Origin of the sequence: Gordonia oleivorans, from assembly GCF_040044975.1 — a bacterium.
GTDB lineage: Bacteria > Actinomycetota > Actinomycetes > Mycobacteriales > Mycobacteriaceae > Gordonia > Gordonia oleivorans.
This window is the reverse complement of record NZ_JBDZDI010000008.1, coordinates 57672-115342: the sequence shown is the minus strand read 5'-3', so window position 1 is coordinate 115342 and position 57671 is coordinate 57672. Positions and strand designations below refer to the sequence as shown.

At 65.1% G+C, this 57671-nt stretch carries 54 protein-coding genes, 3 tRNA genes and 1 pseudogene (2 of these 58 cut by a window edge); 29 read left to right on the top strand and 29 right to left on the bottom strand.

Going from position 1 to position 57671, the window contains the following annotated elements; translation table 11 throughout:
- Together ABLE92_RS14305 and ABLE92_RS14300 are read left to right on the top strand one after the other, a co-directional pair.
- A protein-coding gene (locus ABLE92_RS14305; protein WP_348805514.1) for a PPOX class F420-dependent oxidoreductase crosses the window boundary here: on the top strand, positions 1-211 show its 3' end. The gene continues 218 nt to the left of window position 1, outside the view; 211 of the gene's 429 nt are visible here — the last part of the coding sequence; its start codon lies off the left edge, out of view; its stop codon occupies positions 209-211.
- A gap of 52 nt (positions 212-263) precedes the next feature.
- Positions 264-638 carry a histone-like nucleoid-structuring protein Lsr2 gene (locus tag ABLE92_RS14300; RefSeq protein WP_348805445.1) on the top strand — a complete coding sequence of 125 codons (375 nt, stop codon included), beginning with the start codon at positions 264-266 and terminating at the stop codon, positions 636-638.
- Between the two features lie 188 nt (positions 639-826).
- On the opposite strand, the gene ABLE92_RS14295 is transcribed toward ABLE92_RS14300, so the two are convergent.
- The 4 genes from ABLE92_RS14295 to ABLE92_RS14280 form a co-directional block, all read right to left on the bottom strand.
- A complete protein-coding gene (locus ABLE92_RS14295; RefSeq protein WP_348805444.1) occupies positions 827-1588 on the bottom strand; it encodes an ABC transporter permease in 762 nt (253 codons plus the stop codon).
- A complete protein-coding gene (locus ABLE92_RS14290) occupies positions 1585-2382 on the bottom strand; it encodes an ABC transporter permease (protein ID WP_348805443.1) in 798 nt (265 codons plus the stop codon). The genes ABLE92_RS14295 and ABLE92_RS14290 overlap by 4 nt, the downstream gene beginning before the upstream one ends.
- On the bottom strand, positions 2379-3332 hold the full coding sequence (locus tag ABLE92_RS14285) for an ATP-binding cassette domain-containing protein (RefSeq protein WP_348805442.1): 954 nt from the start codon (positions 3330-3332) through the stop codon (positions 2379-2381). The genes ABLE92_RS14290 and ABLE92_RS14285 overlap by 4 nt, the downstream gene beginning before the upstream one ends.
- 83 nt (positions 3333-3415) lie before the next feature.
- The gene (locus ABLE92_RS14280; protein WP_348805441.1) at positions 3416-4156 is read right to left on the bottom strand and encodes a VOC family protein; all 741 of its coding nucleotides are present in this window, start codon (positions 4154-4156) and stop codon (positions 3416-3418) included.
- Between the two features lie 698 nt (positions 4157-4854).
- Here ABLE92_RS14280 and ABLE92_RS14275 point away from each other — a divergent pair.
- A complete protein-coding gene (locus ABLE92_RS14275) occupies positions 4855-5124 on the top strand; it encodes a hypothetical protein (RefSeq protein WP_348805440.1) in 270 nt (89 codons plus the stop codon).
- On the opposite strand, the gene ABLE92_RS14270 is transcribed toward ABLE92_RS14275, so the two are convergent.
- Complete coding sequence (locus ABLE92_RS14270) at positions 5108-5563, bottom strand: hypothetical protein (protein ID WP_348805439.1); 456 nt, start codon at positions 5561-5563, stop codon at positions 5108-5110. The genes ABLE92_RS14275 and ABLE92_RS14270 overlap by 17 nt on opposite strands.
- Positions 5564-6295: 732 nt before the next feature.
- Between ABLE92_RS14270 and sigM the strand changes: the two genes are divergently transcribed.
- The 5 genes from sigM (at position 6296) to ABLE92_RS14245 (ending at position 10745) form a co-directional block, all read left to right on the top strand.
- Complete coding sequence (sigM, locus tag ABLE92_RS14265) at positions 6296-6871, top strand: RNA polymerase sigma factor SigM (RefSeq protein ID WP_348805438.1); 576 nt, start codon at positions 6296-6298, stop codon at positions 6869-6871.
- A gap of 127 nt (positions 6872-6998) precedes the next feature.
- Positions 6999-7781: an RsmA family anti-sigma factor gene (locus tag ABLE92_RS14260; protein WP_348805437.1), complete on the top strand. Its 783-nt coding sequence runs from the start codon at positions 6999-7001 to the stop codon at positions 7779-7781.
- A gap of 169 nt (positions 7782-7950) precedes the next feature.
- Positions 7951-8946 (top strand): thioredoxin-disulfide reductase, encoded by a 996-nt coding sequence (gene trxB / locus ABLE92_RS14255; RefSeq protein ID WP_348805436.1) that lies wholly within the window; start codon positions 7951-7953, stop codon positions 8944-8946.
- Positions 8947-9000: 54 nt separating this feature from the next.
- Complete coding sequence (trxA, locus tag ABLE92_RS14250) at positions 9001-9339, top strand: thioredoxin (protein WP_348805435.1); 339 nt, start codon at positions 9001-9003, stop codon at positions 9337-9339.
- A gap of 230 nt (positions 9340-9569) precedes the next feature.
- Positions 9570-10745 carry an N-acetylmuramoyl-L-alanine amidase gene (locus ABLE92_RS14245; protein ID WP_348805434.1) on the top strand — a complete coding sequence of 392 codons (1176 nt, stop codon included), beginning with the start codon at positions 9570-9572 and terminating at the stop codon, positions 10743-10745.
- Between the two features lie 82 nt (positions 10746-10827).
- Here the strand turns inward: ABLE92_RS14245 and ABLE92_RS14240 are convergent, their stop codons facing one another.
- The 9 genes from ABLE92_RS14240 to rpmH form a co-directional block, all read right to left on the bottom strand.
- Positions 10828-11619 (bottom strand): hypothetical protein, encoded by a 792-nt coding sequence (locus ABLE92_RS14240; RefSeq protein ID WP_348805433.1) that lies wholly within the window; start codon positions 11617-11619, stop codon positions 10828-10830.
- 146 nt (positions 11620-11765) lie between these two features.
- On the bottom strand, positions 11766-12827 hold the full coding sequence (locus tag ABLE92_RS14235) for a ParB/RepB/Spo0J family partition protein (protein ID WP_348805432.1): 1062 nt from the start codon (positions 12825-12827) through the stop codon (positions 11766-11768).
- 89 nt (positions 12828-12916) lie between these two features.
- Entirely contained in the window at positions 12917-13879 is a 963-nt protein-coding gene (locus ABLE92_RS14230) for a ParA family protein (RefSeq protein ID WP_348805431.1), read from the bottom strand.
- Positions 13880-13978: 99 nt separating this feature from the next.
- The gene (gene rsmG / locus ABLE92_RS14225; RefSeq protein ID WP_425476198.1) at positions 13979-14632 is read right to left on the bottom strand and encodes a 16S rRNA (guanine(527)-N(7))-methyltransferase RsmG; all 654 of its coding nucleotides are present in this window, start codon (positions 14630-14632) and stop codon (positions 13979-13981) included.
- A gap of 278 nt (positions 14633-14910) precedes the next feature.
- Positions 14911-15618 (bottom strand): Jag family protein, encoded by a 708-nt coding sequence (locus ABLE92_RS14220; RefSeq protein ID WP_348805430.1) that lies wholly within the window; start codon positions 15616-15618, stop codon positions 14911-14913.
- Positions 15619-15705: 87 nt separating this feature from the next.
- Complete coding sequence (gene yidC, locus ABLE92_RS14215) at positions 15706-16941, bottom strand: membrane protein insertase YidC (RefSeq protein WP_348805429.1); 1236 nt, start codon at positions 16939-16941, stop codon at positions 15706-15708.
- Positions 16942-16948: 7 nt separating this feature from the next.
- Positions 16949-17407: a membrane protein insertion efficiency factor YidD gene (gene yidD, locus ABLE92_RS14210; protein ID WP_348805428.1), complete on the bottom strand. Its 459-nt coding sequence runs from the start codon at positions 17405-17407 to the stop codon at positions 16949-16951.
- Entirely contained in the window at positions 17404-17871 is a 468-nt protein-coding gene (gene rnpA / locus ABLE92_RS14205; RefSeq protein ID WP_348805427.1) for a ribonuclease P protein component, read from the bottom strand. The genes yidD and rnpA overlap by 4 nt, the downstream gene beginning before the upstream one ends.
- A 58-nt stretch (positions 17872-17929) precedes the next feature.
- Entirely contained in the window at positions 17930-18073 is a 144-nt protein-coding gene (gene rpmH, locus ABLE92_RS14200) for a 50S ribosomal protein L34 (RefSeq protein WP_348805425.1), read from the bottom strand.
- Between the two features lie 571 nt (positions 18074-18644).
- Between rpmH and dnaA the strand changes: the two genes are divergently transcribed.
- The 10 genes from dnaA (at position 18645) to ABLE92_RS14150 (ending at position 31352) form a co-directional block, all read left to right on the top strand.
- Positions 18645-20222: a chromosomal replication initiator protein DnaA gene (gene dnaA, locus ABLE92_RS14195; protein WP_348805424.1), complete on the top strand. Its 1578-nt coding sequence runs from the start codon at positions 18645-18647 to the stop codon at positions 20220-20222.
- Positions 20223-20935: 713 nt separating this feature from the next.
- The gene (gene dnaN / locus ABLE92_RS14190) at positions 20936-22117 is read left to right on the top strand and encodes a DNA polymerase III subunit beta (protein WP_348805423.1); all 1182 of its coding nucleotides are present in this window, start codon (positions 20936-20938) and stop codon (positions 22115-22117) included.
- A gap of 106 nt (positions 22118-22223) precedes the next feature.
- Complete coding sequence (gene gnd, locus ABLE92_RS14185; protein WP_348805422.1) at positions 22224-23156, top strand: phosphogluconate dehydrogenase (NAD(+)-dependent, decarboxylating); 933 nt, start codon at positions 22224-22226, stop codon at positions 23154-23156.
- Positions 23157-23159: 3 nt separating this feature from the next.
- Positions 23160-24392, top strand: coding sequence for a DNA replication/repair protein RecF (gene recF / locus ABLE92_RS14180; RefSeq protein WP_348805420.1), 1233 nt, complete (start codon positions 23160-23162; stop codon positions 24390-24392).
- Complete coding sequence (locus ABLE92_RS14175) at positions 24389-24970, top strand: DUF721 family protein (RefSeq protein WP_348805419.1); 582 nt, start codon at positions 24389-24391, stop codon at positions 24968-24970. Before recF ends, ABLE92_RS14175 begins: the two co-directional genes overlap by 4 nt.
- 320 nt (positions 24971-25290) lie before the next feature.
- The gene (gyrB, locus tag ABLE92_RS14170; protein ID WP_348805418.1) at positions 25291-27369 is read left to right on the top strand and encodes a DNA topoisomerase (ATP-hydrolyzing) subunit B; all 2079 of its coding nucleotides are present in this window, start codon (positions 25291-25293) and stop codon (positions 27367-27369) included.
- Positions 27370-27418: 49 nt separating this feature from the next.
- The gene (gene gyrA, locus ABLE92_RS14165) at positions 27419-29905 is read left to right on the top strand and encodes a DNA gyrase subunit A (RefSeq protein WP_348805417.1); all 2487 of its coding nucleotides are present in this window, start codon (positions 27419-27421) and stop codon (positions 29903-29905) included.
- Positions 29906-30086: 181 nt separating this feature from the next.
- Positions 30087-31046, top strand: a complete 960-nt coding sequence (locus ABLE92_RS14160; protein ID WP_348805416.1) for a DUF3566 domain-containing protein — start codon at positions 30087-30089, stop codon at positions 31044-31046.
- Positions 31047-31130: 84 nt separating this feature from the next.
- Positions 31131-31204, top strand: a tRNA-Ile gene (locus ABLE92_RS14155).
- Between the two features lie 72 nt (positions 31205-31276).
- Positions 31277-31352, top strand: a tRNA-Ala gene (locus ABLE92_RS14150).
- A gap of 463 nt (positions 31353-31815) precedes the next feature.
- On the opposite strand, the gene ABLE92_RS14145 is transcribed toward ABLE92_RS14150, so the two are convergent.
- The 3 genes and pseudogenes from ABLE92_RS14145 to ABLE92_RS14135 form a co-directional block, all read right to left on the bottom strand.
- Complete coding sequence (locus tag ABLE92_RS14145; protein WP_348805512.1) at positions 31816-32526, bottom strand: cutinase family protein; 711 nt, start codon at positions 32524-32526, stop codon at positions 31816-31818.
- A gap of 71 nt (positions 32527-32597) precedes the next feature.
- Entirely contained in the window at positions 32598-33920 is a 1323-nt protein-coding gene (locus tag ABLE92_RS14140) for a protein kinase domain-containing protein (protein ID WP_348805415.1), read from the bottom strand.
- Between the two features lie 22 nt (positions 33921-33942).
- Positions 33943-34239: pseudogene (locus ABLE92_RS14135) on the bottom strand (NUDIX domain-containing protein); the annotation flags it as partial.
- Between ABLE92_RS14135 and ABLE92_RS14130 the strand changes: the two are divergent.
- Complete coding sequence (locus tag ABLE92_RS14130; RefSeq protein WP_348805414.1) at positions 34165-34386, top strand: hypothetical protein; 222 nt, start codon at positions 34165-34167, stop codon at positions 34384-34386. The pseudogene ABLE92_RS14135 and the gene ABLE92_RS14130 sit on opposite strands and share 75 nt — an antisense overlap.
- Before the next feature lie 206 nt (positions 34387-34592).
- On the opposite strand, the gene ABLE92_RS14125 is transcribed toward ABLE92_RS14130, so the two are convergent.
- Positions 34593-35222: a DUF4190 domain-containing protein gene (locus tag ABLE92_RS14125; RefSeq protein WP_348805413.1), complete on the bottom strand. Its 630-nt coding sequence runs from the start codon at positions 35220-35222 to the stop codon at positions 34593-34595.
- A gap of 295 nt (positions 35223-35517) precedes the next feature.
- Here ABLE92_RS14125 and ABLE92_RS14120 point away from each other — a divergent pair, with 295 nt between their 5' ends.
- Entirely contained in the window at positions 35518-35889 is a 372-nt protein-coding gene (locus ABLE92_RS14120; protein ID WP_348805412.1) for a hypothetical protein, read from the top strand.
- 167 nt (positions 35890-36056) lie between these two features.
- On the opposite strand, the gene ABLE92_RS14115 is transcribed toward ABLE92_RS14120, so the two are convergent.
- The gene (locus ABLE92_RS14115) at positions 36057-36299 is read right to left on the bottom strand and encodes a hypothetical protein (RefSeq protein WP_348805411.1); all 243 of its coding nucleotides are present in this window, start codon (positions 36297-36299) and stop codon (positions 36057-36059) included.
- Between the two features lie 74 nt (positions 36300-36373).
- Between ABLE92_RS14115 and ABLE92_RS14110 the strand changes: the two genes are divergently transcribed.
- A complete protein-coding gene (locus ABLE92_RS14110) occupies positions 36374-36895 on the top strand; it encodes a peptidylprolyl isomerase (protein ID WP_348805410.1) in 522 nt (173 codons plus the stop codon).
- Positions 36892-37815 (top strand): rhomboid family intramembrane serine protease, encoded by a 924-nt coding sequence (locus ABLE92_RS14105; protein WP_496560806.1) that lies wholly within the window; start codon positions 36892-36894, stop codon positions 37813-37815. Before ABLE92_RS14110 ends, ABLE92_RS14105 begins: the two co-directional genes overlap by 4 nt.
- 19 nt (positions 37816-37834) lie before the next feature.
- Here the strand turns inward: ABLE92_RS14105 and ABLE92_RS14100 are convergent, their stop codons facing one another.
- A complete protein-coding gene (locus ABLE92_RS14100) occupies positions 37835-38302 on the bottom strand; it encodes a PH domain-containing protein (RefSeq protein WP_348805408.1) in 468 nt (155 codons plus the stop codon).
- Between the two features lie 106 nt (positions 38303-38408).
- On the bottom strand, positions 38409-38699 hold the full coding sequence (gene crgA / locus ABLE92_RS14095) for a cell division protein CrgA (RefSeq protein WP_348805407.1): 291 nt from the start codon (positions 38697-38699) through the stop codon (positions 38409-38411).
- 120 nt (positions 38700-38819) lie between these two features.
- Between crgA and ABLE92_RS14090 the strand changes: the two genes are divergently transcribed.
- Positions 38820-39545: an aminodeoxychorismate/anthranilate synthase component II gene (locus ABLE92_RS14090; RefSeq protein ID WP_348805406.1), complete on the top strand. Its 726-nt coding sequence runs from the start codon at positions 38820-38822 to the stop codon at positions 39543-39545.
- Between the two features lie 20 nt (positions 39546-39565).
- Here the strand turns inward: ABLE92_RS14090 and pknB are convergent, their stop codons facing one another.
- The 8 genes from pknB to ABLE92_RS14050 all read right to left on the bottom strand — a co-directional run bounded on the left by pknB (position 39566) and on the right by ABLE92_RS14050 (position 49542).
- Positions 39566-41476: a Stk1 family PASTA domain-containing Ser/Thr kinase gene (pknB, locus tag ABLE92_RS14085; RefSeq protein ID WP_348805405.1), complete on the bottom strand. Its 1911-nt coding sequence runs from the start codon at positions 41474-41476 to the stop codon at positions 39566-39568.
- Positions 41477-41480: 4 nt separating this feature from the next.
- Positions 41481-42839 (bottom strand): protein kinase domain-containing protein, encoded by a 1359-nt coding sequence (locus tag ABLE92_RS14080; RefSeq protein WP_348805404.1) that lies wholly within the window; start codon positions 42837-42839, stop codon positions 41481-41483.
- A complete protein-coding gene (locus ABLE92_RS14075; protein ID WP_348805403.1) occupies positions 42836-44317 on the bottom strand; it encodes a penicillin-binding transpeptidase domain-containing protein in 1482 nt (493 codons plus the stop codon). Before ABLE92_RS14075 ends, ABLE92_RS14080 begins: the two co-directional genes overlap by 4 nt.
- On the bottom strand, positions 44314-45744 hold the full coding sequence (locus ABLE92_RS14070; protein WP_348805402.1) for an FtsW/RodA/SpoVE family cell cycle protein: 1431 nt from the start codon (positions 45742-45744) through the stop codon (positions 44314-44316). Before ABLE92_RS14070 ends, ABLE92_RS14075 begins: the two co-directional genes overlap by 4 nt.
- Complete coding sequence (locus ABLE92_RS14065) at positions 45741-47279, bottom strand: PP2C family protein-serine/threonine phosphatase (protein ID WP_348805401.1); 1539 nt, start codon at positions 47277-47279, stop codon at positions 45741-45743. Before ABLE92_RS14065 ends, ABLE92_RS14070 begins: the two co-directional genes overlap by 4 nt.
- Positions 47276-47740: an FHA domain-containing protein FhaB/FipA gene (locus ABLE92_RS14060; protein ID WP_348805400.1), complete on the bottom strand. Its 465-nt coding sequence runs from the start codon at positions 47738-47740 to the stop codon at positions 47276-47278. Before ABLE92_RS14060 ends, ABLE92_RS14065 begins: the two co-directional genes overlap by 4 nt.
- Positions 47741-47972: 232 nt before the next feature.
- On the bottom strand, positions 47973-49241 hold the full coding sequence (locus ABLE92_RS14055; protein ID WP_348805399.1) for an FHA domain-containing protein: 1269 nt from the start codon (positions 49239-49241) through the stop codon (positions 47973-47975).
- A 52-nt stretch (positions 49242-49293) separates the two neighbouring features.
- A complete protein-coding gene (locus ABLE92_RS14050) occupies positions 49294-49542 on the bottom strand; it encodes a hypothetical protein (protein ID WP_348805398.1) in 249 nt (82 codons plus the stop codon).
- A gap of 38 nt (positions 49543-49580) precedes the next feature.
- On the opposite strand from ABLE92_RS14050, the gene ABLE92_RS14045 reads away from it, so the two are divergent.
- The 6 genes from ABLE92_RS14045 to ABLE92_RS14020 form a co-directional block, all read left to right on the top strand.
- Positions 49581-49666: transfer RNA gene (locus ABLE92_RS14045), tRNA-Leu, on the top strand.
- A gap of 219 nt (positions 49667-49885) precedes the next feature.
- Complete coding sequence (locus tag ABLE92_RS14040; RefSeq protein ID WP_348805397.1) at positions 49886-52324, top strand: type I restriction-modification system subunit M; 2439 nt, start codon at positions 49886-49888, stop codon at positions 52322-52324.
- A gap of 104 nt (positions 52325-52428) precedes the next feature.
- Positions 52429-53538: a restriction endonuclease subunit S gene (locus ABLE92_RS14035; RefSeq protein ID WP_348805396.1), complete on the top strand. Its 1110-nt coding sequence runs from the start codon at positions 52429-52431 to the stop codon at positions 53536-53538.
- A complete protein-coding gene (locus ABLE92_RS14030) occupies positions 53535-54476 on the top strand; it encodes a GIY-YIG nuclease family protein (RefSeq protein WP_348805395.1) in 942 nt (313 codons plus the stop codon). The genes ABLE92_RS14035 and ABLE92_RS14030 overlap by 4 nt, the downstream gene beginning before the upstream one ends.
- Positions 54473-57547 (top strand): type I restriction endonuclease subunit R, encoded by a 3075-nt coding sequence (locus ABLE92_RS14025; protein WP_348805394.1) that lies wholly within the window; start codon positions 54473-54475, stop codon positions 57545-57547. Before ABLE92_RS14030 ends, ABLE92_RS14025 begins: the two co-directional genes overlap by 4 nt.
- On the top strand, positions 57534-57671 hold the start of the coding sequence (locus ABLE92_RS14020) for a M48 family metallopeptidase (protein WP_137809111.1). Its footprint extends 636 nt past the window's final position; 138 of the gene's 774 nt are visible here — the first part of the coding sequence; it begins with the start codon at positions 57534-57536; the stop codon falls past the right edge of the window. The genes ABLE92_RS14025 and ABLE92_RS14020 overlap by 14 nt, the downstream gene beginning before the upstream one ends.

The window sequence follows — 57671 nt, the reverse complement described above, 5'->3', positions numbered from 1 at the left end:
GCGGCCGCCCTTTTCGTTTGTTCAGGTGCAGGGCGTGGCGACCGTGGGTGACGATCCCGACGAGTTACTGGATACCGCAACGCGTATCGCCGAACGATACATGGGTGCCGAGTTGGCCGGACAATACGGACGTCGCAACGCGGTTCCGGGGGAGTTGGTGGTGCGCTTGACGCCCACCAAGGTTATTGCGCATTTTGCCGTTGCGGACTGAATCGGGGGCGCGGCGTCCCCGGCATGGGGGACTCGTAGGTTATCCTCTGCTCGTGGCAAAGAAACAGATTGTGTCGATCATCGACGACATCGACGGCCGTGAACTCGATATCGACGAGGCACACACCATTTCCTGGTCGTGGTCGGGCGTCGACTATCAACTCGACGTATCTGAGGTCAATCTCGATAAAATCGAGAACGGTCGCGTCCCGGTGTCGAAGCTGCTCGAGGTGTCCACCCGGACCGGCGGTCGGCGACAGTCCACCGCACCACGCGTCACCGCTCCCGCCGCCAGTCCGTCCACCAACGGCAAGGGCGGCGCGGATACCAAGACCATTCGGGAATGGGCTCGCGAGGCGGGATACGAAGTGCCACTTCGTGGTCGGCTCCCCAAGGAGATCGTCGACGCGTACGACGAGGCGCACTAGAGAGCGCACCCGCCTTTCTGTTCGCGGCGTTCATCGCCCGCGTTCGTACTCCCGGCGTCCGGACCCTCTCACCGATGGCTTCGGAAACCACCTATGGCTGCAGTGTATTTGGTGATGCACCAAACTCGTTCGGTATCGCTGTGCGGCCACCTTCCGCTGCCACGCGTTGGTGACTCGGGTTCTCGACCTCACCTACTCCGGCGGTAGGCCCGCACGCCGACATAGCCGAACATGGCGGTCAGCCCCGTCGACCACACCAGCGTGATGCCTGCATCGGCGCCGAGCACCGACGCGCCCGAGGTGGTGGCATCGCGCATCGCGCCGATCGCGTGCGAGACCGGGTTGGCAGAGGCGATCGGCTGCGCCCAGCCGGGCAGATCCTCCAGGGGCACCATGCCGACCGACAGGAACGACAGCACCAGCATCACTGCGTTGAGCATCGACGCCGCGCTCTCCGCTGATTCGGCGATCATCGCCACCGCCACCATGAACCACGCAAGGCCGAACCCGAAGATCAGGGGCGTCACCACGTAGACAACTGCACCGAGCACACCGTTGTGGAAGCGGAAACCGAGGGCGACTGCATCGGCGGTCACGAGGATCAACGTCACCAGGTTGCGTCCCACGTCGGCGATGATGCGTCCGGCCAGCGGCGCGACCGGCGAGATCGGCAGTGTGCGCAGTCGGTCGTCGAAACCCGAGGTGCGGTCTTGCTGTGCGGAGATCGCGGTTGAGATGGCACCGAAGGCGACGCCCATCGTCACGAACAGCGGTGTCGCGAACTGGACGTAGTCGGCCACTCCGGCACCCGGCATCACCACCGACCCGAACGACACGGACAGCAGCAACAGCAGGATGATCGGCATGAAAGCCGCGGTGGACATCGTCATCGGCGAGCGCACCATCAAGGTGACGCCGCGGCGCGTCATCACCGCGATGTCGGTGGTCATGACACTCTCCCGAACACGCGCGGCGCCAGCAGTCCGAACACCACCAGCGACCCGACCATCCACAGCATGGCGATCCCGACGGTTGAGGCCACGTTGCTGTAACCGTCGGTCGAGACCGCACGCAGGGCCTCGGTGACACATGAGAGCGGTTGGTACTCCACGATCGGTTGCAACCAGCCCGGATAGGCGTCCTTGGGTACGAACAGTGTCGACACCAGTAGCAGTGGGAAGTAGATGACGCCACCAAGCGCCTGCGCGGGTTCGGGGGCGGCGAGTCGGTACCCGAGCACCAGATACGGCAAGCAGATCGACGCGGTCGCCACGATGACGATACCCAGAAATGCCGGCACGCCCAGCACACCGGTCGAGAAACGGAAGCCGAAAGCGTAACCGAGAGCGATCAATACGACGCACCCGACCACCGACCGGACCGTTTCGCCGATCAGCAGCGAAAGGATCGGCGCCGGTCGTGCGATCGGCATGGCACGCAACCGTTCCACCATGCCCGACGATGCGTCCTCGGCCGCCCATACGGATCCGGACATGGCGGCGAAGAATGCGGCCTGCACCACGATCGCGGGCAGCATGTATTGCGGGTAGTCGAGTCCGGCGCGGTCCATCACTCGCCCGAAGACGGTCAGGAACAGGATGGCGAAGATGATCGGCAGGACGATGCCGCCCATGATCGATGGGGGCCGTCTGACCATCAGGCGGAGGTGCCGGGCGGTCAGTGCGAGGGTGTCGGTGAGCAGCGCCGGTGACATGCCCGCTGTCGCCGGCGCGACGGTGGTCATGAGGCGTCCACGGAATCGGTCGGGGGTGCCTGCTCCGTTGTCGCCGATCCGGTCAATACCAGGAACACATCGTCGAGGGTGGGGTGGCGCAGGCTGATGTCGTCCGGAACGAGTTGCTCGGCGTCGAGCACGCGGACGATGTCGAACAGAGTGGACGGCCCGTCGGCGGGCACCACGATCTGTGTTTCGGTGCGCGAGACCTCCCACCGCGACCCCAACACCGCGCCTACCCGATCCCGAATACGTTGGTCCACAACCACTTCGCACACGGCGCCGCCGACGAGTTCCTTCAGTCGCGCCGGGGTGCCCTCGGCGATCACCGCGCCCTTGTCGATGACGACGATGCGGTCGGCGAGTTCGTCGGCTTCGGCGAGGTACTGGGTGGTGAGGAACACCGTGACACCTTCGGATCGGAGCTGACTTACCACCTCCCACAACATGTTCCGACTGCGCGGGTCGAGTCCGGTGGTGGGTTCGTCCAGGAACAGCACGCGGGGTCGGCCGATCATGGAGGCGGCGAGGTCCAGTCGTCGCCGCATACCGCCGGAGTAGGTGACAGTCCGTCGGTCGGCGGCGTCCGCCAGCGCGAACTCGTCGAGAAGTTCGTCGGCCCTTCGGGTCGCCTCACGGGCACCGAGTTTGAAAAGCCTGCCGAACAAGACCAGATTCTCACGCGCCGTGAGGTTTCCGTCGAGGGCGGCGAACTGTCCGGTCAACCCGATCAGTGGTCGCACCTTCGCCGGTTCCTGCACGACGTCGATACCCGCGACCCGCACCTCGCCGGCATCGGGACGCATGAGAGTGGTGAGAATGTTGATGGTGGTGGTCTTGCCGGCGCCGTTGGGACCGAGGACACCGAGGATCTCGCCCTCGGCGACCTCCAGGTCGAGCCCACACAGGGCTTCGACGTCCTTGAACGACTTGCGCTCTCCTCGTGCTTCGACGATCACGATGACTCACTAACTTAGGTGACCCTTACTTGGCCCGACCGTAGCACCGGCGTGCGGTTGGGTTCAAGGGTCAGAACTGCCGCTCACCGCTCGACGATCACCGTCATTCCGAGCATCTCGATGGCCGTCGGCGCGTTGCCGAGGCCACGCACCACGATGCCGTGCAGGCCGGGTTCGGCGCCGCGCTCGAACCTGACCTCGGCGCCGGGAAGCGCCACCGTGGTACCGCGGACCGGGCATCCCACCAGTTCGGCCAAATGCTGCGCCTCGGTGTACGGATCGACACTGCGGATCAGCAGCGCAACCAGGTCGGGCGCACCGTCCAGGCTGATGCCCTGTGTCTGGCGGTATTCGGCTCGCATGCGGCCTATCTCGGCCCGGGGCGGCGAGTAGGTGATGAAGAACGGGAAGTAGGTGGGCGCGTCACGAACAAACACCTCGACGAACCCCGCGCCCCTGTCCTCGAGGTAGACCTCGATCTCATCCACGTCCCGCCCGGCCTCGAGCAGTTGTCTCGCGATGACCCTTGCGTCCGGCACGTCCACCGCGAAGGTGACCAGGCCCGAGGCATCGACCGCGTCGACGACGGGTTTCAGGATCTCCAAACTGCCCGCATACTTCGAGGTTCGCACCGCGTTCCAGTCATCGACAGTCGCCAACTCGACGTAGCGTTCATCATCGACACCCCATGCCGCGTTCCGGAAGCCGGGCATGGTCAGTGCCGGGCGCGTGGTCAGTCCGACGGCGCCGTATTTCGCCATCGCGTCATCGAGGTCGGGCACCCAGTGGATGAGATGGTCGAATGCAGCACCGTGATCTGGCATGAATCCCTCCGATGTGATGTCCGAATTAGGTCACCCTAACAACATCAGCTCGGTGGGAGAACCCCCCGTGGCAACATCACGTCAGCCGCCGGGGCACCTGCTTGCCTGCCTACCCACGGGTCTCCATGGCGGCTTGGTTCCTCCGCGGACCCGCCTATGAGATCTCGGGCCACCGCAATCCGAGCGCTGATGGCCACGGTTCGAACTGGCTACCGACAATTCCCGAGAGGCCGGCCACCGAGGACGGATCCTGCTCCGGCGCAAGGAGAACAGACGGGTCCGCGTCATAGAGGTCGGCGACTCCAGCCGCCGCCTCCGGCCCTGTCACCATCATCGCGACCGCCTACTCGTCCGGATCGGAGTCCGGATCGTGCACATGGGCGCGGTACACGCACTGCGCGCCGTCGGCGTCCAGGCGCCACACCGAGAACATCACCCCGTACTCGTCGAGGTCCTCACACAGCGCCGCGCGTCGCCGATGCCGGCGAAGAACTCGCCTCGCGGCTATTGGGCAGCATCCGCTCCGTCACCACCGACACCCGAGCGCCACCGTCGCCCGGGGTGGTGAACAATCCCGCAAAGCCGCAGACACATTGCGCAACAGCACTTCCCACACCACTACCTCGGTAGACACCGACACGTCGGTGATTGATCTGGCTGTCTACGAGACCGCCGCACAGAACTCCGAACACACTCTCATGACCACCCACACGACCTCGTCAACATCGAATGATGGTGCACCGCAGTCACAGTCAGCGATATCGGTGTATCAACAATTGGGGGGTCATCTGGCCACGTCGAAGCTCGACGTCGCTGCCGAAGCGTTGCCGAGCGTGCTGAAGAGCGCCGGCAAACAGGAATGGACGATGACCCAGACGCTCGAGCACCTACTATCGTGCGGGCGGGCAGGATTTGACTGTGCCGGCCGTCCGGCACATGGAGTTGTGATGCTCACTCAGCTGCAGTGATCACTACCGTGACGTAGGTGTCGTCGTGGCGCAGGACCCGCGCGTTGTAGTGGATGCCGCGATCAGTTGATAGTGCAATCGTGTCCCCCGGCTGCGCATGCGGCAACGCGTTCAGGTCCGAGTGCTGATCGTCGATATCGGCACCGATCGCGCTGCTCAGCGCCGTGTGCGCGGCTTCCTTCCAGGACGTGTCACTGCCGTGGCCCAACTGGTGGACGGCGAGGGCAAGTCCAGCCGCCAGAAGCGAAATCAGCACAGCTGCAAGTACTCCGAGCCGTCGGCGGGCTGCTGAGATGCGACGCAGTCCGAATACGCCGGCAGCGGCAACGCAGAGCAACGCTATCCATGGAGCAAGAGTGTCGAGTATCGGTGGGCTTTTGTCCCACAGCAGGCCGTGATGTTCCGGCACGGTAACTCTGACGATCCCAACTGCTTTCATCAGATGCTCGGTCAGTACAGAGAGTTGGGGCCTGCGCAGTTGGCGGGGAACACGAACGCGCTTGAGTGGGGAAGGACAACCGCGAACGACGGGTACACCACGCCGTTGGGGCAGCGGTAGTTGCCAAATCCCACTCCCGGCTGGTCTCCATGGTTGGTGCAGATCGATCCCGCGCAGCTGACCTGTGGGGCCGCGTCGGCTGAGCCTGATCCGCCACCCATGATGACGGCGGTTGTTGCTGTTGCCATGCCGACGAGTAGGCCAATCCTTTTCTGGCGTCTCACCTTTGCTCCTTTGATCTGCTGTGCGAACGGGCTTCCAGACATGTGAGGTTACTGAGGTTAGAGCAGTGAATTGCCGACGATCGTGCCTGCGAGGAAGGCAATGGCGGTTGGGATCGCGTAGATGTTGATCATCCAACCGTCTGTGATGCTGCGGCCGAGTCGGCTACGAGATCTGTCGTCGTCAGAACCATAGGTATCGCGTGAGGCATGGCATGACGCGTCATGTGTTCTCCGAGAGCGACAGTCGAACGGTGCCTTGATCCACCGAGCATTATCCGCGCCAGCCCGACACCCGCCACGATCACACCCTCCTCAACCATTCAATGTTCAGTAACAACAATCGAGAATAAACAGTGGCACACTGGCGTGCTGGGTGCAACTCCCCGCTTCTCCACAACCACCCCCAACACCACCCCCACCCACCCGACACCCCACTACCCTGACCACCATGCCCGGGGGAGCCAGACAACACAGCGACACACGCACCGACGAACAACTCCTCACCGCCCACACCCACGGCGACCCAACAGCATTCACCACCCTCATCACCCGCCACCAGAACTACCTCTGGCGCATCGCCCTACGCACCACCGGCAACCCCCACGACGCCGCCGACGCACTCCAAGAAGCACTCATCGCCGCACACCGGACAGCGGCAGCATTCCGCGGCGAGGCACGCGTGACGTCCTGGCTGCACCGCATCGTCGTGAATGCCTCGCTGGATCGCATGCGCCGCAACGCAAGTCAGCGAACCATTTCTCTCTCCGAGCCCGACAACTATGCCCTGGCCGGCAGCGCCGACGAGTACGGTCGTGTCGAACTGACTCTCGCCATCGAGGACGCGCTCGACCAGCTGCCCGCGAATCAACGGGCCGCGATCATCGCCATCGACGTCGAGGGGTACACGATGGACGAAGCGTCACAGCTCCTCGGTGTACCGGTCGGCACTCTCAAGAGCCGAAGTGCTCGAGGGCGGTATCGCCTGGCCGACCTCCTCGGCTACCTCAGGGGCGCCGACAGTTGATCTCAGAAATCCGGACACGGAGGGAACCGCGAGGCCCCCGCGTGCGTCCAATCAGCAATATGGACTACACCGGGGAGACAGCCATGCCGACCGCGTCGACCGACGCGAACCATCCGAGGAGGCGACGATGACCGAGGATTCATCACGCTTCCCCTCACCGCCCTATGACCCGGAGCTCCTCGCCGAGTTCCAGGCCGGGAACCTCGACGCCGCCACGGCGGCGCATGTTCGCGCGCACATCGCCGAGGACGCGGATGCCCATGCCACACTTGTGGCCCTGGCACGGGTCCGTGACGAACTGCACGCCCTGGGCGACACCGAAGACGTTGCGGACCACAACACCGACGTCGACGACGTCCCGCCACCGGATTGGGTCCGCGCACGCACTCAAGAGACTCTGGCTGCAATCGCCGCGGAGACCACCCCACACCCGGCCATGAGACGCCCGAACAAGAGGAACGAGAGAAAGTGGCGAGGCGCCGGGCCGCGCACCTACGCCATCCTCTCTGCGGCCGCGATCCTCATCGTCGTCGTCGTGACCGCGGTGATCGCGCTTCGACCCTCGCAGCCCACCGATTCCGTCGAGGCGCGGCCAAGCGCGCCGTCGTCGAACCTCTCCGTTCCCGCACCGTCCTCCACCCTGGACCGCGCGGCGGCACTGTCGGTCCTGGGCCGCACCGACGGTTCGCCGTTCCCCTCAACCGACGCACTTCGACGATGCACCGCTGCCAACGGCATCCCGGCGACGACCCCGGTCCTGGGCTCCGGCCCGGTGACCGTCGACGGCACACAACAGGTGGTGATCCTGCTCGGCACCGGTGTCGCCGGGCGTTTCCTCGCGCTGGTGGTCGGCCCCGATTGCGACACCGGCAATCCGGCAACCGTCTCGCGTACCACGATCGGAGGATGACCCGGGCCACGTCGTCCGCCGAATGGGGGAGCCGCGACACCGGCACCCCGGTGCCCGCGCTGAGGAGGGAACACTTCCGCATACCCTTGTGTTGAAAGCCGGTACACGCACCCCTGCGACCAGGGAAGTTTTTGGCTGCAGGTGATGTGAAACGAGCACGGAGGACGAAGTGACCCAGTCAGACACCCAGCAGATCCACGAACTGATCATCATCGGATCAGGTCCTGCGGGATACACCGCGGCGGTATACGCAGCACGTGCGGAACTCGCCCCGATCGTCTTCGAGGGAACCCAGTTCGGCGGTGCCCTGATGACCACCACCGAGGTGGAGAACTTCCCCGGCTTCCAGAACGGAATCCAGGGCCCGGCCCTGATGGACGAGATGCGCGAGCAGGCCATCCGGTTCGGCGCCGACCTGCGGATGGAGGACGTCGAGGAGGTCCGCCTGCAGGGGACGGTCAAGGAGGTCGTGGCCTCCGGCGAAACCTACCGGGCGCACGCGGTGATCTTGGCGATGGGTGCCGCGGCCCGCTACCTGGGGATCGCCGGTGAGCAGGAGCTGCTCGGCCGAGGAGTCTCGGCGTGCGCGACCTGCGACGGCTTCTTCTTCAAGGATCAGGACATCGCCGTCATCGGCGGCGGCGACTCCGCGATGGAGGAGGCGACCTTCCTCACCAAGTTCGCGCGCAGCGTCACCCTGATCCACCGACGCGAGGAGTTCCGGGCGTCCAAGATCATGCTCGAGCGGGCCCGCGCCAACGACAAGATCCGCTTCGTCACCAACTCCGCGGTCAAGTCGGTGATCGGCGACGGCTCGGTGACCGGCCTCGAACTGATCGACACCCGCTCCGGCGACACCGAGACCGTCGACGTGACCGGCATGTTCGTCGCCATCGGCCACGACCCGCGCAGTGAACTCGTGCGCGGTCAGATCGACCTCGACTCCGACGGATACGTGCAGGTCCAGGGCCGGACCACCTACACCTCGCTGCCCGGCGTCTTCGCCGCCGGCGACCTCGTCGACCACACTTACCGCCAGGCGATCACCGCCGCCGGCAGTGGCTGCGCCGCGGCCATCGACGCCGAACGGTGGCTCGCCGAGCAGGGTGACATCGAACCCACGCCGATCGAAGGCGACGTGGTCGTCGTCGACGCACACAGCTGACACTGCAGACCTCAATAGATACCGACCATCACGACAACAACAGGAGGAACACTCATGGGAGCCAACACCGTGGCCGTCACCGACGCCACCTTCAAGGACGACGTCCTCGGATCCGACAAGCCGGTACTCGTCGACTTCTGGGCAACCTGGTGCGGTCCGTGCCGCATGGTGGCACCGGTCCTGGAGGAGATCGCCGGCGCGCACGCCGACAAGTTGACCGTCGCCAAACTCGACGTCGACGCCAATCCGGCCACGGCCCGTGACTTCCAGATCATGTCGATCCCGACCATGATCCTGTTCGAGAACGGCAAGCCCACCAAGACCATCGTCGGCGCGAAGGGCAAGGCCGCCCTGCTGCGCGAACTCGATTCGGTGGTCGGCTCCAACGCCTGACATGCGGGGGTGACAACCTCCACACGGGCGTCGTCGTCGGTGTTTTCGCTGGTGACGGCGTCCGTGATGTTTCTGTGCCCGTGTTCGGTTTGGTCCGCGTACTACGGAACTGACAGAATGCACCTGGTCCGCCTGGTGCGCGCTCGCCTCTACCGAGAGCCTCACAGCGCGATCGGCGTGACCATGCAGCGCAAGGACAACGACGCGTCCCGCGCCAACAAGGAGTTGAGATGCCAACATTCCGACTGGGTGATCAGGGTTCGGCCGTCGCCGAGATCCGATCCATCCTCGCCGGACAAGGCCTCATGCCCGTCACGCGCGGACGTCACGCCGCCGACGGCGACGGTTCGCCGGACGAGATCCGCGGACACACCTTCGACGAGGACACCGACCACGCCGTCCGCGCGTTCCAGCAGCAGCGCGGACTGATCGTCGACGGCATCGTCGGCCCCGCCACCTACCGCGCCCTGCGCGAGGCGTCCTACCAGCTCGGAGCGCGAGTACTGCTCTACCGTCTGTCGTCCCCGATGGTGGGCGACGACGTGGCCACCCTGCAGGGCCGCCTCCAGAATCTCGGCTACTACACGGCCCTGGTCGACGGCGTCTTCGGCGAGACCACCCACAACGCGGTGTGCCTGTATCAGAGTGAGTACGGTCTGTCCGCCGACGGCATCTGCGGCCCGTCCACTCTGCGGTCGCTGGAACGTCTGGGCACCCGCGTCACCGGCGGTTCCCCGTACGCGATCCGCGAGGAAGAGCACGTCCGTCGCTCCGGCCCCCGGCTCTCCGGCAAACGTATCGTCATCGACCCCGGTACCGGCGGCATGCACGACCTGTCCACCGGCGCGCTCGCCGACCAGGAAAGCCGACTGCTCTGGGATCTCGCCGCACGACTCGAAGGCCGGATGGCCGCCGCCGGCATGGAAACGTTCCTGTCCCACGACGGTCGGGGAGCACCCACCGACGAGGATCGCGCCCGCGTCGCCAACATGATCGATGCCGACCTGATGATCTCGCTGCGCTTCGGCCACTACCCGAACGCGACCGCCAGCGGCGTGGCCTCCTTCTACTTCGGCAACAGCCACGGTTCGTACTCCACGATCGGCCGCAACCTCGCCGGCTTCATCCAACGTGAGGTCGCCGCGCGCACCCCGCTGATCGACTGCCGCACGCACGAACGTACGTGGGAACTGTTGCGGCTCACCAGGATGCCGGTCGCCATGATCGACGTCGGGTACATCACCAATCCCGACGACGCCGAGACGCTCGAGGATCCCAACTACCGCAACGTGATTGCCGAGGCCGTCCTCGTCGCGGTCAAGCGACTGTATCTGCTCGGCAACGACGACCGGCCCACCGGGACGTACACCTTCGCCGATCTTCTTGCCGCCGAAGAGATTTCCTGAGTCGAGATCCCAATTCGACGTGCTCCGAATCTTTTTCGGAGCACGTCCACCTCGTCACGACGCGTCACCCATAACGCGTCGACTACGTAGCGCGCCTGCCGATCGGTGCGAACGTCCGGGTCTTTCCGGCCAGATCGATCGCCGCCATCACCACCAGTTTCTCCAGGGCGCCCTCGACCTCCGACTTCCATCCCAGGCCTTCGTCCAGTTCGAGACGAAACCGGGGGAAACGCGCGTGTGAGGCGACCACATCGAAGCCGGATGCCTTCAGGAACGCGGCATCGATCAGACACCGCGTACACAGATCCGGTTGCGGGTTGTCGAGGATCTCTCGTGCCACGTTCACGATCTCCTCATCCGACCACTCGCTGATATCGCGCACACCGGACGGGTCCGAACCACGATCATCGGCAGAACCGCCGGCGCGCACCAACCCGAACGCCTCGACGGCGCGTACGCCACGTCGAATGAGATCGGTGACGACGGCGTCAAGAAGGGGACTGGCGACCTCCTCGTACCCCGGTTCCACGTGAATCGATGACAGCAGCACCGCGTCAGCACTGACGGGCGACGTCGGAAACAGCCGGGACCGCGGAATGCGTCCGGGCGGAGCATAGAACGCGGTACCCACGACAACGCCGGTCGACGGATCGGTGGCGAACTGTCCGCACGCACCCCATTCGAGGAGCACCGAGGAGATCCACGCTTCCTTGTCGAACTCGCTCTCGAACGTTGAGGTGTCGGCAACGCAGACGGTGTCGAGATCGTCGCCGCCCACCGTTCCTGGATCGACCTCCCAGAAGACACATCGTCGCGCGTGCGGTGGTAGCGACTCGAAGGATTCGAGACTCAGACGCGAGATCACCGGTTCCATGTCAGATCGTCCGTCCTGTCACCGCGCTGGTCCCGAAAAACGTTGAGCTGCAAAGGCTTCCGTCGATCCGCAGGATTCGCGCAACTAGATGCGTCACTGTGACGTTACTCCCGAGGGTGGTTGGTCGTGGAAAATCGTCGGTGATATCACTTCCCCGGGTCGACCAGACCGACAATCCGCTGGAGATCGTCGACGGATCCGAACTCGACGACAATCTTGCCCTTGCGCTTGCCGAGGCTGACCGTCACCCGGGTATCGAGACGATCGGACAGCCGCTCGGCGAGGTCCTGGAGCCCGGGCATCTGCATCGGCTTGCGTTTGGCTGCCGGGGACGGGGTGGTTGCGGAGCCGTCATCGCGGTTCGCAAGTGTCACCGCCTCCTCCGTCGCGCGCACCGACAAACCCTCGGCGACGATGCGCGCCGCCAGAGCCTCCTGCGCGTCGCTGCCGACCTCCAACGACAACAATGCACGAGCGTGCCCGGCCGACAACACACCGGCGGCCACGCGACGCTGCACCGGGATCGGCAGCTTCAGCAGGCGGATCATGTTCGTGATCACCGGCCGCGAGCGCCCCAACCGGTTCGCCAGCTCCTCATGTGTCACGTCGAACTCATCGAGCAATTGCTGATACGCCGCCGCCTCTTCCAAGGGATTCAGCTGTGCGCGGTGGATGTTCTCGAGCAGCGCATCGCGAAGCATGTCACCGTCGGGGGTCTCCCGCACGATCGCCGGAATGGCGTCGAGGCCGGCTTCCTGGCTGGCGCGCCACCGACGCTCGCCCATGACGAGCTGGAACTCGACGCCGTCGGCGGTGGGCTTCGGCAGCCGCCGCACGACGATCGGCTGCATGAGACCGAACTCCCTGATCGAGTGGATCAGTTCGTTGAGAGCGTCCTCGTCGAACACACTTCGGGGCTGCTGCGGATTGGGCTGGATGAGATTGGGAGGAATCTCGCGGTAGACCGCGCCGACCTCATCGACGGTTCCGGCGGGGGAGACGGCATCGGTGGTGTCCGTACGCGCGGTCGACATACGACTCTTCGTGCCCGCGCCGGCCGCCCCGCCGTTACCGGTACCGATCACCACATCGGCAGCCGCCGCACCCAACTTCGGCGCGGTCGGATCACCCTCGGTGGGACCCGTCGGGATCAGCGCCGCCAACCCGCGTCCGAGCCCTCCTCGTCGCGCAGTGTCCTTCTGACTCACGGAAATCCTCTCGACCCGACGGTGTTCATGAACTGATGCTTCTCGACTGCTGGATGGGTGACGGCCTGAGGCGCGCAGGCCGGGCGGCGTCAGGGACTGACACCGGATTCGGTCGTCTGGCTCTTCATCGCGAGTTCTCGGGCGGCGTCGAGGTAGCTCATTGATCCACGTGAACCCGGGTCGTATTCGATGATGGTCATCCCGTAGCCCGGAGCCTCGGACACCTTGACGCTGCGCGGAATGATGGTCGATAGGACTTTGCTGCCGAAGTGTCGGCGCACCTCCTCGGCAACCTGATCGGCGAGCTTCGTGCGTCCGTCGTACATCGTCAGCAGGATCGTCGAGACGTGCAGATCTTTGTTCAGGTGCGCCTGCACGAGTTCGATGTTGCGGAGTAGCTGACCGACACCCTCGAGGGCGTAGTACTCGCATTGGATCGGGATGAGCACTTCGCGCGCCGCGACCATCGCGTTCACCGTCAGCAGTCCCAGCGATGGGGGGCAGTCGATGAAGATGTAGTCGAATCCGAACTCCGCGATGGAGTCGTCGCTCAGTGCGTTGCGCAGCCGATTCTCGCGGGCGACGAGCGACACCAACTCAATCTCAGCGCCGGCGAGATCGAGAGTCGCGGGCACACAGAAGAGGTTCTCGTTGGCGGGACTCTGTTGGACCGCATCGCGGATCGTCACCTCGCCGATCAGCAACTCGTACACCGACGCGATGTCCGGTGCCCGGTGATCGATACCCAGTGCCGTGCTCGCATTGCCCTGCGGATCGAGATCGACGACGAGCACCCGCAGTCCATGCACCGCCAGCCCGGCCGCCAGGTTCACCGCGGTGGTGGTCTTCCCGACCCCACCCTTCTGATTGGCGACGGTGAGGATCCGGGTGGCGGCGGGGTGGGGGAGTTGACCGGACGCACCAGGCGTCAGGACCTGACTGGCTCGTGCCGCCGCGGCTGCGATCGGTGTGTCGTCGAGAGAATCCTGTGTGGCGCCACCCGCGCCATTGTGTGACGTTTCACGTGAAACCTTCGGGTCTTTCTCGACCACGCTGGGACTCCTTTGCCCGACAGATTGGGTGTCCTCAGAGGTATCGGAGGCACTCGATGACGCCCTCCTATTTTGCGCTCTCCGACCGATCCGCACCAATTACCTCCCTGACTTCCGGACCGACGAGTTCGGTCCCGCACTCCGACGAGACGGATTCCCGACGCCCCCGGCGTCCTTCTCGCGTGATCGCCCCGAGCCACCGCGCTTGAATCCCACGATCACCGTCGTCGCCTGCTCCAACACATCGGCGCCGCACGTCTGTGCTTTCAGATCGACGATCCCGAGCTTCGCAGCACGCTGCCAGTCACGAGCGATCTCATCTTCGGCCGACGACCCCTTGATGGCCACCAAGCGGCCCGCCGGAGAGATCAGTGGAGCCGACCATCGGACCAGCCGTTCGAGCGGTGCGACGGCCCGCGACGTGACAACATCGGCCGGCTCTACTTCGGCGAGCACAGTCTTCTCCTCGGCACGACCCCGTATCACGCGAACATTCAGATCGAGTCTCTCGACAACCTCCTCCAGAAAGGTCGTCCGCCGGAGGAGCGGTTCGATCAGGGTGATGTTGAGATCCGGACGCGCGATGGCCAACGGGATCCCCGGCAGGCCAGCTCCGCTTCCGATGTCGATCACCGACTGGCCCTCGTCGATCAACTCACCGATCACCGCACAGTTGACGAGATGACGGTCCCACAGACGCAGCACCTCGCGGGGGCCGATCAGCCCGCGGACGGTACCGTCCGTCGCAAGCATCGATCGATACCGCTCCGCGGCGTCCAAGCGATCACCGAACACCTTCGCGGCCGATGGGGGAGGGGAGTCACCCGTGGCCGAGGGCTCGTGCGGGCTCTGATCCTCCGAAGGCTCAGGTTTCACGTGAAACAGACCATCCTTGTCGCTGATCGCTCACCGCCGTTTCACGTGAAACAGCGGAATCACATCAATGTAGTTTCCACCCCGGGAACAACGAAGTCCCGGCCACACGACCGGGACTCCCTTGCTCGCTACCATCCGCATCAGCGGATCGTCGGTCAATCGACCTTGATCACCACGACCCTACGCTTGGGCTCCACGCCCTCGCTCTCGCTGATCACGCCATCCACAGCGGCCACCGCGTCATGCACAATCTTGCGCTCGAACGGCGTCATCGGATCCAGCGCCTCGCGATCGCCTTCCGCACGGACACGCTCGGCAACCTCGGTACCCAAACGCGCCAGCCGGTCGCGACGATCGGCACGCCAGCGAGCGATGTCCAGCATCAGTCGACTCCGATCTCCGGTCACCTGCTGAACGGCAAGGCGAGTGAGTTCCTGCAGGGCGTCGAGAACCTCGCCCTTGCGTCCGACGAGCTTCGCCAGATCATCGCCGCCATCGATACTGACGATCGCGCGGTCACCGTCGACATCGAGATCAATGTCGCCATCGAAGTCCAGGACGTCCAGCAACTGCTCGAGGTAGTCACCGGCGATCTCGCCCTCCTCGAACAGCCCGTCGCCGTCCTCCTCCGACTCGTCGTCCTCGGCATCCTCGGCATCCTCAGCGTCGGCGTCGGCGTCGGCGTCAGCCTCACCGGCGTCAGCACCCTGCACCGCACCGTCCGAATCCGCACCGTCCGAATCCGCGCCCGCCGCTTCCTCGGCCACGGTCTCGTCGGCCACGGTCTCCTGGGACACGGTCTCCTGGGACACCGCCTCAGCGTTCACGTCGTGCTCTCCCTGAGTCGCAGGCTCTGCTGTCATCTGGGTTCCACCTTCTTGCTCGTACCTGTCAGGTCTGTGTCGGGCCGGTCGATCCGCCAGCCGGGAATGCGGCGCGCGACCTCGCGGTCAGCGTCTACCGCCCTTGCGGTTCCCGCGTTTACCGCCGCCGCGTTTGGCAGCGGATTGGTTCTTGTTCCCGGGACCGGGACCACCGGACGCTCGCGCCGGTTTCTGGCCGGGGCGTGGCTTGGTGTCGGGCGTCGCGGCCGCCTCGTTCTCGGCCACCGACTCCGCCGTCCCCGAGTCGCTTGCCGAGTCGCTCGTCGAGCCTCCGCCCGACGACTTCTTCGGCGCGGCATCTGTCGCGTCGTCACCCTTCGTCAGCGACAGCCCCGTCGACTCATCGTCGTCGGAGTTCGACGTGGAACCCTGCTTCTTGGAACGGTCCGGCTTCACACCCGGCTTGGGAGCGTTGGCCTTGAGCTTCTCCTGCTTGGCGAGCCGCGCCTCTTCCTCTTCCTTCTCGATCCGACCGAACACGAGGTGCTGCTGGCCGTAGGTCCAGATGTTGTTGCTCATCCAGTACAGGAGGATGGCGACGGGGAAGAACGGTCCGGTCACCAGGATGCCCAGCGGGAAGATGTAGAGCGCCAGCATGTTCATCATGCGGGTCTGCGGGTTCTCCAGGGCGGCCGCCGGCTGACGTGCCACCGAGGCGCGGGAGTTCATGTGGGTCGCGATCGAGGCCACGATCATCATCGGGATGACGACGATGGCGATGTCCCAGCGGTCGAAGTCGATCGGCTGGCCGGGCTGAACGAACGCCGCCCACTCGGTCTTGGGCTCGGTGATGTACGACGACAGCGGCACCCCGAAGAGGCGGGCGTCGAGGAAGTTCTGCACCTGGTCGACGCTGAAGATGTAGTTGCCGACCGACCGGGTCTCCTCCGGAGACATCCCCAGCTGACCCATTCCGGTCGCGGTCCGGTTGAACGATCGCAGCACGTGGAACAGACCGATGAACACCGGGATCTGCAGCAGCATCGGCAGACATCCGAGCAGGGGATTGAAGCCGTGCTCCTTCTGCAGCTTCTGCATCTCCTCGGTCATCTTGACCCGATCCTTGGCGTACTTCTTGCGGATCGCCTGCAGCTGCGGATTGATCTCCTGCATCTTCTTCGTGGTGCGAATCTGCTTCACGAAGGGCTTGTAGAGGATCGCACGCAGGGTGAAGACCAGGAACACCACCGACAACGCCCACGCGATGCCATCGCCACCAGGACTATCCGGCGTGACAAAGTCGAACAGCCAGTGCCAGAACCACATGATCGCGGATACCGGCCAATAGATGAAGTTCAGCACGGGTCAGCTATCCCTCACTTCTCGTAGATGCGCCTACGCCGTCGTCGGCGGTGCGGTTGGACGTCTGTCCCTCGTCGTCGGGAGGATCGCCGCCGGGCTGACCGGCCTCCGATGTCTCCTCTGGTGATGGCGGACGATGCCGGAACCCGCGCTCGGGTACCGGGTCATAACCAGGTTTGTGCCACGGGCCGCACTTGCACAGCCGGATGACCGCGAGTGCTCCGCCGTGGAAGAAGCCGTGCATCGAGAGTGCTTCCACCGCATACCCGGAACAGGTCGGTTCGAACCGACAGGTCGGCAATCGCAGCGGAGAGACCCAGGTGCGGTAGAGCTCGATCAGGAAGATGACCGTGCGGCGGGGGAGGAGATGAAGAGCTCGCAGACACCGAGCCGACAGACCGACCTCGGCAGCGTCATCAACCACGTCATCGGCGGCGGGGGAGTCGGTGGTCACGGGGCGAGTCATTCCCGAACTCCCGACACTTTGTTGGTTGACGGCCCGCCGGTTGACAGCCTGCCGGTCGACGGCGCTGCGTTGGGAGCCAACTGGCGGACACGGCGACGCCCGAACACCTCGCGCAACTGTTCGGCGAGTTGGTCGCTGCCAACAGATGCGGCGCCGGGGAGGGCGCGAACCACGACGAATGTCTCGTCGGCGGGCGCTGAATCCATCACGGATCGGAAAGCCGCCCGGATCCGACGTGCAACCCGGTGTCGCACGACCGCCGAGCCGACGGACTTGCTGACGATCAGTCCCAACCAGGGACCACCGGTCATGTCGACGGTGCGCCGACGACCCGACGGATCGGGCCACATGGTCGGCACCACCGCGACACTGACGACGAGATCACGAGTGGACGACCGCACACCGCGTTTGAGTGTGCGGGAGAAGTCGGATCCACGAGAGATCCGATGATCGGCCGACATCATCGAACACTACGAACCGACCGGGAGACGCAGCTCCGCGATCGGCAGACGCAGATCGAGATCAGGCCGTGAGCTTCGAGCGGCCCTTGCTGCGACGGGAATTGACGATCGCGCGGCCGGCGCGGGTGCGCATACGCAGACGGAACCCGTGCACGCGCGCACGACGACGATTGTTGGGCTGGAAAGTCCGCTTGCCCTTGGCCACGGTGACTCCTTGTGCTCTGGGATGTGGCACGCCGACTTGCACGGCGTTCCCACATCGTGTGGTGGTCTCTGCTTATCCGACGCGGTGCCGGACTCGTGCCGGTTGGTGGCGCCACCCCCACCGGCCGCGACTCGAGTGATGCACACTCTCGTGACGACCGGCACAGACGACGTGATCCACCGCAAATCCGCAACCTGGATGACCAGTCGAGAGTACGGGAGCGGGCCGGGCCAAATCAAACGAGCGCCAATCGGCCAGGCCAGGGGCGTAACCGTGCCGTCGGTCGGGGGATTCTGCTGGAGGGTGCCGGGCGGAGTCTGTTACGGTTCTCCCACGTTGTCGCGCAGCTGCCGCGCAGCGCGTCCCCGACCATCCCGGGTCGTGGCTCCCCCCTTTTATTCACAGATGTGGATAACCGTGTGGACAAGTCTCCCCAGCGTCGCCAAGGGAACGTCGACCTCATCCGATCCTGGTACTTTCGTCGTGGCGACGGACCAGCGGGGTCGGCCGTTTCAGGCATTCGAGCGCAGTGACACCCACCCGTTCGTGGCGCCGGGCAGGAGGATCAGCTGTGACTACCGATCGCGCTTCGTTCGGCGAGGTGTGGCAGCAGGTCGTCGCCGAACTCAACGACGATTCCGCCGACCACGAACCCCTGTCGAGGCAACAGAAGGCATGGCTGTCGTTGGTGCAGCCGCTCACCCTCGCCGAGGGTTTCGCGCTGCTGGCGGTACCCACCCCGCTGGTGCAGGAACAGATCGAACGCAATCTTCGGGACACGATCCGCACGACGTTGAGTCGGATGCTCGGCCAACCCGTCGACCTGGGCGTGCGTACCACCACTCCGCAGCCCGTCGAGGACGACACACCTTCGGATCCGATGGCCGCCACGCCACCGCCGACGCGTCCTGTCGGGGGACCGGCATTCGGTTCCGAAACCACCGGCGAGACCTTCGCGGGCCAGCCGGTGTCCACCAACTTCGACACCCCACCCCCGCCGGCGCCGGGCACCGCCACACCCGTGACGCACAGCCCGGCCGCCACCAACGGATCCGCGACCACGGACTGGTCGTCGTATTTCGCGGAACGGCCGACGAGCACGTCGGCGGCAACCTCCCCGGTGAGCCTCAACCCGAAGTACACCTTCGACACCTTCGTCATCGGCGCGTCCAATCGTTTCGCCCACGCCTCGGCGGTCGCCGTCGCCGAGGCCCCCGCGCGCGCCTACAACCCGTTGTTCATCTGGGGAGAATCCGGGCTCGGCAAGACCCATCTGCTGCACGCCGCCGGCCACTACGCCCAGCGCCTGTTCCCCGGGATGCGCGTGAAGTACGTCTCGACCGAAGAGTTCACCAACGACTTCATCAACTCCCTGCGTGACGATCGTCGGGTGGCGTTCAAACGCCGCTACCGCGACGTCGACGTGCTGCTCGTCGACGACATCCAGTTCCTGATCGGCAAGGAAGGTATCCAGGAAGAGTTCTTCCACACCTTCAACACGCTGCACAACACCAGCAAGCAGATCGTCATCTCCTCCGATCGGCCGCCGAAACAGCTTGCGACACTGGAGGATCGGCTCCGCACCCGATTCGAGTGGGGACTGATCACCGACGTGCAGCCGCCGGATCTGGAGACCCGGATCGCGATCCTGCGCAAGAAGGCGCAGATGGACAACATCGCCGTGCCCGACGACGTCCTCGAGCTGATCGCCTCCAAGATCGAACGCAATATCCGCGAACTCGAGGGTGCGCTGATCCGCGTCACCGCGTTCGCCTCACTCAACAACGCCGCGCTCGACAAGTCGCTGGCCGACGTGGTGCTGCAGGCGCTGCTGCCGAACTCCGATTCGCTGGAGATCAGCGCCGCCAGCATCCTGGCCATCACCGCCGAATACTTCGACATCTCCGTCGAGGAGCTCCGTGGACCCGGCAAGACGCGGTCGCTCGCCCAGGCCCGCCAGATCTCGATGTACCTGTGCCGCGAGCTCACCGACCTGTCGCTGCCGAAGATCGGTGAGACCTTCGACCGCGATCACACGACCGTCATGTACGCCGAACGCAAGATCCGCAAGGAGATGGCCGAGCGTCGCAAGGTCTACGACTACGTCCAGGAACTCACCGCCCGGATCAAGCAGCGCGCCGAGCGCTGACACCGCTCCGCACACCCTCCTCACCGAGACCGCTCCACGTGGTCTCGCGTCGTGCTCGGTGGTCTTTTGTCGTGCCATGGCTTTCGTCGTGCAGCGTGGCTCTCGCCGCGCTGCGGCTGTCCCTATGGGCCGTGCTCGCACGCCGGGGACGTCGTCCCAGGACACCAACTCTCAACCCGTGCCCGAGGTGCGCGACGTGTGAACCCCCCGGATCCCGGCTCGGCACGTGCCCCGTCAGGCCGCAAATCCCCAGGTCGCCACATGTGCATGAATCCTGGGATTTCTGGCCCCAAGCTGTGCACAGAGGGTGGACAGAAAACGAACAACACCGGTCATCCACATCGACGGGGTCAGACGTCCAGCATTCCTCCACCGGCCATCCACAGCACCGAATGCCCACTGTCCTCGAACGATGGCATGAACTCCACAGGATCCACAGTGCCTACAACTATTGTTGATCTCTTCTTCAAGAGATCTTCTTTCAAGAAGCATGTGTGTACACACATGCGGGCCGGGCCGGTCGAGATCGCCGATCTCCCGGCGTGGCGACTTGACCCCAATCACCCACCGGGTCGTATCGGCGTTCTAGAGTGGGAACTCCCGATCCTCGATCGTGGCCGCCTGCCCGTGCGCTGCCCGGCACCGACCACGCATCGGCGACGACGATTTCCGAACCCGGCAGACGCAACCGAGAGAAGGACGCATCCCCCGTTATGAAGTTCCGTGTCGCGCGCGACGAGTTCTCCGAATCCGTTGCCTGGGTTGCCCGTAGCCTGCCGTCCCGTCCCCCCGTTCCGGTGCTCGGATGTGTGGTTCTCGATGCCTCCGACGAGACGACCGGTGGTGGCCTGACGATCTCCGGGTTCGATTACGAGGTCTCCGCCCAGGAGTCGATCTCCGCGGAGATCGCCGAACCCGGCAAGGTCCTGGTGTCGGGCCGCTTGCTGGCCGACATCACCCGAGCACTTCCGTCGAAACCGGTCGATGTGAGTCTGGACGGATCCCGGGTCGCGATCGCCTGCGGTAGCGCGAAGTTCTCCTTGCCGACGATGCCGGTTGAGGACTATCCGCAGCTTCCCGAGGTGCCCGCGGTCACCGGATCCATCCCCGCGGATGTGTTCGCCGAGGCGGTCTCACAGGTTGCGGTGGCCGCCGGTCGCGACGACACCCTGCCGATGCTCACCGGTGTGCGGGTCGAGATCGAGGGTAATTCGGTGGTTCTGGCCGCGACCGACCGCTTCCGGCTCGCGGTGCGTGAACTGGAATGGGAACCGGTGCAGCCGGACGTGAGCGGTGCGGTGCTGGTGCCGGCCAAGACCCTGTCGGAGAGCGCGAAGACCGCGGGCGCCGAGGGGACCGGTTCGGTCCGGTTGGCCTTCGGAGCGGGCGACGCCATCGGTGCCGAAGGGATCCTGGGGATTATGGGCGCGACCAAGCAGAACACCACCCGGCTGCTCGACGCGGAGTTCCCGAAGTTCCGGCAGTTGCTGCCGGCGTCGCACACCGCGGTCGCCACCATCGAGAGTGCTCCGCTCATCGAGGCGATCAAGCGTGTTGCGCTGGTGGCCGAGCGCGGTGCGCAGGTCCGGATGGAGTTCACCGAGGGCTCGGTGCTGCTGACGGCCGGCGGCGACGAGGCCGGCAAGGCCGAGGAAGAACTCGAGGTCGTCTTCCAGGGTGAACCGCTGACCATCGCGTTCAACCCGGGGTACCTGCAGGACGGATTGTCGGCGATCAACGCGAAGTCGGTGGATTTCGGTTTCACGACGCCGAGCCGGCCCGCAGTGCTGCGGATCTCCAACGGTGAGGCCCCCGTCGCCGACGAATCCGGTGCGTTCGTGGCTCCCGACAGCGCGTTCAGCTACCTGCTGATGCCGGTCCGGTTGCCCGGCTGATCCGTCCCGCGGACGTCGCCGGACGACCACCGTCCGCAACGAGCGATCGTCTGCGAAAATCGTTGTCGCTCAACCACATCTTGGCACTCGGATCGGAAGGACTGCGATGCAACTGGGCCTCGTCGGACTGGGAAAGATGGGTGCCAACATGCGCACCCGGATCGCCGACGCCGGGCACCAGGTGATCGGCTACGACCCGCGTCCGGACGTCACCGACGTCGGATCCCTCACCGATCTCGTCGCCGCCCTCGATGCGCCACGGGTGATCTGGGTGATGGTTCCCTCCGGCGACCCGACCCGATCCACCATCGCCTCCCTCGCCGACGCGTTGGACCCCGGTGACATCGTCATCGATGGAGGCAACTCCCGCTACACCGACGATCAGCAACACTCGGAACTGTTGGGGGACAAGGGAATCGGCTACATCGACTGCGGTGTGTCCGGCGGTGTCTGGGGGTTGGAGAACGGCTACGGGCTGATGGCGGGCGGAACCGAGTCCGACATCGAGCGGGCCATGCCGATCTTCGACGCGTTGCGACCGGAGGGGGACCGTGCCGACGGATTCGTGCATGCCGGTCCGGTCGGGGCGGGTCACTACGCCAAGATGGTGCACAACGGCATCGAGTACGGACTGATGCACGCCTACGGCGAGGGATACGAACTGCTGTCGGCCGAGCCGCTGATCACCGACGTCGAGGGCACGCTGCGGGCGTGGACTCACGGCACTGTCATCCGGTCGTGGCTGCTGGATCTGCTGGTCCGGGCGTTGCAGGAGGATCCGGGGCTTGCCGGTATCTCCGACTACACCACCGACTCCGGTGAGGGTCGCTGGACCGTCGAGGAGGCCATCCGGCACTCGGTTCCGGCCAATGTCATCTCCGCCGCGCTGTTCGCCCGCTTCGCCTCCCGCCAGGACGGATCGCCGGCTCTGAAAGCGGTGTCCGCGTTACGAAATCAATTCGGCGGCCACGCCGTTCGGGATACCACGGGTCGTTCGGTCGGGGCCAGTGGTGCACCGCCGAGTTCGCCGACCGCCTGAGCCGTGTTCGTCCGCGAACTGCACCTGCGCGACTTCCGGTCGTGGCGCAGTGTCGATCTCGAACTGCGGCCCGGGCCGACGATCATCACCGGCCGCAACGGCTTCGGCAAGACCAACCTCATCGAGGCCCTGTTCTACCTCGCCACCATGCGGTCTCATCGGGTGAGTTCCGATGCGCCACTGGTTCGTTCGTCGATGTCGTCGGCGACCGTCACCGCCACCGTGGAGAACGCGGGCCGCGAACTGACGGCGTCGCTGCAGATCAACGCCGAGGGCGCCAACAAGGCGTGGCTCAACACGTCCCCGCAACGCCGGCCCCGAGATCTGTTGGGCGTCTTGCGAACTGTGCTGTTCGCGCCCGAGGATCTGCTGCTGGTGCGCGGCGATCCGGCCGATCGCCGGCGTTTCGTCGACGAACTCGTGGCCCAGCGTGGACCGCGATGGGCGGCGGCCCGTGCCGACTACGACAGGGTGCTCCGACAGCGGTCGGCATTGCTCAAGACCGCCGGCGCCGCCCTGCGTCGCGGTGGATCCGAGGCCGACTCGGTGATCAGCACCCTCGACGTCTGGGATGGCGCGTTGGCCGACCACGGCAGCCAGGTCACCGCCGCACGCATCGACCTGCTCACCGAACTGGCACCACACTTCTCCGGCTCCTATGCCGCCATCGCGCCGCATTCCCGACCGGCGGATCTGCGGTACCGGGCCTCCGCGGGAGACGACGTCCTGCCGGCGGCCGGGCTCGCCGCCGACCCCGAGCACATCCGTGAGGTGCTGCTCACCCGCCTCGGGGAAATGCGTGACAAGGAGATCGACCGCGGCATGTCACTGGTCGGGCCGCACCGCGACGACGTCGACCTGATCCTCGGCGACGACATCGCGAAGGGCTTCGCGAGTCATGGCGAGTCGTGGTCGCTGGCGTTGGCGCTACGGCTGGGATCGGTGGAATTGACCCGCGCCGAGGGCGTCGAACCGGTGATCATGCTCGACGACGTGTTCGCCGAACTCGATGCCGCTCGACGACGCAAACTCGCCGAATTCACCAGCGGCGCAGAGCAGATCCTCATCACCGCCGCCGTCGCCGACGACATCCCCGAGGGCCTCGGCGGACGCCGCATCAGCGTCGACCTGGTCGAGGTCGACGGCACCCGCCAATCCACGGTGGTGGCCGTCGCCGACGACGCCGGGTCGGCGGAGCCGGCGGTGTCGGAGGTCGAGGGGAGACTGTCGGAATGACCGAGTCAGAGTCCGCCGAGTCACCGTCCGCCGATCCCCGGCCGGTGGGACCCGACGGCATGAGCGGATACGAACGTGCCCGCCGGGCACTCGAAGAGGCCCGCGCCTCGGCCCGCGCCGCCGGAAAGTCCGTGGGTCAGGGACGGGCGTCACCGTCGCGGCGCTCGTCCGGGGTGCGGCGTGGTGGTCGCCGCAGCTGGTCCGGCGCCGGCCCCGACTCCCGGGATCCGCAACCCTTCGGCCGCCTCGTCGGCGGCATCGCCCGCGAACGCGGCTGGCAGCCGCAGATTGCCGAGGGCACCCTGTTCGGCATGTGGGAACAGATCGTCGGAGCCGACATCGCCGCCCACGCCCAGCCGACATCGTTGCGCGAGAAGGTCTTACACGTTCAGGCCGAGTCGACTGCGTGGGCGACGCAACTGCGGTACGTCCAGGCCCAGATCCTGGCGAAGATCGCCGCCGCCGTCGGCGACGGCGTGGTGACCTCGTTGCGGATCACCGGTCCCAAGGGGCCGTCGTGGCGTAAGGGTGAGCGACATGTGCGGGGTGGTCGCGGACCGCGGGACACCTACGGCTGAGATGGCCGCGCCCGCGCCGGGTGATTTCTCGCCAGGAAAGAATCTGAGGCAGATTTTCTCCACGGACCACGACCGGACCGGCAGATGTCGAAAAAAATCGGTCTGCGCGCGATTCAGCGGCCCCTGATGCGGGTTTCTACTCGTTTGAGGCAGTACACTGGACCGTGTTGTCCCGACTGGGGGATCAGCAGCCCGTGACAGGGCGCCGGTGCACGCGCAGCAGAGGTTGTACGCCGCCGGTGACCGCGCGGGCGATTTTGTGCTGATCACCCCCGATGGCGTCGGGCCCATCGAGAGCAGAACAGGAGCGCTAGCACCTCGTGGCCGAAAGCAGCGACAAGACCGGTGGCTCGGGATCGAAGAAGCCCCGAAAGAAGCCGTCCGAATATGGTGCCGAGTCGATCAGCATCCTCGAAGGTCTCGAGGCGGTGCGTAAGCGACCCGGCATGTACATCGGCTCGACCGGTGAGCGGGGTCTGCACCATCTGATCTGGGAGGTCGTCGACAACTCGGTCGACGAGGCGATGGCCGGCTTCGCGACCAAGGTCGACGTGACGCTGCTCGCCGACGGCGGTGTCCAGGTCGTCGACGACGGCCGCGGTATCCCGGTCGCAATGCATGCCACCGGCGTGCCCACCGTCGAGGTCGTGCTCACCCAGCTGCACGCCGGCGGCAAGTTCGACTCTGATGCCTACGCGGTGTCCGGTGGTCTGCACGGCGTGGGTATCTCCGTGGTCAACGCGCTGTCCACCAAGGTCGAGGTGGAGGTGGATGTCGACGGCTACCACTGGAACGAGACGTTCACCGCGTCCAAGCCGGACGGGCTGATCAAGGGTGAGCCCACCCGCAAGACCGGCACCACGGTTCGGTTCTGGCCGGATGCGGGGATCTTTACCGAGACCACCGAGTTCAACGCCGAGACGGTGTCGCGTCGCCTCCAGGAGATGGCCTTCCTCAACAAGGGTCTGACCATCACCCTCACCGACGAGCGACCCAAGGCAATCGAACCGCCCGGCGATCCCAACGGCGACGCCGACAGCGGTGACCCGGAGGCCGCCGAAGCCGTCAAGAGTGAAGCCGAAAAGGCCGCTGCCGCAGCGAAACCCAAGACCCGGACGTACCACTACCCGGACGGCCTGGTCGACTACATCAAGCACATCAACCGCACCAAGCACCCGATCCACAAGTCGGTCATCGGCTTCACCGGCAAGGGCACCGGCCACGAGGTCGAGATCGCGATGCAGTGGAACGACGGGTACTCCGAGTCGGTGCACACCTTCGCCAACACCATCAACACCCACGAGGGCGGCACGCATGAGGAGGGTTTCCGTGCGGCACTGACCCGCGTGGTGAATTCCTATGCACGCGACAAGAAGTTGCTCAAGGAGAAGGACTCCAACCTCACCGGCGACGACATCCGCGAAGGACTTGCCGCGGTCATCTCGGTCAAGGTCGCCGAACCGCAGTTCGAGGGCCAGACCAAGACCAAGCTCGGCAACACCGAGGTGAAGAGCTTCGTACAGAAGGCCTCCGGCGAGCATCTCGAGCACTGGTTCGAGGCCAATCCGGCCGAGGCGAAGGTCATCGTCAACAAGGCCGTCGACTCCGCGCACGCCCGGCTCGCGGCCCGCAAGGCACGAGATCTGGTGCGCCGCAAGAGCGCCACCGACATCGGTGGTCTGCCCGGCAAGCTGGCCGACTGCCGCAGCAACGATCCCAGCAAGTGCGAGATCTACCTGGTGGAGGGCGACTCCGCCGGCGGTTCGGCCAAGACCGGCCGCGACTCGATGTACCAGGCGATCCTTCCGTTGCGCGGCAAGATCATCAACGTCGAGAAGGCCCGCATCGACCGCGTCCTGAAGAACGCCGAGGTCCAGTCGATCATCACCGCGTTCGGCACCGGCATCCACGACGAGTTCGATCTGGGCAAGCTGCGGTACTACAAGATCGTGCTGATGGCCGACGCCGACGTCGACGGCCAGCACATCTCGACGCTGCTCTTGACCCTGCTGTTCCGGTTCATGCGTCCGCTGATCGAGCACGGCCACGTCTATCTGGCACAGCCGCCGCTCTACAAACTCAAGTGGCAGAAGGGCGCCGAGGCCGAGTACGCCTACTCCGACCGGGAGCGCGACGCGATGGTCGCCGCCGGTCTGGAGAACGGCAAGAAGATCAACACCGACGACGGCATCCAGCGCTACAAGGGCCTCGGCGAGATGAACCCGAGCGAGCTGTGGGAGACCACCATGGACCCGGTCACCCGCACGCTGCGTCAGGTGACCCTCGACGACGCCGCCGCGGCCGACGAACTCTTCTCGGTGCTGATGGGCGAGGACGTCGTCGCACGTCGCAGCTTCATCGCCCGCAACGCGAAAGACGTTCGCTTCCTTGATGTCTGATTCCACGCCCCCGCGTGAGCAGACATCGACACCTTGACAAGGACACTTCATGACTGACACCACACTGCCGCCCGCCGGCGGCGAAGGCGACCGCGTCGAACCGGTCGACCTCGGCCAGGAGATGCAGAACAGCTACATCGATTACGCGATGAGCGTGATCGTCGGCCGTGCACTCCCCGAGGTCCGCGACGGTCTCAAGCCGGTGCACCGCCGACTGCTCTACGCCTCCTTCGACGCCGGTTTCCGTCCCGACCGCAGCTACGTCAAGTCGGCGAAACCCGTTGCGGAGACGATGGGTAACTACCATCCGCACGGTGACTCGGCGATCTACGACGCGCTGGTGCGTCTGGCCCAGCCGTGGTCGATGCGCTATCCGCTGATCGACGGTCAGGGCAATTTCGGCTCCCGCGGCAACGACGGCCCCGCCGCCATGCGTTACACCGAGGCCCGGCTGACCCCCCTCGCCATGGAGATGTTGCGTGACATCGACGAGGACACAGTCGATTTCACACCCAACTACGACGGCAAGACCAACGAGCCGACGGTGTTGCCGGCCCGTATCCCGAACCTGTTGATGAACGGGTCCGGCGGTATCGCCGTCGGTATGGCCACCAACATCCCGCCGCACAACCTCAACGAGGTCGCCGAGGCCATCTTCTGGGCGCTGGAGAACTTCGAGGCCGACGACGAAACCACCCTCGCCGCGTGCATGGAGCGCATCAAGGGACCGGACTTCCCCACGGCCGGTTTGATTGTCGGCAGTCAGGGGATCAAGGACGCCTACACCACCGGCCGCGGCTCGATCCGCATGCGTGGTGTCACCTCCATCGAGGAGGCCAAGGGTGGCGCCACCCAGATCGTCATCACCGAGCTGCCGTATCAGGTCAACCCGGACAACATGATCGCCTCCATCGCCGAGCAGGTGAACGAGGGAAAGCTCAAGGGCATCAGCAAGATCGAGGATCACTCCTCAGATCGTGTGGGTCTGCGCGTCGTCGTCACCCTGCGCCGCGACGCGGTCGCCAAGGTGGTGCTGAACAACCTCTACAAGCACAGCCAGCTGCAGACCAGCTTCGGCGCCAACATGCTGTCCATCGTCGACGGTGTGCCCCGCACCCTGCGCCTGGACCAGATGATCCGCTACTACGTGGCCCATCAGATCGACGTCATCGTGCGGCGCACCCGTTACCGGTTGCGCAAGGCCGAGGAGCGCGCCCACATCCTGCGCGGTCTGGTGAAAGCCCTTGACGCCCTTGACGAAGTGATCGCGTTGATCCGGGCGTCGGCCAACACCGAGGCCGCCCGCACCGGGTTGATGGATCTGCTGGAGATCGACGAGATCCAGGCCGATGCGATCCTCGCCATGCAGCTGCGCCGGTTGTCGGCGTTGGAGCGGCAGAAGATCATCGACGACCTCGCCGAGATCGAGCGCGAGATCGAGGATTACAAGGACATCCTCGCCCGGCCCGAACGCCAACGGTCGATCGTCCGTGACGAGCTCACCGTCGTCGTGGAGAAGTACGGCGACGAACGTCGTACGAAGATCATCGCCGCCGACGGCGACGTCACCGACGAGGATCTCATCGCCCGCGAGGACGTCGTCGTCACCATCACCGAAACCGGCTATGCCAAGCGCACCAAGACCGATCTGTATCGCAGTCAGCGACGCGGCGGCAAGGGTGTGCAGGGCGCCGGCCTCAAGCAGGACGACATCGTGGCGCACTTCTTCGTGTGCTCCACCCACGACTGGATTCTGTTCTTCACCACCAAGGGCCGGGTCTACCGCGCCAAGGCGTATGAACTGCCGGAGGCCAACCGCACCGCCCGCGGTCAGCACGTGGCCAACCTGCTGGCCTTCCAGCCGGAGGAGCGCATCGCGCAGGTCATCCAGATCAAGGCCTACACCGACGCCCCGTACCTGGTGCTCGCCACCCGCAACGGCCTCGTCAAGAAGTCCAAGCTCGAGGACTTCGACTCGAACCGTTCCGGCGGCATCACCGCGATCAATCTGCGCGGTGAGGATGAGTTGGTGGGTGCACAGCTGTGCAGCGCCGACGACGACCTGCTGCTGGTCAGCGACAAGGGGCAGTCGATCCGGTTCCACGCCGACGACGAGGCACTGCGTCCGATGGGCCGGGCCACCTCGGGTGTCCAGGGCATGCGGTTCAACGAGGACGATCAGCTGTTGTCGCTCAATGTCGTTCGCGAGGGCACATACTTGCTGGTCGCGACGTCGGGCGGCTACGCCAAGCGCACCGGCATGGATGACTACCCGGTGCAGGGACGTGGCGGCAAGGGCGTCCTGACGATCCAGCACGATCGTCGACGCGGCACCCTGATCGGCGCCCTCATCGTCGACGACGACACCGAGCTGTACGCCATCACCTCCGGTGGCGGCGTCATCCGCACGGCGGCCAAGCAGGTCCGCAAGGCCGGTCGCCAGACCAAGGGTGTGCGCCTGATGAACCTCGATGAGGGGACCACGCTGCTGGCGATTGCCCGCAACGCCGACGAACCCGACCCCGACGCCGAGTAGAGGACCCTCGGGTAGGCGAGGGCCACTTCGCCAACAAAACAATTCGGACACAAGACGGGCCGCGACGCCGGAACAGCGTCGTGGCTCGACTTGTGTGACGGCCACAACGGTTAGGGTGGAGCCATTGCGGCCAGAGCAGTAGGAAGCCACCGCGGACGTGCCGAGTGAGGATAAGACGCCAGTGAGCCAACCGAACGACCCGGACAAGAAGACATCGCCGTCCCCGGCGAAGGGACCCACGGCGTCGGGTGCCTCCGATGACGTGGCCACCACGACGAGCATTCCCACTGCCGGATCGCCGTCCGGAGCTTCCCCGTCGACGTCCGGTCCCCAGCCGGGTCCGCAGCGCGGTGGTCTGGTGCCGCCGTGGCAGCGCGGTCCGGGTGGCCCAGACGGCACGAATCCGGTCGGTTCGGCGCAGGCCCCGATGCCGTCGGGCAGCGCCCCGACCGAACAGATCGTCAACGGCCGCGGCGGCACCCCGCGCGGCGTGGTCACCGGCAGTGGCACCGCCGCCGCGAGCATGAGTGGCCAGCAGGCACCGGTGAAGAAGCTCGACGCGCCGCCGGTGGGTCCGGCCGCACCGACGACAGAGGCACCCCGCGGCCGGTTCGTGGAGACACCGACGCGGACGATCGCACGCGAACCGTCGGCGGGGGAGAAGCTGCCCGACCTCGACGAGATCCACCACACCTCCGGCGAGGCGACACGAGCGGGTGCCGCTGCGGCTGCGGCCGGTGTGGCGACCCGCTCCGCACCGACGCAGGTCGGCTCCGGACGAGCCCTGCGCGCCGCCGTTCAGGTCCGCCGTCTCGACCCGTGGGCAACCTTCAAGGTGGTCGGCGTGCTCGCCATCGTCGGCTTTGTGATCTGGATGATCGCCGTGGCCGTGCTCTACCTGGTCCTCGACGGCATGGGTGTGTGGGAACAGGTCAACAGTTCCTTCGGGACCCTGGTCACCGCAGACGGCGCCACCAGTGGCGACATCATCGGCGCCGGCAGCGTGTTCCTGTACGCCGGCATCCTCGGCGTCGTGAACGGGATCCTGATCACCGCGCTGGCAACCATCGGTGCCTACATCTACAACCTGGTGGCCGATATGGTCGGCGGACTCGAGGTCACACTCGCCGACCTCGACTAGAGGATCATCCCAGGTCAGAGCCGGTGTTCCGGAGGCGTTTTGGTGTCCGGGCACTACGTCGGGTAATCTCTGTCCTCGGTTCAAGGGCCTATAGCTCAGGCGGTTAGAGCGCTTCGCTGATAACGAAGAGGTCGGAGGTTCAAGTCCTCCTAGGCCCACTGGGATCACTCGCAGCAGCGGTTTCGCAGCGCGAGATCCCGACCCGAAAACGTCGATCACACGGTCGGCGAGGGGCCTTAGCTCAGTTGGTAGAGCGCTGCCTTTGCAAGGCAGATGTCAGGAGTTCGAATCTCCTAGGCTCCACCACCACCCTCCATCTCCATTCGCCAAGCACGCGACTGCCTTGGTGAGGTCCTTGTCGTTGATGTCGGAGCGTTTGAATTCGGTCGTGAAGGTCTCTCCACCTGCGATCAGTACGCGTGACTCCATGGACTAATTATGCGTAAGTATGGATCAGACTGGCCCGAGTGATCCTGGAGTCATAACTTTTGAGAAGTATGACGCGCCCCCGCCTGCCCGTGGGTGCCAAAGAGCGGGCAAGGCGGTGCGGGACAGCGCCAGGAGACCTGTGCCCGCGCTGGTCCAGGACCAATTCCAAACATGCCTCACCCACCTCGTCCACCCCGACCTCAATCTGGGTCGTGCGCGACAACGCTGCTGCTGTACCACCCACATTTACCAACACCACCCACATTCAGCGCGTGGCGCAGGGAAGACACGTCCACCCCCCGCCGACGGCGAGGGGTGGACTGGTTTGGTCAGGGGAGGTCTAGCGGCGCGCGGTGACGTACTGCGCGGCGTCGACGGTCATGCCGTTGACGGCGTACAGCACGTGCAGCCCGTTGGGTTGCCCCACGGGTGCACCGTCACAGACGACGTCACCGGCGATGCAGTAACTCTTCGTCTTGCGCGCGTAGAGCGGACCGACATTCATCGGTGGGGCACCGACCTGCCGAATCCATTGCTCCGACGGCGGAGCGAACAGTACGACGGCCTTGACGTGCGACGCGACGTCGGGACTCAACGCCGGCGGCACCCGGTCCTCGTACTGCTGATCCTGGGGTTCGAGTTGGATCTTGTTCCCCAGGGCGTAGGTCGCGACGACCCCGCCCTGTGAGTACCCGCCGACGACGATGTCCGTGGACGGACAGGCCGAAGCCAGGTAGTTGACGCGCCGCTGGGTGTCGTTGACACCCTTCACCACACCTTCGACGAAGGCGACGCGATTGTTGAAGTTACTGCCTGCCGGATAGTTCACGCCGTAGACAGCCACCGATTGACCGGGAAGCTGATTACGTAGCGCTGCGACGAACGATTCGCCGGTGACGCCGACAGGAGGTGCGGTTTCAACGGTGCCGCGGGCGAATACGACCTCGACATCGGGACAGTTGGGAGCCGCCGCAGCCTGAGGTGCGGGACCGAGAAGCGCGCCGGCCACCACCATGGCCAGGCCGGACAAAATCAGAAGTGGACGTCTGATCATGAAGCCGATGCTACGGGACAGGTCACTGGTGTGGAGGCCATGAGCCAGATCCGCCGTCGCCGATACGGTCAGGGCCCGGCCAGCAGCGACAGCGGGAACACCCGCGTTCCGGCAAGAACCGCACTGATCGTGGTCACGACCCCGAGGCCATGCGTCGCGAGATGCGACGCCTGTTCCAGGGTGAACCATTCGGCACCGAGAGAGTGACCATTCGGCGCCTTCCGGGGATGGACGCGGTGGTCCAGAGCGCGGGCGGCAAACACCGTGACGAAGTGCGGTTCACCCCTGTCGTCGATCGAATGGTCAAGGCGCAGAACGCCTTCGAGACCAACGCGCAGGCCGGACTCCTCCCAGCAATGTCGCACGGCCGCGTCGGGAACCGATTCACCGGGTGCCACACACCCCGACGGGAATCCCCAGCTGTGTGCCCCGTGCCGGGAGCGAACGAGCAGGACGTGTTCACCGAAGCGGACGACGACGCAGACGGTGGTCCAGGTTCTGAGGGCTTGTCGTGCCGGTGCCGGGAAGTCGGCCGAGGGCTCGGTGGTCCGCGTGCTCGGCCTCTGGTGTGCCGCCGGGCCCCGTAGCGCGTCGGACAGCGCGGTTGCGAAGGTGCCGCAGTCGGTGAACCGCGATGCGGGGTCGACCGCCATCGCCCTCGCCAGGACGGGATCGGCGTGGGCCAGATCGGGTCGGCGCGAGCTGATCAGGGGCGGGAGTTCACCGGACCGGGCCGCGAGGGCGAGTGGCGATCGCCCCGGAAACGGCAGTTCGCCGGTCAGCAGTTCGAACGCGGTAACCGCAAGGGAGTACTGATCCGACAGTCCGGTCGCCGGGTCTCCCTCGATGACCTCCGGTGATACGTAGGCGCGCGTCCCGACGACGATGCCGGCCGCGGTCAGCCGTGTGGACTCCAGCCGCGCGATTCCGAAGTCGAGGATCGTGACGTCGGCGATCTGACCATCGGTGCCGCGGGTGACCATGATGTTGCCGGGTTTGATGTCGCGGTGGACGACACCGTGGCGGTGGGCATAATCGAGGCCGGCGGCCACCGACGACACCACCGTCGCGACATCGGCCGGGGTGAGGTGTTCCTGCTCGAGATCGTCTCCCTCGATCAGTGGCATGGTGAACCACGGGGTGCCGTCGGTGATGCCGAAGTCGTAGATGGCGATGATCGATCGATGGGACAGGCCCGCCGCCGCACGCGCTTCGTTGACGAAGCGTCGTTCCATGGTCGGATCCGCGACCACGAGGTCGGCGATGGTCTTGAGGGCCTGGCGTCGCCCGAGATACATGTGTTCGACCTGATAGACCTTGCCCATCCCGCCGGCACCTATCTGGGACAAGACCCGGTAGGTGGCGAACTCGTCTCCGGGCTTCAGGGACATGATCCGAGAGTGGCTCGGGGAGTCAACCGACGAGCGACAGCGGGTAGACACCGCCACCGTCGAGCAGGTGCCGGGCCAGGTCACCGACGTCGGGACTGCGCAGTGGGAGTTCGCTGAGCTCGTCGAAGGTGAACCACCCAGCGCCCAGGGACTCTTCGTTCGGATAGGTGCGCGGCTGCGCATTACCTACTGGCCGAGCGGTGTAAATGACCCGCAGACGCGCATCACCGTTGGGTGTGGGAGTGTGGACCGCTCCGACCACGCCTTCCAGGACGACGTCGACGCCGGATTCCTCCCGCGTCTCCCGCAGGGCGGCGTCGGTGAGGGCTTCCCCGGCCTCGACTCGGCCCGCAGGAAAGTACCAGGTCTGCCCATGTTGCGTTCGTGGATGAGCAGAAACCTGTCACCGAGACGCGCGATCACGACCACAAAGGTCCACGTCGGAATCGGTGCCCTGACCATGTGAGATTTTTATCATCCAGAACGACATTTACGAATACGAACAGCCGGAATTGACGGGTATTGCCTCAGCGCCGTTATCGCGCGAGAAGTCCTTGGTCCACAATCGGTAATGTCGCATCACAAACAAATTCGCGATAGACCGATCCGAAGTTCACGCAGCCTGTCGTCGGGTCGGATGACACGATCGTCGAACCATCAACCGCAGCTTGCTCAACGAAGGACGAGCAACAAGACATACGCGATGATGGCGACGACCGCTGCGACGATGTACGCCCAACCGACGACGATCGCGACCTGAGCGAAGGCCTCGCCGTACTGGCGAGTCCGACGGATCTGGCCGCGTGCACGGTATCCGAGGTACAGCCCGACCGGCGACACACATCCCAGCACCGACAGCACCATCGCCCAGATGGCCAGGGTGTTGGTCCCCGGAGTGGGACCGGACCTCGGTGCCGCCCCCGACTTAGCGGGTCGTGCGGGCGCGCCGGGACGGCGCGTGCTGGTTCCCTGCCCGGACACGGGCGACTCCTTGGACAGTGACGGCGCCGCGGTGGTCTCCGCGGCCTGCCGCGGCTCGGGCGCCCCGGCGATCGGATCGGCGGGGCTCTTCTCGGTGACAGCCGAGTACGCCAGCGCCGGATTCCCGGGATTGCTCGGTGTGGGGTTGTTCTCTGCGAGATTGTTCGGCGCGTCGGTCGCCTTCTGGGTTTCCGACGGCTCGCCGACGGGGACACCCGGCGGGCGCTGCGGGCCGACAACACCGGGCGGAGGGCCGGGCCGACGTGCGCCGGGCGGGATCGGTGCGCCGGGCGGTGGTCGCCGTCCGGGTGGCGGCGGCATCCGTGTGCCCGTACCGGGGCGTGCGCCGGGCGGCGGGCCACCACGCCACCCCGGTCGTGGGCCTTGGCCGGTGGTCGAGGGTCCGTCCGGTCGTGGTCCCTGACCGGTGGTCGAGGGTCCGTCCGGTCGTGGTCCCTGACCGGTGGTCGACGGCACCCCGGGGCCCGGTCGTGGTCCCGGCCCCGTCGTCGACGGCACCCCCGGTCGTGGTCCCTGACCGGTGGTGGACATCGGCGCCGGACGAGGCCCAGAATCGGTGCCGCCCAACGATTGTGGGGGTCGTGGTCCCTGGCCCGTGGAGGACATCCGATCGGGGCGGGGTGGGACACCGGCATCGGCCACCGGCAACCGTGGGTTCGACGACCCGGGCGCGGTCGGCGGTGCAGGAGTACCGGGCGAAGGAGCACCCGGCGCGGGCCGACCACGCGGAGAGGAAACGTTTCCGGGAGCACTCGGCGGTACCGGACCGGGCGGCGCGCTCGGCCGCGGAACCCGCAGCGAGGGATTGGAGCCGCTCAGCGGCGCGGTGGGCGGGCGTTCCCACGGTGCGGACGCCGCGCCGGTGCCCTCGTCTGGGGTGGTCGCGCCACCGGTACTCGGCCGGGGGATTGATGGTGACGATTCGCTCGACGCCGGGCCGGCACTCGGCGTCCGCGTCGGAGACTGAGTCGGGGTGTCACCGGATCCGGGCACCGACCAGCCGCCGGTGGATCCACCGGAGCCGGATGTCGACGACGTCGACGATCCGCCCGGCGCATCATCGCTCGAGGCGCCATCGGGGCGAGGCTCGCCCGGAGGGCGGCTGTCGTCGGAACTCACCGGTCCAAATTACCCTCAGGACGCCTCGGCCGAACCGTTGGCCGAACCGTCGGTCGAGATATCGGGCGTCTGGGCGCCGGCGTCGGGCGCCACGGAGTCCACGGCGTCGTCACGGGCGAAGTCCTCCACCCGGGGCACGGTTGCCGACACCGGCAGGATCTCGTTGCGACTGCGTCGGAGGAGAATGACCGCGCCGACGGTGGTGGACACCGCGGCCACCGCCGCCCCGACGAGCAACAACACGTACTTCTTCGACATGCCCACAGGGTGCCAGGTGGAAACGTCCGGTGCTAGTCGCCCACCACGTCGTCACGATTTGGTTGGATGGGTGTGTGAGCACATCAACACAGACCGCCATCATTCACACCAATCGCGGCGACATCAAGGTCGACCTGTTCGGCAATCACGCACCCGAGACCGTTGCCAACTTCGTCGGTCTCGCCGAGGGCACCAAGGAGTACAGCGAGCCCAACGCATCGGGCGGCAACTCCGGTCCGTTCTTCGACGGTTCGGTCTTCCACCGGGTCATCGAGGGCTTCATGATCCAGGGCGGCGATCCCACCGGCACCGGTCGCGGTGGACCGGGGTACCGCTTCAAGGACGAATTCCACCCGGAGCTGCAGTTCGACCGCCCCTACCTGCTGGCGATGGCCAACGCCGGACCTGGCACCAACGGATCGCAGTTCTTCATCACCGTCGGCCCCACCCCGCACCTGAACCGTCGGCACACCATCTTCGGTGAGATCACCGATCCCGCGTCGCAGCAGGTGGTCGACGCGATCGCCACCACCTCCACCGACCGCTCCGATCGTCCGCTCGACGCCGTGGTCATCGAGAAGATCGAGGTCGCCTGACCATCCCCACCGCCGGTCCGACGGCGGTCTGTTACCGACATCCCGACCGCCCCACCGCGTTGTCCTGCACGCGGTGCGGGCGGCCGGCCTGTCCGGAGTGCCTGCGACCGGCCGCGGTCGGTGCGCAGTGCGTCGACTGCGTCCGCGATCAGGGAACGCAGCAGGTGACGCGGCCCGGCTTCGGTGACCGCGGGGTGCGGCCCGTCGTCGCCCGCGTCCGCACGGCACGGCGCCCCATCGCCACCTACACCCTGATCGCGATCAACGTCGCGGTGTTCGCCTACACCGTGTACGCGGCGGGTTCCTTCGACGTGCAGATCTCCGCCCCGCTGCTGCACGGCGAACTCGTCCGCGGCAACGTCATCCTCGGCGAGTACTGGAGACTGCTCACCGCCGGTTTCCTGCACTACAGCCTGATCCACCTCGCGGTGAACATGGTGTCCCTGTACATCCTGGGTCGTGACCTCGAAATCGCTTTGGGCATAGGGCGTTTCGTCATGGTGTACATGATTGCTCTGTTCGGCGGCAGCGCTGCGGTGATGCTGCTGCAGGGCAACGAGACCCGATCGGCGGGCGCCTCCGGCGCGATCTACGGCCTGATGGGCGCGATGCTCGTGGTGGTCCTGCGCCTGCGGATATCGCCCGCGCCGGTGCTGACGATCATCGCGATCAACCTCGTCATGTCGTTCACCATCCCCGGCATCTCGATGGCCGCCCACGTCGGCGGCCTGATCTTCGGCGCCGCGGCGACGGCCGCCTTCATCTTCGCCCCCCGGCTGCTGCCGGCGTCGGGTCGATCCGAGTCGGCTGCGAACATCGTCGGCTGGTCGGGCGCCGCCCTGTTGTTGGTCACGGCGATCGCCATCAGCGTGATCGTCGCCGTCACCTACAGCGGCCCGATCATGGTCTACATCCGCTGAGACGGCCGCTCATACGGCATCAGCGTGGAGAATCCTCCACCGGATAGCCCGCGTCGGCCAGGGCGTCGACGACGTCGAGTAGGTCGGCGCCCAGATCCCAGCGGCTGAACACGATCAGCTTGGGTTCGGAGTCCGCCGGGCCGTAATCGATCTCCAGCTGGCCCGAGCGCCGACCGATCCGCCGCATCGAGAGAATCCGGATGCGTTCCACCTCGGCGGGAGTCAGGGTGATCTCCCCACCGATCCGCCGGATCGTCAGCGTCGGCGACGGACCGGACGTCACCGACAGGCGCGGCCGGATCAGGGCCGCGTAGGCCCCGAATCCGAGGAGCATCGCCCCGGCGATCGCCATGATCGTGCGACCCGCCGCATCGGTGGAGACGAGGATCGCACACAGCAGCAGCGCGGCGCCGCCGACCAGCAGCGCGGCGACCGCGGGCATGGGCGTCGCCCACGCACGTGTGGAGGAATCGGCAGAGTTATCCACAGGACTTACTCACAGTGGGGATGACTTACACACATGTAATTTACACAGTGTGGATAACCTGAAAACCGCTGTGACCAGCACAGATGCGGTTTCTCGGTGGTCCGTGTCAGCGCCACCGCATGGTCATCAACAGGCCGGCGACCATCAGCGCGAAGCCGATCAGGAAGTTCCACGCACCGAGGTTGGCCATCCAGTGCAGGGCCTGGCCCTCGCCGCCGTAGGTGGTGGCGCTCGCCGCGAGGTAGTACACGATCAGCCAGGCCAGCCCGAGCAGCATGAGACCGAGCATGACGCCGACGTAGATGCTGCTGGAGGGACCGACCTTCACCTTGACCGGCGTGCGGCTGGCCGGGTTGATGGTGTAATCGGTCTTCTTCCGGACTTTTGACTTCGGCATGACTTCCTCGCGTTGTACTGGCGACGTGTACGTCAAGAGGACGTACACGTTTGCCCTCTACGGTATCGCACCAGGTCGGTGCCACGAGACGGGTGAAGGAGGGCGGGTAATCTCACACAGATGACCAGCCCAACACCTGTGTCGTCGTCGACCGGCCGCATACTCGTCATCGACAACTACGACAGCTTCGTCTACAACCTGGTGCAGTACCTCGGCCAGCTCGGCGTCGAGGCGACAGTGTGGCGTAACGACGACCCCCGGCTCACCGACGACGAGGGCGCCTTCACCGACGAGTCACTGCGGGCCGCGGTCGCCGGTTTCGACGGTGTGCTGTTGAGCCCGGGCCCGGGAACCCCGCAGCGCGCCGGTGCGACGATGCCGCTGGTCGGGGTGGCCGCCGACGGCGGGGTCCCGCTGCTCGGGGTGTGTCTGGGCCACCAGGCCATCGGGGCGGCGTTCGGTGGCACCGTCGACCGCGCACCGGAACTGCTGCACGGGAAAACGTCGAAGGTCTTCCACGATCAGGTCGGTGTGCTGCGCGGACTGCCGGATCCGTTCACCGCGACCCGCTATCACTCGCTGACCGTGCTTCCCGAGACCATCCCCGACGACCTCGTCGTCACCGGACGCACGGAGTCGGGCATCGTGATGGGTCTGCAGCATCGCGAGCTGCCGATCCACGGGGTGCAGTTCCATCCCGAGAGCGTGCTCACCCAGGGCGGTCATCGCATGCTGGCCAACTGGCTGACGATCTGCGGCATCGCGATCGACGAGTCCGCGGTGCGGGCGCTGGAGGCGGAGATGGCCGAGGCGATCGGGCCCACGCTCAGCGCGCACTTCGGCTGACGAACGCCGGGATCACCGCATCAGCCGGGCAGCAGACTCGCGCGTCCCACCACGACGGAAACCGAACCGTTCTTGAGGAGCTTGGCCCCGTCTCCCGGACTCTGCGAGAGCACCTTGCCGTCGTCGGAGCTGCCCAGCGCCACATTGCGCGTCGTCTGGGTCAGGGTCCCGTTCCACCCGGCCCGCTGCAGCGTGGATCGGGCCTGATCGACGGTCTGTCCGGACAGGTTGGGCACGACGATCATGTTGCCGCGCGAGATGGTCAGCTGCACCGTGGATCCCTGCTCGACGGTCGTCCCGCTGGTGGGTGAGGCGTTGACCACCTGGCCCTGCGGCAGCTCCGAGTTACCCTCCACGACGGCGACCTCGAGACCGAGCTGCTCCAGTTCGGAGCGGGCGGCCGACTCGAACTGGCCGACCAGGCTGGGGACGGTCACCTCCTTCGGGCCGGTACTGACGCGCACGACCAGCGGATCGCGGATCGGGGCGTCGGTGCCGATCGCCGGATTGGTGTCGACGACCCGCCCCTCGGCGATGTTCCGCGAATCCACCTTGTCCACCCGGACGTTGGTGAAACCGTCGTCCTTGAGCATCGCGACGGCCTCGGCCTCGGTCTTGTTGCGCACGTCGGGAACCCGCTGGCGTTGCCGTCCGCTGGAGATGAACAGCTGAACCGTCGACCCTTCCGCGGTCGGCACGTTCGCGCCGGGCACCGAGCGGGTGGCACTGCCCGCGTCGACGGTCTCACTCGATTCGTCGACCTGGTTCACCGTGAACCCGGCCCGCTCCAGGGCGGTGCGCGCATCGGCCGCAGACAGTCCCGACACCGCGGGCACGGCCACCTTCTGCGCGGCGCTGTCCGACGCCCACGGCGCCCACCACAGCAGCAACCCGAGCAGCAGGACCGCGACCGCCGCCACCGAACCCCCGATGAGCCACGGGGAGCGACGCCGCGACGGCGGGTCGTCGGCGCTGTGCTTGCCGGTGACCGGGACGCGGCCCGAGTCGGCGCGCAGGGCCCGCCGCGGACCCGAGTCGAGCAGGGAGTTGCGGTCGTCCTCGCTCATCAGCAGCGGCGCCGACGGCTTCCCACCGGCGAGCACCTTGATCAGGTCCGAACGCAGTTCCGCCGCCGACTGGTAGCGGTTGTCCTTGTTCTTGCTCATCGCCTTCATGACGATGGAGTCGAGTTCCGGGGGGATCTCCGGGCGCACCTCCGACGGCCACCGCGGGTCCTCGTGGACATGCTGGTGGGCGACGGCGACGGGGGAGTCACCGGTGAACGGCGGCTCGCCGGTGAGCAGCTCGAACAGCACGCAGCCCATCGAGTAGATGTCGCTGCGCGGATCCACCTTGATGCCGCGGGCCTGCTCGGGGGAGAGGTACTGGGCGGTGCCCATCACCGCACTGGTCTGCGTCATCGTCGACGTGGAGTCGTTGATGGCGCGGGCGATGCCGAAGTCCATCACCTTGACCGCCCCGGACGAGTCGATCATCACGTTGGCGGGCTTCATGTCCCGGTGCACGATGCCGTTGCGATGTGAGAAGTCCATCGCCGCGGCCACGTCGGCCATCCACGTCATCGCCTGCCGCGGGGCCACCGGCCCGTTGCGGCGCAACACATCCCGCAGGGTCTCACCGTCGACGTACTCCATCACGATGAACGGCAGCGGACCGTCCTCGGTCTCGGCCTCACCGGTGTCGAAGACCTGCACGATGGTCGGGTGATTGAGCTTGGCGGCGTTCTGCGCCTCCCGGCGGAACCGCAGATAGAACGACGGGTCGCGGGCCAGGTCGGCGCGCAGCACCTTGATCGCGACGTCCCGGTTGAGCAGCAGGTCGCGGGCGTAATGCACCTCGGACATGCCACCGAAACCGAGCGTCTCGCCCAGTTCGTAGCGGTCGGAGAGGTGATGTGGGGTGCTCATCATGCGCTCAGAAGCAGATCGGCGGACAGAACGGGCCGGTTCCGGTCGCCGCCCCGGGGTCGGTCGTCGTCGGCGTCTCGGTCGTCTGGGTGGGCGGGGTCGTGGTCTCCTCGGTGGTGGTCTCTTCGGTGGTGGTGGTCCGCGTGGGACGACGGGTGGTGGTCTCCTCCGTCGTCTCATCGGTGGTCTGCGTGGTCCGCTCGGTGGTGGTCTCGGTGACCGTCGTCGACGACGGCAGCGGCGTGCTCGGTGTGTCGTCGTTGGCGCTGGCGAAGTAGTAGCCGATCAGCGCGATCGCACCGACCAGCAACGCTGCGGCCACCCCGGCGAGCACCTTCTGCCCGGTGGTCCATCCGCTGTCGGAGGTCGCCGCCGCCGCGGTCCGAGGGGGCTGGGTGGGTGTGGCCGCAGCCGTGGTGCCGCCGCTCATCGCGCGGGTGGACGGACGCGCCGCGGCCGCTGCCCCGGCACCGAGTGCGGCCCCCGCCGCTGCCGCGCCGGCGGCACCCGCGGCACCGGGCCGCGGCGGACGATGACCGGCCCGCACCGCGGCCACCGCGTCGGCGAAGGCGCCGCCGTTGGGATAGCGCTGCTTCGGATCCTTCGACATGGTGATGTCGATGAGTTCACGGACGTTGGCCGGAATCGCCTCCGGCAGCGGCGGCGGGGTTTCCCGGATGTGCTTCATCGCCACCGTGATGGCGCCGTCACCGAGGAACGGTCGACGACCCACCAGGGCCTCGTAGCCGACGACGCCCAGCGAGTACACATCCGACGCCGCGGTCGCGTCGTCGCCGGTGGCCTGTTCCGGGGAGATGTACTGCGCGGTGCCCATCACCATGCCGGTCTGCGTCACCGGTGCGGCGTCGACGGCCTTGGCGATACCGAAGTCGGTGATCTTCACCTGACCGGTCGGGGTGATGAGGATGTTGCCGGGCTTGACGTCGCGGTGCACCAGGCCTTGACCGTGCGCGGCCTGCAGCGCACGGCCGGTCTGCTCGAGCATGTCGAGGGTGTTGGTCACCGACAGCCGGCCCATCCGTGAGATCACGGCGTTGAGCGGCTCACCGTCGACGAGCTCCATCACCAGATACGCCAGGGTGCCGCCACCACGATCGGCGGTCTCGCCGTAGTCGAAGACGTTCGCGATGCCCGGATTGTTCAGCTTGGCGGTGGTCTGCGCCTCGGTGCGGAACCGCGCGGCGAACTCGGGATCGTCGGAGTACTCCGCCTTGAGCACCTTGACCGCGACCCGGCGATTGAGCCGGGTGTCGAGCGCTTCCCAGACCTGTCCCATACCGCCGGTGGCGATGAGACGCATCAGCCGATAGCGGTCGGCGATGATGGAGCCGTTCTGCAACGTCATCGTCCACCTCCTACATACGCATTGATCACCGCTCGGCCGATGGGTCCGGCGACAGTATTACCGACCGAACTCACACCGAACTTCCCATTCTCCACCACGACGGCCACCGCGATCTTCGCGTCATTGGACGGCCCGAAGGCGATGTACCACGTGTAGGGCGTGCTGGTCTCCCGATCACCGTGCTCGGCGGTACCCGTCTTCGACGCGATCTGCACTGAACCACTCGAGGAATTCGAGTTGTTCTCCGAGGCGACCATCATCGTCGTCAGGTCGGCTGCCTGTTGCGCGGTGACCGGCGAGTTGATGCTCGTCGGTGGGGTCGTATAGAGGGTACGCAGGTCCGCCGACTGCAGTTTGTCGACGAGGTAGGGCTGCATGCGCACACCCGCATTCGCGACGGTCGAGGCGACCATCGCGTTCTGCAGGGCGGTCATCGCGACATCCTTCTGGCCGATCGCCGACAGCGCCAGCGACGCCCTGTCGGAAATCGGCCCGACCGTCGAGCGCACCACCGGCATCGGGATGTTCGGCGCCGGCTGATCCAGGCCGAACAGGCTCGCGGTCTCCTTGAGCTTGGCGGTCCCGTCGTCGACCTTGTTGAGCATCAGATCGGCGAAGGCGGTGTTGCACGAGTAGCGGATCGCGTCGGTCAGCGTCACGGTGCCGCCGCCCGGACACGTCTCCCCGCCGTAGTTCGGCAGCGTGGCGTTGCTGTCGGGCAGGCGGAAACCGGGCGCACCGCTCAGTTGCACATTCGGCGACAGGCCGTCACGCAACGCGGTCGCCGCCGTCACGATCTTGAAGGTCGAACCGGGGGCGTAGATCTCCTCGGTCGCCCGGTTCTGCAGTCGCTTGTCCGGTCCGGTGTCGACCGCCCACGCAGCCTCCCGGGTGGTCTGGTCGTGGCTGGACAGCAGATTCGGGTCGTAGCTGGGGGTGGAGACCATCGCCAGGATCTTGCCGGTGCTCGGTTCCAGCGCGACGACCGCGCCGCGGCACGGGCCGTCGCAGGTGGCGCCGCTGTTCATCTGGTCGTAGGCGACCTGCTGCAGTCGCGGGTCGACGGTCGTGAGCACGTTGCCGCCCCGCGGGTCACGCCCGGAGAACATGTCGGTGAACCGCTGACCGAAGAGGCGGTCGTCGTTGCCGGTCAGGATCGAGTTCTCGTACTGCTCGAGTCCCGCCGAGCCGTACTGGATCGAGTAGTAGCCGGTGATCGGCGCGAAGGCCCGCGGGTTCAGCGGATACCGCCGCAGGTACTTGTAGCGGCTGTCGGTGGCCTCCGACATGGCGATGACCTGCCCGCCGGCGATGATCGCACCGCGCTGCCGGGAATACTCGTCGAGCAGCACACGGTCGTTGCGGGTGTCGTTGCGCAGCGAGTCGGCCTTGATGACCTGCACGTAGGTGGCGTTGGCCAGCAGGATGACGATGAGCACGACGACGGCCATCGACACCCGGCGGATCGGTGTGTTCACGCCTTCTTCACCGCCCGCGTCGGCAGCGACTCCACCGACTTCGGTGACGGCCGCCGTTTGGTGGGATCGGGTTCGCGGGCCGCGTTGGAGACGCGGATGAGCAGGGCGACGAGCACGTAGTTGGCCAGCAGCGACGAACCGCCGTAGGAGAGGAACGGTGTGGTCAGACCGGTCAGCGGGATCAGTTTGGTGACGCCGCCGACCACCACGAAGATCTGCACGGCGATGGTGAACGCCAGGCCGGTGGCCAGCAGTTTGCCGAAGCTGTCCCGCACGGCGACGCCGGTGCGCAGACCGCGCATGACGAAGATCAGGTACAGCATCAGGATCGCGGCCAGACCGAACAGGCCGAGTTCTTCACCGATGGTCGAGATGATGAAGTCGGTGTTGGCGAACGGCACCGCGTTGGGCCGCCCCGATCCGAGTCCGGTGCCGAACAGTCCGCCGGTGGCCAGCCCGAACAGGCTCTGGCCGATCTGGTAGCCGGTGTCGTAGAAGTCGGCGAACGGATCGCGCCAGACCGCGACGCGTATCTGCAGGTGACTGAAAAGGTTGTAGGCGACGATCGCCCCGACGGCGAACAGGCTCAGGCCCAGCACCAGCCAGCTGACCCGTTCGGTGGCGACGTACACCATGGTCAGGACCGTGGTGAAGATCAGCAGTGAGGTACCCAGATCCGACTCGAACGCCAGGACCGCGATCGCCAGTGCCCACGCCACCAGCAGGGGCCCGAGGTCGCGGGCCCGGGGGAAGTCGGTGCCGAGGAAGTGTTTGCCCGCGGTGGTGAACAGGTCTCGTTTGGACACCAGGAACGCCGCGGCGAAGATGATGATCAGAATCTTGGAGAACTCGCCGGGCTGAATGTTGAAGAACGGGGTGCGAATCCAGATCTTGGAGCCGTTGATCTCCGACAGCGACGACGGCAGGATCGCCGGGATCGCGAGGAAGATCAGGCCACCGAGGCCGAGGGTGTAGGCGTACCGGGAGAGCGTCCGGTGATCGCGGATGAGGATCAGGATGGCGGCGAACGCGATCATCCCCAGGAACGCCCACAGCAACTGCTGGTCGGCGTTGTTGGTGCGGGTGGTCGGATTGATCGACTCACCGGTGTTGCCGGAGCCGAGGTCGAGCCGGTGAATCAGCACCAGACCGAGCCCGTTGAGCACCGCGACGATCGGCAGGAACACCGGATCGGCGTAAGGCGCATAGCGGCGGATCACGAAGTGCCCCGCACCGAACAGTGCCACGTACGCGGCGACGTACTTGGCGATATCCCAGGTCAGCGACTCGCCCTGGGCGCTCTGGACGATGAGCAGCGCAATCGTCACCAACCCGATGGCACACAGGAGCAGCACCAGTTCGGCGGTGCGTCCGGACTGCTCGGGCTGGCTGGCAGGCGCATGCGTCGAGGCGGCGGTCTGGGTCATCCGCCAACCTGGCGGCAGTTCGGTGGCTCGTTCGGCGTCGTGCTCGGCGGGGCGGGGGTCGCCGGTGACGATTCGCTCGGTGACGACGCGTTCGGTGGGGACGCATCGGGTGTGGTCGTCGCGGGTGCGGGTGCCGGAACCGCCGTCGCCGGCGAGAACGTCGCCTGCTGCGGGGTGGTGGCCGTCGGCGCACTGGTCTCCGGAGCACCCGGCGTGGCGGGTTCCGGTGTCGACTTGTCCTCGACCGGTGGGGCCGGCGGGCACGGATCCTTGAGTTCCAGTTCGGACGTCCTGGTCGGGATGTCGTCGAGCGAGATGCCGGAGATCCCGTGATCACGCACCGCGTTCTGCGACGCCATCTGCAGGTCGACGAGCTTCAGTTCGGTGCACGCATCGGTGCTGTCGGCGGGGATGAACGTGATCTCCGCGTCCTTCGACGCCGGATCGACGATGCAGCCCTTCTGCGACAGATTTTGGACTGTGTAGAACAGCACCGAATCCGGCGAGCCCTGGAACACCACGACGTTGCCGTCCTGTTCGCCGACGTAGTACGTGCGATGCAGGTACGAGCGGATGAAGAAGAAACCGGCGAGCAGGGCGGCCACGACGAGCAGTGCGACGGCACCGGCGATCCAGCGTCCCTTGTGGCCGCGACGAGCGACCGGTTCCTCATCGGGCAGGATCGTCGGTTGCTGTGGTGCCGCGAGGGGCGGGCGCAGGGCCGCGGCCCGGCCGGCCGCGGTCTTGGGATCGGGGGTGTAGGCGTCCGCGCCGTGCCCGGCGGCGCCGCCGACGATGGGCCGGGAGTCGCCGTAGTCGGTGTCGACGATGTCGGCGAGGACGACGGTGACGTTGTCGGGTCCGCCGCCGCGCAACGCCAGCTCGATGAGGCGGTCGGCACATTCGCGGTAGTCGGTGATCGAACCGAGGGTTTCGGCGAGGGTCTCCTCGCTGACCACATCGGACAAGCCGTCGCTGCACAGCAGGTAGCGGTCACCGGCGCGGGCCTCCCGCACGGTCAGGGTCGGTTCGACCTCGGCGCCGGTCAATGCCCGCATGATCAGCGAGCGCTGCGGATGGGTGTGTGCCTGCTCCGGTGTGATGCGCCCCTCGTCGACGAGGGTCTGAACGAACGTGTCGTCGCGGGTGATCTGCGTCAGTTCCCCGTCGCGGTAGAGGTAACCGCGCGAGTCGCCGATGTGGCAGAGGCCAATTCGATTGCCCGCGAACAGGATTGCGGTGAGCGTGGTGCCCATGCCGTCGAGTTCGGGTTTCTCCTCGACCTGCGCGGCGATGGCGTGGTTACCGACCTGGGTGGCGTGATTGAGCGCGCCGAGCAGGTCGCTGCTCGCGTCGTCGTCGTCGAGGGAGCGCAGCGCCTCGATGACGAGTCGGCTCGCCACCTCACCCGCGGCGTGGCCACCCATACCGTCGGCGAGGGCGAGCAGGCGCGGACCCGCGTACGCGGAGTCCTCGTTGTTGGCTCGGACCAGACCTTGGTCGCTGCGCGCGATATAGCGCAATACGAGTGTCACGGGCGGAGCTCGATCACGGTCTTGCCGATGCGGATCGGCGTGGACAACGGCACCTTCACCGCCGTGGTCACCTTGGACCGGTCCAGGTAGGTGCCGTTGGTGGAGCCCAGGTCTTCGACATACCAGTCATCCCCCCGACGGGACAGGCGTGCGTGGCGTTCTGAGGCGTAATCGTCGGTGAGGACGAGGGTGGAGTCGTCGGCGCGACCCAGCAGCACCGGTTGGGTGCCCAGCGTGATGCGGGTGTTGGCGAGGTTGCCCTGCGTCACCACCAGATACTTCGCCGCCCCGCGGGTCGTCGGCTTGCCCCTGTTCTTGTCACCACTCGAACGGAACCGGGGCATCCGCGAACCGGATGCGGTCGCGATGTCGGCACGCACGGTACGGATCACGGCGTAGACGAACAGCCAGAGCAGAATCAAGAACCCCAGCCGGGTCAGTTGCAGCACCAACCCCTGCATGTCGTCATCCACCTCCGTGCGTTCGTCGTCACTTGTGCGTTGTCGTCACCGATCGGCAATCGGCCCCCCAGGATACGAGGGCAGGCCGACAGGGGACCGCACAACGGACCCGAGTGCATCTTATGGGCTGGATCCCGGTCTTCGGCCATTCGGATGTGTCAGTTACATATCAACGATCGACGGCAACGCGGGTTGCCGTGATCGTTCTCCGACGTCGACCGGGGTATTGCCGCTACTGGAAACGGACGGTGATGTCGGAGTGTCCGACGCGGATGCGATCGCCGTCGGCGAGCTCCCAGCTGTTGACCTGAACGTCGTTGACGGTGGTGCCGTTGGTGGAGTTGAGGTCGGTCAGCATCGCGGTGCTGCCGTCCCAGCGGATCTCCAGGTGACGACGCGACACGCCGGTGTCGGGGAGACGGAACTGGGCGTCCTGGCCGCGGCCGACGACGTTGGAGCCCTCCCGCAGCTGGAAAGTCCGGTTGCTGCCGTCCTCGAGCAGAAGGGTGATCGCGGTCGGCGCGTAGCCGGCGGCCGGGCGTCCGTAGCCCTGGTCGTATCCGTAGCCACCTTGCTGGCCGTAGCCGCCCTGCTCGTACCCCTGCTGGGCGTAACCCTGGTCGTAGCCACCCTGCTGGCCGTAGCCCTGCTGGTCGTATCCGTAGCCGCCCTGCTGGCCGTAGCCGCCCTGGTCGTAGCCCTGCTGGCCGTAACCCGGCTGAGGCTGCGCGTAACCCTGGTCGTAACCGCCCTGCTGGCCGTAGCCGCCCTGGTCGTACCCCTGCTGCTCATAGCCCTGCTGGCCGTAACCCGGCTGCGAGCCGTATCCGGGCTGCGACGCGTGGCCCGGCTGCTGGCCGTAGCCGGCCTGGTCGTAGCCCTGCTGACCGTAGGCCTGCGGGTCGTAGCCGCCCTGCTGGCCGTACCCCTGCTGGTCGTAGCCCTGGTAGTCATACCCGCCCTGCTGGCCGTAGCCGCCCTGGTCATAGGCCGGATCCGGGCCCCTGCGCTGGTCGTATCCGGGGTTCTGGGTCATTTCTGGGGCTCCTACTTCTCGGGCCGCACCGTCGGGATGCGGTTGTGACTGGGGACGTGGCGCGGGGCCTCCCGTCGCCGGCCGGGGCCGGGCGTCCGGGTTGACCGTGCCGCGCGCACGAAAGATACCTGTATGCAACGAGGGCGATTGATCGAACTCGACGACCACCTCACCGTATGTCTGCCACCCGTTGTCTTTGATGTAGTTCTCCAGATGCTTGGAGAAACGTTTGCGATTCAGTTCGTACTCGGCCGCGATGTGCTCGTGATCGGTCGGACTGAACAGCAAGGTGTAGCTGTTGGCGGCGAGAACGGTACCGCCGCCGAGATCTTCCAATGACTCCTCGGCTTCGCGCTGTAAGCCGCTCTCGATCTCCTGCGGAGCGACCTCGCCACCGAAGACGCGGGCGAAGCCGTCATCGACAGCTCCCTCGAGCTTGCGCTCGAAGCGTTGCAATATCCCCACCGTCGACCTCCCTTCGCGGCTGTTGTCTGGCGTGTCGCCGTGCGTATGGCCTTCATGGATGATACCGATACTGACGGCCAGGGCTGTCATCAAGCAACTGCAGTACCGTCCGCATCACGCGCACCACGGTGCCCGACGTCTCGCCCGTGTCCTGGAAATCATCCCTGACCAGCACTTTGACGTCCACCCCCGACATGCCCTCCGCTCGAATGACAATCCGCGGGATTCGGGTCGGACGGAACGATTTTTCTTTCCGGGTGGGGTGCGTGCTATCGTTCTCCAGGCCGTTGATCGAACCCAACGATCGATGGTCATGCCAGTCGAGAAATCGGCGGTCACGGGCGAGTGGCGGAATGGCAGACGCGCTGGCTTCAGGTGCCAGTGTCCTTCGGGACGTGGGGGTTCAAGTCCCCCTTCGCCCACCACGGAGCGGTTCACTACAGTTTCACATTCGAGGTCACAGTCCTTCCGAGGCTGTGACCTCTTCTTTTGTTTCTGGTTTTCTGTTCCGGGTGGCAGCTTTCTGATTCCGGGGACTCGGGCCAGTACCGTCCCCCTGAGGTGCCCGTGAACCGCTCCTGAACGCACTAGGGTTGTGCCTTGTTTGCAGGGAACACCCCCCGTGTTTGTGGAAGGCCGGTGCCGTGGCGCTGAAGAAGTCGGATCTGTACTCATCACTCTGGGCGAGCTGCGATCAGCTCCGCGGGAGCATGGACGCAAGCCAGTACAAGGACTACATCCTCACGCTGCTGTTTGTGAAGTACGTGTCCGACAAGGCGAAGGCCGACCCGAACACCCTTATCGACGTGCCTCGCGGCGGGTCTTTCGACGACCTCCTCAAGGCGAAGGGATCGGTCGAGATTGGTGACCGCTTCAACAAGGTCATCGCCAAGCTGGCCGAAGCCAACGAACTGCGCAACGTCATCGACCTCGCTGACTTCAACGACGAGGAGAAGCTCGGCAAGGGCAAGGAGATGCAGGACCGGCTCTCCAAGCTGGTCGAGATCTTCAACGGTCTGGACTTCCGAGGGTCCCGCGCCGAGGGCGATGACCTGCTTGGCGATGCCTACGAATACCTGATGCGCCACTTCGCCACAGAGTCAGGTAAGAGCAAGGGACAGTTCTACACTCCGGCCGAGGTGTCGCGGGTCATCGCCCAGGTCGTCGGGATCGGGCCACACACCAAGCGAGGCGAGACGGTCTTCGACCCCGCGTGCGGGTCCGGATCGCTGCTACTCAAGGCCGCCGCCGAGGCGCCACACGGCATGAGCATCTACGGCCAGGAGAAGGACTTCTCCACCTGGGCACTGGCCAAGATGAATATGATCTTGCACGGCAACGAGATTGCCGACCTCGCCAAGGGCGACACCATCACCAACCCGCAGTTCGTCAAAGGCAATCGGCTCGAACAATTCGACTATGTCGTGATGAATCCGCCGTTCTCGACAAAGTCGTGGAGCAACGGCCTCGAGAATGACTACGGACGCTTCGAATACGGTCGTCCGCCAGAGAAGAACGGCGACTACGCCTTCTTGCTCCATGCCCTCGCGTCCCTGAAGAGCACGGGTAAGGCGGCCATCATCATGCCGCACGGCGTGCTCTTCCGGGGCCATGCCGAAGCTATGATCCGTGAGCGTTTGCTTCAGCACGGCTTCATCAAGGGAATTATCGGGCTCCCTGCAAATCTGTTCTACGGCACCGGAATACCTGCCTGCATCGTCGTTCTCGACAAGGAGAATGCCAATGCCCGCACCGGCGTCTTCATGATCGACGCCTCCAAGGGCTTCATGAAGGACGGACCCAAGAACCGGCTGCGCAGCCGGGACATCCACAAGATTGTCGACACGTTCACCAATCAGCGTGAGATTCCCCGATACTCGCGTGTGGTTCCGCTGCGTGAAATCGCCGACGCCAAGAACGCCTACAACCTCAATATTCCTCGCTACATCGACTCCTCCGAACCCGAAGATTTGCAGGACCTCGATGCTCACATCAACGGCGGCATCCCCAACCGCGACCTCGATGCCCTCAGCGACTACTGGGATGCGTTCCCCAGCCTGAGTAAGCAGCTCTTCAAACGTAACCGGGCCGGCTATAGCGACCTACGCATCCCAGTCGGCGATGTACAGCAAGCGATCCTGGACTCCGCGGAGTTCAAGACGTTCAAAGAACGAGCGCAAGCCATCACGACGGACTGGTTCACCTCGCATCGTGCCCGACTCAGCCACATCACCGCCAACACCAACCCGAACCACCTGATCACCGAGATCGGTGACGACCTTCTGCATAGTTTCGCTGACGTGCCGTTGGTGGACGAGTACGACATCTTTGAGCAACTCATGACCTACTGGCACGAGGTCATGCACGATGATGTCTACCTAGTCATGAGTGACGGCTGGCTTGACGCAGCCAAGCCCCGCAAGACCATCGACGACAAGATCAGGAAGCTATCCGAGACACCCGATCTCGTGGTTGGCAAAGGACGAGGTGCCGCCAAGTACAAGATGGACCTCATCCCGCCGGCGCTGATCGTTGCCCGATACTTCGCTGCTGAGCAAGCTGAGCTCGACGATCTGAATGCGGCTGCCGATGACGCGACACGAGCCGTCGAGGAGTACATCGAAGAGAACGGGACTGAGGATGGGCCGCTCGCCGAGTCCATGGACGACGGCAAGGTGACCAAGGCACTCGTGAGTGCGCGCATTCGGGTAGCCAAACGCGAAGGGGCAGACCCGGATGAGATCGGAGCCCTGGGCCAACTTCTCAAGCTGTACGACGCCGAGGCCGACACGAAGAAAGCATCCAAAGATGCGCAGGTCGAACTGGACCAGGTGACACTGGACAAGTACGGAGATCTGGCCATGGGTGATGTCAAAGCTCTTGTACTCGATGACAAGTGGCATGCCGTCGTGCATAGCCGGGTGAGCGGTGAGGTTGAAGACCTTACTCTCGAACTTGTTGCGCGAATCCAGCAACTTGGCGAACGCTATGCGGAGACTGCAGATCGCCTCGAAGCTGAACTCGAAGATGTTAACGCAGTTGTGCTCGAGCACCTGCGCACCATGGGGGTCAATCCGCTGTGAAGGTTGACTCGCCTCGCGACTGGAGTGACACTGCTCTGCTCGATCTCGTTCAAATCACGAGCCACCTCGTGGACCCTCGCGATGATCGGTATAGGGACTTGCCCTTGATAGCGCCAGATCATTTGTCACCAGGTACAGGAAAACTCCTCAAGAAGGAGTCGGCGGCCAGCCAGAATGCAATCAGCGGAAAATATCTGGTAATGCCTGGCGACGTGATCTACAGCAAGATCCGTCCCTACCTAAGAAAAGCTTACAAATGCGACTTTAGGGCTCTCTGCAGTGCTGACATGTATCCGTTATCTCCGCGACCAGGGACGGATCCTTCATTTGTCTTGCATTCGTTGCTAGGTCAGGACTTCACAGATTTTGCTGCAAGCGTCTCGGCGAGAAGCGGGATACCCAAGATCAACCGCGAAGAACTTGCCGAGTTCCGTTTGTACACACCAAATCCGGGGGAGCAGAGAGCGATTGGTCAGGCACTTGACGACGCAGATCGCTCCATCTCCACCCTCGAACGCCTCATCGCCAAGAAGCAGGCGATCAAGCAGGGCATGATGCAGCAACTCCTGACCGGCCGTACACGGCTATCGACGTACTGTCGGCAGTGGGAGGACAGAGCGGCAGGCGATATCGGGGAATTCAAGGGTGGTAGCGGTTTTCCGATTCGCTTCCAAGGGGAGACATCGGGCGAGTATCCGTTCTACAAGGTGTCCGATATGAACAGCGCACACAACGGACTCTTCATGACGGTCGCTAGCAACTATATATCTGAACACCAACGGAAGCAGATTAGTGCTGTCGTCATGCCGGCGAACGCGATAATTTTCGCGAAAGTCGGCGCCGCTGTATTTCTTGAACGAAAGCGCATTCTAACGCGCCCAAGTTGCGTAGATAACAATATGGCCGCATTCACGGTAGACGAGACTCGCGCTGATGTCCGTTTCATTTACTACCTGCTCGAATTGTTTCCAATGAGTTCGCTGGTTGCAACCGGCGCCTTACCATCGCTGAATGGTCGCCAGTTGCGGTCGATTCCTCTTTCACTACCGTCTGATCTCGCAGAGCAACGGGCCATCTCCAGTGTTCTGACAGATGTCGACGCTGAGCTGGAAGTGTTGAGGGCTCGGGCAGCGAAGGCCCGCGACATCAAGACCGGGATGATGCAGCAGTTGCTGACTGGCCGCACCCGCCTGCCCGTGGAGGCTGGATCGTGAGCGCTGGCAAGTCGGCCCGGCTGTTCCTTGCTGACGGCACGCCAGGAGGGTTGCTGACGGCAGAGATCATGAACTGGACCGGTCACGTCGTGGCGGCCCCGCGTTCAGATCTGGCGGCGCTGTTGAAGCGACCCGAAGCGTCGCGCACGGGCATCTACATACTGCTGGGCGATGATCCGGACAGCCTTGGTGGGCAGGCCGCTTATATCGGTGAAGGTGATGACGTCAGCAAACGCCTGTACCAGCATGCGCGGCCAGAAGGTCAGAACGGCAAGGACTTCTGGGATCGAGCAATCGTCCTCACGAGTAAGGACGCGAACCTGACCAAGGCGCACGCCCGGTACCTGGAGAGTCGTTTCATCACTCTCGCGGTCAGGGCCAGTCGAGCACGGCTGACGAACGGGACCGCTCCGGCGCCGATTGTGTTGCCCGAGGCTGATGTGTCGGATATGGAGTACTTCATCGAGCAGGCCAAGATCGTGCTGCCGATCTTGGGGGTGAACATCTTTCGGTCCCCGCGGACATCCGCAGCATCGGCTTCTGCATCTTCTGGGGGTGGTCGCACGGACTCGCCGCTGTTCGAGATGACGATGAAGAAGTGGGGTATCACCGCGACCGCACAAGAAGTGGACGGCGAGTTCACCGTGATCGAGGGCTCCCAGGCGCGTTCCGCGTGGATGGGAGCCGCGGGTCACAACTACATCGGGCTGCGCACAAAACTGGAGAACGACGGCACGCTCGTACCCTCGCCGGACGGCGCCACGATGATCTTCCACCGCGACCACGCCTTCTCCAGCCCGAGTGCAGCGGCCGCTGTTGTCGCCGGCCGGAACGCCAACGGCCGTCTCGAATGGAAGGTGCAGGGCACACAGACAACCTATGGCGAATGGGAGTCCGAGGGGCTTGAGGAGGCCATGAGCGAGGGGGGCCGGTCATGAGTGATGTTGGTCAGAGGGAACGAATCACGCAGAAACGCGTGGTAAACCTCCTCGACAAGAAGCTTGGCTACGACTACCTCGGCAACTGGGCTGCCAGGACCGGCAACTCCAATATCGACGAGGCGATGCTCATCGCGAATCTCCGAGCACGAGGTTACGGGAAGAACCTCATCACTCGTGCACTCGATCGACTCGGGAAGGCGGCAGCGGTCGGCGCCGGCCACGACCTGTACGAAGCGAATCGTGAAGTCTACGGTCTGCTGCGCTACGGCGTGAAGGTCAAGCCTGGCGTCGGGGAGCAGTACGAGACCGTCTGGCTGATCGACTGGGATGAGCTTGAGGCAAATGACTTCGCCGTCGCGGAGGAGGTGACTGTCCTCGGTCAGCACACCAAGCGCCCGGATATCGTGCTCTACGTCAACGGCATCGCTCTGGCCACCCTCGAACTCAAGCGGTCCAAAGTTGCCGTGTCCGAAGGTATTCGACAGACAATCGGAAACCAGTCACCGGACTTCATTCGACCGTTCTTCTCCACCGTCCAGTTCGTGTTCGCAGGCAATGACGTCGAAGGACTTCGGTACGGTCTGATCGACACGCCCGAAAAGTACTGGCTCACATGGAAAGAAGCCACTCGCCGCAAGGTCGGACCCCTCGATAGGGCGCTCCTGCAGATGTGCGAAAAGCACCGCTTCCTGGAACTCATCCACGACTTCATCGTCTTCGACTCGGGCGTGAAGAAGGGCCCCCGCCACAACCAATACTTCGGGGTGAAGGCCGCCCAAGAGCGCATCGCACAGCGCGAGGGCGGCATCATCTGGCACACCCAAGGATCCGGCAAGAGCCTCACCATGGTCTGGCTGGCCAAATGGATACGCGAGAACCAACCCGACGCACGAGTGCTCCTCATCACCGACCGCACCGAACTCGACGAACAGATCGAGAAGGTCTTCCACGGTGTCAACGAGGACATCTACCGCACCCGCAGCGGCGCCGACCTCGTCGCCACACTCAACAACTCCGAAGAGTGGCTGATCTGCTCACTGGTGCACAAGTTCCGTGCCCCTGACTCCGACCGCGAGGACGACGAGGCCACCGCCGAGTTCATCCGGGAACTCAACGCGAAGATCCCGAGGAACTTCAAGGCCAAGGGCAACATCTTCGTCTTCGTCGACGAAGCCCACCGCACCCAGTCCGGCACAATGCACGACGCCATGAAAGAACTGCTGCCAGAGGCAATGTTCATAGGTTTCACCGGCACCCCGCTGCTCAAGGCCGACAAGGCCACCAGCCTCGAAACCTTCGGGTCTTTCATCCACACTTACAAGTTCGACGAAGCCGTCGCAGACGGCGTGGTCCTCGATCTCCGGTACGAAGCGCGCAACATCGAGCAGCACCTCACCTCTCCGGAGCGGGTCGACCAGTGGTTCGAGGCCAAGACCCAGAACATGACGGATCTGTCCAAGGCCGAGTTGAAGAAACGCTGGATGACGATGCAGAAGATCGCCTCCAGCGAGCCACGATCTCGCCAGATCGTCAACGACATCCTCCTCGACATGGAACTCAAACCGCGCCTCAAGAACTCACGCGGCAACGCCATGCTCGTCGGCGAGAGCATCTACCAGGCCTGCCGCCTGTACGAACTGTTCTGCAACGCCGGCTTCCAAGGCAAGTGCGCCATCGTCACCAGCTACATCCCCAACACCGGTGACATCGCGAAAGAACGCTCCGGGGAAGGAAAGACCGAGAAGCTGCGGCAGTACGAGATCTACCGCCGCATGCTCGCCGACTACTTCAACGAACCGGCCGACAAAGCGATGAGCAAAGTCGAGCAGTTCGAACGCGAGGTCAAACGACAGTTCGTCGAGAACCCCGGCCAGATGAAGCTCCTCATCGTCGTCGACAAGCTCCTCACCGGGTTCGACGCACCATCGGCCACCTACCTCTACATCGACAAGAAGATGCAGAATCACGGCCTGTTCCAGGCGATCTGCCGCGTCAACCGACTCGACGGCGACGACAAAGATTACGGCTACATCGTTGACTACCGCGACCTGTTCAAGTCACTGGAATCAGCGATCCACGACTACACCGCGGAAGCGCTCGACGGCTATGAGAAAGATGACATCGAGGGACTCCTCACCGATCGGATCAAGAAGGCACGCGAAGATCTCGACGAGGCGCTCGAGCACATCCGAGCACTCGTCGAACCCGTGAAGCCACCCAAGGGCACCTACGAGTACCAGCAGTACTTCTGCGCCAAGGATCAAGGCGACGCGAAGCAACTCAAGGACAACGAACCTAAGCGGGTCATGCTTTACAAAGCAGTGTCGGCGGTCACCAGCGCCTATGCGAACATCGCCGGCGACATGGCCGAGGCTGGGTACACGAAAACCCAAGCAGCGCAGATCAAGAAAGAAGTCGCCAGCTACATCAGCATCCGCACCGAGGTCAAACTCGGCGCCGGCGAGAACGTCGACTTCAAACAGTACGAAGCCGGAATGCGCTACCTCCTCGACACCTACATCCAGGCAGACACATCCAAGGTCGTTGCGACCTTTGAGGACAAGGGTCTCATCGAACTCATCGTCGAGCTTGGCCCGGACGCACTCGGCCTCCTTCCAGCCGGTGTGCGAAGTGATCCGCAGGCTGTGTCCGAGACGATCGTCAACAATGTGCGCAAGATCCTCACCGACGAACGCATGATGAACCCCAAGTACTACGACCACGTCAGTGACCTCCTTACCGCGCTCATCGAACAGCGGCGGAGGGAGGCGATCGACTACGAGAACTACCTCGCCGAACTCATCGAACTCGCGCGCAAGGCACGGCCCGAGCGCGAGAGCCCGATCCACACGGGACTCCAGGCACTGATCGACAACCTCGGCGACGACCAACTCGCCAGACGAATCGATATCGTCATCCACGAGCTGAAGCCTCACGGTTGGATCGACAGCAAGCTCAAGCAGCGACTCGTACGAAATGCGATCAGAGCCGAGTTGCCAGCCGACTTCGGAGAGGACGAGTTCGACGAACTCATGGCAGTGGTGAAGGCTCACGATGAGTACCACTGACCAGTCGACAGATCCCTCTGTTTCTCCCGGCTACCTCACCGTCCGAGACATCGAGGTAGACGTCGAGTTCAAAGACGTCAAGAATCTCCACATCGCAGTCGAACCACCGCTTGGCCGGGTACGC

Coding starts and splice junctions, on each gene's coding strand:
- ABLE92_RS14175 (WP_348805419.1), top strand. CDS start 24,389: ATGACCGAGTCAGAGTCCGCCGAGTCACCGTCCGCCGATCCCCGGCCG.
- gyrA (WP_348805417.1), top strand. CDS start 27,419: ATGACTGACACCACACTGCCGCCCGCCGGCGGCGAAGGCGACCGCGTC.
- ABLE92_RS14240 (WP_348805433.1), bottom strand. CDS start 11,619: ATGGAACCGGTGATCTCGCGTCTGAGTCTCGAATCCTTCGAGTCGCTA.
- dnaN (WP_348805423.1), top strand. CDS start 20,936: ATGAAGTTCCGTGTCGCGCGCGACGAGTTCTCCGAATCCGTTGCCTGG.
- ABLE92_RS14125 (WP_348805413.1), bottom strand. CDS start 35,222: ATGCCGCCGCCACCCGGACGGCGACCACCGCCCGGCGCACCGATCCCG.
- yidD (WP_348805428.1), bottom strand. CDS start 17,407: ATGACTCGCCCCGTGACCACCGACTCCCCCGCCGCCGATGACGTGGTT.
- ABLE92_RS14270 (WP_348805439.1), bottom strand. CDS start 5,563: ATGAAAGCAGTTGGGATCGTCAGAGTTACCGTGCCGGAACATCACGGC.
- ABLE92_RS14295 (WP_348805444.1), bottom strand. CDS start 1,588: ATGACCACCGACATCGCGGTGATGACGCGCCGCGGCGTCACCTTGATG.
- pknB (WP_348805405.1), bottom strand. CDS start 41,476: ATGATGAGCACCCCACATCACCTCTCCGACCGCTACGAACTGGGCGAG.
- rnpA (WP_348805427.1), bottom strand. CDS start 17,871: ATGATGTCGGCCGATCATCGGATCTCTCGTGGATCCGACTTCTCCCGC.
- sigM (WP_348805438.1), top strand. CDS start 6,296: ATGCCCGGGGGAGCCAGACAACACAGCGACACACGCACCGACGAACAA.
- ABLE92_RS14060 (WP_348805400.1), bottom strand. CDS start 47,740: ATGCAGGGGTTGGTGCTGCAACTGACCCGGCTGGGGTTCTTGATTCTG.
- gnd (WP_348805422.1), top strand. CDS start 22,224: ATGCAACTGGGCCTCGTCGGACTGGGAAAGATGGGTGCCAACATGCGC.
- ABLE92_RS14280 (WP_348805441.1), bottom strand. CDS start 4,156: ATGCCAGATCACGGTGCTGCATTCGACCATCTCATCCACTGGGTGCCC.
- ABLE92_RS14275 (WP_348805440.1), top strand. CDS start 4,855: ATGACCACCCACACGACCTCGTCAACATCGAATGATGGTGCACCGCAG.
- ABLE92_RS14290 (WP_348805443.1), bottom strand. CDS start 2,382: ATGACCACCGTCGCGCCGGCGACAGCGGGCATGTCACCGGCGCTGCTC.
- ABLE92_RS14070 (WP_348805402.1), bottom strand. CDS start 45,744: ATGACCCAGACCGCCGCCTCGACGCATGCGCCTGCCAGCCAGCCCGAG.
- ABLE92_RS14260 (WP_348805437.1), top strand. CDS start 6,999: ATGACCGAGGATTCATCACGCTTCCCCTCACCGCCCTATGACCCGGAG.
- ABLE92_RS14140 (WP_348805415.1), bottom strand. CDS start 33,920: ATGTCCCTGAAGCCCGGAGACGAGTTCGCCACCTACCGGGTCTTGTCC.
- ABLE92_RS14090 (WP_348805406.1), top strand. CDS start 38,820: ATGACCAGCCCAACACCTGTGTCGTCGTCGACCGGCCGCATACTCGTC.
- rsmG (WP_425476198.1), bottom strand. CDS start 14,632: ATGCTTGCGACGGACGGTACCGTCCGCGGGCTGATCGGCCCCCGCGAG.
- ABLE92_RS14245 (WP_348805434.1), top strand. CDS start 9,570: ATGCCAACATTCCGACTGGGTGATCAGGGTTCGGCCGTCGCCGAGATC.
- ABLE92_RS14025 (WP_348805394.1), top strand. CDS start 54,473: ATGAGTGATGTTGGTCAGAGGGAACGAATCACGCAGAAACGCGTGGTA.
- ABLE92_RS14080 (WP_348805404.1), bottom strand. CDS start 42,839: ATGACGTTGCAGAACGGCTCCATCATCGCCGACCGCTATCGGCTGATG.
- ABLE92_RS14220 (WP_348805430.1), bottom strand. CDS start 15,618: ATGACAGCAGAGCCTGCGACTCAGGGAGAGCACGACGTGAACGCTGAG.
- trxA (WP_348805435.1), top strand. CDS start 9,001: ATGGGAGCCAACACCGTGGCCGTCACCGACGCCACCTTCAAGGACGAC.
- crgA (WP_348805407.1), bottom strand. CDS start 38,699: ATGCCGAAGTCAAAAGTCCGGAAGAAGACCGATTACACCATCAACCCG.
- ABLE92_RS14115 (WP_348805411.1), bottom strand. CDS start 36,299: ATGTCGAAGAAGTACGTGTTGTTGCTCGTCGGGGCGGCGGTGGCCGCG.